We start from the raw sequence: 57,671 nt of genomic DNA on the forward strand, positions 1-57,671 counted from the left end.
CCTTGGCGGGCCAACTCGACCGCGCGGCGCCGGAACTCGGGCGGATGTGGTGAGGGCATGGCGAACATCCTTCCTGATCATCGCCGGTGACCTCAGGCTGAGCGTCCGGAGAACGGGGGGAAGCTCAGAGGGCAAGTCAGCAAGGTCAGTGAACTTGAGGGTTTCCACGGATGCCTCCTGGGTTGTCAGTTACGGCGAGCAACTGGGCGGGTGAAGCCAATGAGGGTGGGACGGTCGTAGGGCTGGATGGCGATGCCGGGGCGGCAGGCGGTGCAGCGGGCGTTGATCATGCGGCCGCCGCCGATGACGATGCCGACGTGGCCTGGGCGGTCGGTGGCGGTGCCGGGGCCGGAGTTGAAGAAGACGAGGTCGCCGGGTTGTTCGTGGCCTTTGGGGATGCGGACGCCGTAGGGCCATTGGGCGAAGGTTGTGCGGGGAATTGTGATGCCGGCGGCGCGGTAGGCCATCATCGCCAGTCCGGAGCAGTCGTAGGCGTGGGGACCGGTGGCTCCCCACCCATAGGGCTTGCCGAGTTGGGCGCGCGCGTAGGCGATGACCTTGGCCGCGACACCGCCGACTACGGCGACTGGCGAAGCGGCGTATCTGGCGGCCCAGCGCAGGACGAGGTCGACGTACCAGTGAGCGTGGTTATAGGTGAAGAGCGCCTTGCGCAGACCTGAGCGGTCACCGCCTCGGGCGCCGGTGGCGCACAGGTAAGCGGCGGCGCCATGGATGGCGTCTGCAGGGTCGTAACGGTCCTTGTGCCCGTCGCCGTTGGCGTCAGCGCCGTAGGCGGCCCATGTGGGGGCAAGGAACTGCATCGGGCCGCCGGCTCCTGCGTGGTTGTGTCCGGAGCGGATGCCAGATAGCCGGGAGCGGCCATGGTCGGATTCGACTTTCCCGATACCGGCCAAGGCGCTCCAGTGCAGGCCTGGGCAGGTGCGGGCGGCATCCATGTACCAACGCAGGTATTCGGGTGGAATGTCCTGGCGGGCAAATGAGGAGGGCGCCCCGTCGGGCTGCCCGCTGGCCGTGCTCGGTGCGGGGCGCACGGTCAGGACGAGTGCGATGAGCAGAAGTGGAACAGCTAGCAGGGTGGCGCAAGTGAAGACGGTGGCCCTCACCATGCGGGCCGTCCGGTGTCTGGCGCGGTGGGCGCTGGATGAGGGTCAGTCCGCTTGGTCGGCGCCTGCCTGGGCTCGGCGGCGGGCGCGGAAGCCAGCGCCTGTGGCGGTTGGGTCATCGGTGGGCACCCCCGGTTCTCGGTGGGGCTGCCGCAGCACTTCGCGGACCGCTTGCCAGGAGTAGCGGAAGTCCTTGCCGGTCTTGAGCGCGGGGATCTGCCCGGCGTTGGCCATCCGGCGGACCGTCTGCGGGGACAGGCCGAGTTTGGCGGCCAGTTCGGCGGTGGTCAGCACGTCGGGGTCGCGGCCGGGTCGGTCGGTCATCGCGTCGGCTCCTGGGGTGTGGGTCATGGCGCCTTCCTAGTGTCACAGGTGGGTGCTGCGGAAGCACGTTGTGCGGTTGCCTGACGTTAAGAAAAGTTCTTTGACACTGCTTGCGCTCTGAAACTATGCCACGTAACGTGACCGTCACGCAACGCACAGACATGATCGGAGGTGAGGCCCATGCACCAGCCGCACACGCGGGCCGCCGCGGCACCCGCCGTCGACACGACCGAGCTGGTGATGGTCGGGGCGCACGGCGGAGCCGGGACGTCCACCCTGTCGGCCCTGCTGTACGGGTGGGATCTGGGCTCGATCGGCAACTCCATCGAACCCGGACGACCACCGGTGCGCGCCCACGGGCGCCCGCTGGTGGTGGTGTGCCGCAATACCGTCCCGGCCGCCCGGTACGCCACCGCCGCCGTCACCGCGCTGGAGACGTGGGACGAGCGCATCGCGGTCCTGGCCATCGTCAGCGACGGCCAGCCCGAACCCAAGGACGCCGTCGCCCGCTTCGCCCTGCTGGCCGGCCGGGTCGGTCACCTCAGCCGGGTGCCCTACGTGCGGGCGCTGCGCCTGGTCGACAGCCCCCTGGACGTCAAGCTGCCGGCCAGGGCCTGGGGCGCGCTGATGCACCTGCGCGCTCTGGCCGAGGCCGGCCCCACCGCCCCGGGGAGGCCCGCATGATCGCGGTGAACGTCCAGCTGCTCCGGGTGCTGGAGGCGGTGATGGTGCCTCGGCCGGCACCGGTTCCCGACCCGGCACCGCAGGCCCCGCCGGGGCTGGCCGAGAAGATGGAGGTGCTGCTGGCCTGGGGCAAGTGGGGCGTGCTGGTCTGCGGTGTCGCCGGGCTGTTCATCTGCGCCGGGCAGATGGCGATCGGCCGCAAGAACCGCTCGGCGTTCGCCGCCGACGGCGCCACCGGCATTCCCTGGGTGCTGGGCGGCCTCAGCCTCGCCGCGACCGCCGCCCCGATCGTGGGGGTGTTCTTCAAATGAGCACGCGGAAGACACTGAGGAAGCGGCGGGCTCCCTACCTCCTCGCCGTAGCCCTTCTCGCCGCCAGCGCCCTGCTGTACGCCGCGACCCGCTTCAACGGCCCCGACCCGGCCGAGCACCGGCCTCTGCCCCAGGTCCCGCCGACCTCGCAGTTACAGGCCGCACCCCAGGTCGAACTCACCGACTTGACCTGGAGCGATTACCACGGCGTCCGCCTTCCCTCCTCGGTCGCCGACGGCCCCTTCCGCACCGTCGATGGGACGGCCTCAGGGTTCTCGCGCACTCCGCGCGGGGCGCTGCTGGCGGCTATCCACATCGTGGTGCGCGCGGACGCCCGCTGGGGGCCGGGCGTCTTCGAGCCGACGATCACTCACCAGGTGACCGGTCCGGATCAGGGCGTGCTGATGGAGGCGGTCCGCGGCTTCCATGCCGTTCTCGCGCCCGAGTCCCGGAAGGCCTACGCGGTGATCGAGGGCTTCCGCTGGCAGGGCTACACCCCGGACGCCGCCAGCGTGGAGATCGTGTCGGCCGGGCCGGGCGATGGCTCGGTGACCGTCCGGGCCGCCACCCGGCTGCAGGTGCAGTGGCAGGCCGGTGATTGGCGGCTGGTCGCCCCGCCCGGCGGCGAGTGGGGCAATTCCGCCGCTGCGATCCACTCGACCGATGGCTACACCCTGTTCCCGGCGGGGCGGTGACCATGCTGTTCACAACTCCGCCACCGAGCCCACCGCCGACCCCGGGCCCGTGCATGACCGCACTCGACCCCGGCTGCGTCCAGCCCCGGGAGGCGGGCCGCCCGTTCGGCCCTCCGCTGCCGGACCTGGTCGGTGAGCTCGGCGGGGACGCCCTGGAGGGAGTGGCCCGGGCGATGCAGTCGGCGGTCAGCTGGTTCGTGTCCAACACCGCCTCCTGGTGGGTCAAGACACCGTCGCCGGACCTGGAGGCCGAACCGGCGGTCGGATTCCTCCAGCACCTGACGCAGCCGCTGACCATCGCGGTGGCGATGACCGCCATGCTGGTCGTCGCCGCGAAACTGGCCCTCACCCGCCGCGCCAACCCGCTCATCGACACCGGCAGCGGCCTGGCGATCCTGGCGGCCACCACCGCCATCGGGGTCGTGGTCCCCAACCTGCTGCTGCAGTGGGGCGACGCGTGGTGCACCTGGGTGCTGAACGCCTCCGCCCAGGGCGACTTCGCCCGCCGGATGACCCAGGTCGTCACCTTCCCCACCGGGGCGCCGGCCGGCGTGGTGCTGCTGCTGGGGATCGTGGCGTTCCTCATCGGCATCGTCCAGGCCGTGCTGCTGCTGTTCCGCCAGGGCGCGCTGATCATCCTGGCCGGGCTGCTGCCGCTGGCCGCCGCCGGGACACTCACCGCCGCGACCCGGCCGTGGTTCAAGAAGGTGGCGGGCTGGATGCTCGCCCTGGTCTTCTACAAGCCCGCCGCCGCGGCCGTGTACGCCACCGCGTTCACGCTGATCGGCACCGGCAAGGACATCCGCGCCGTGCTAATGGGCATCGCGATGATGCTCATCAGCCTGATCGCCTTCCCCGTCCTGCTGAAGTTCTTCACCTGGACCACCGGCCACGCCGACACCGGCAGCGGGGGCAGCCTGCTGACCGCCGTCATGGGCGGGGCCACCGCGCTGGGCGCGCTGCGCTCCTTCGGCCCCGCACCCGGCTCGGGCGACTCGGCCGGAACCCATGCGGGCTTCCTCAACCAGCAGCTCGGCCCGCAAGGCCAGGACTCCGGTGATCAGCGGCCGGATGGTGCGGCGCCTCAGCCGGGAACGCACGCCCCGACCAGTCCACCGTCCCCCTCAAAGAACTCCGGCACAAGCGCCCCGGAGCCCGGAGAGCAAAGCGCCCCCCACTCGAACACTCCGTCGGGCAGAGGCAGCCCGGATGGCCACGGGCCGTTCGGTGGGACGCCCGGCGCTTCCCCGTCCGGTGCGCCTCCGTCCGGTGCGCCTCCTGGCGAGGGCGGCGAGCCCGTGGGGCCGACCACCGTGCACGCCGCCGACCACGAGCGTGACCGAGGCCCGAACATGATCCGGTGGATGGGGAACCCCACCGGCTCCCACGACGAGGGTGGCCCGACCGGCGCCACCGATGCAGGAGGTGACGGCGGTGGGACATGAACTCCGCATCCGCACCGATCAGCCGTTCCGTCCCGGCACGACGGCGTCCGCCAACGGAAATGGAGGTGATGGTCATGAAGCATGAGCCGCGCACCTACGGCGGCTGGCGCCAGCGGCGCGGCGTCGGGCTGCTCGGACTCGACACGACCGCGACGTTCACGGCGCTGGGCGCGGCGATGGGCGTGGTCCTCATCGCGGCCGTCGTCCCTGGGCTGCTGCCCTACCTGCTGCCGCCGGTCGCGCTCGGCGCGGCGCTGGGGCTGGTGCGGGTCGGCGGTGAGCCGCCGGCCCGACTCGCCTGGGCCCGGTGGCGGTGGTGGTGGGGTTCCCGGCGCGGCCACACCCGGTACCGGGCCGGTGTGGTGGTGGATCACCCCAGGGCGTTCCAGTTGCCCGGGGTGCTGGCGCCGCTCACCCTGCTCAGCGCCGAGGACGGGTACGGGGGCCGGTACGGGGTCGTGTGGGACCGGCGGCAGGGGCTGCTCACCGCCACGTTGCGGGTGGTACCCGCCTCGACCTGGCTGGCCGACCGAAACGACGCCGATGGGTGGGTGGCGTCCTGGGGCGGGTGGCTGGCCGGCCTCGGTCACCTGCCCGCGGTGCGGTGGGTGAGCGTCACCGTCGACACCGCTCCCGAGCCCGGCTCCACGCTGGCGGAGTCGGTCGGCCGTGCCCTCGACCCGTCGGCCCCGGAGCGGGCCCGGCAGATCATGGGCGAGCTGGTCGCCACCGCCCCGGCCGCGGCGGCCGACGTGGACACCCGGGTGTCGATCACCTTCGACCCCAAGGTCTCCCCCACCGGCTCCACGGAACTGACCGGAGCGGTCGCCGAACTCGGGCGGGTCCTGGACGGGTTGGCGTCCGCGCTGGGCGGGTGCGGGGTGGCGGTGCTGGGAAGGGCCACCGCCGCCGAGATCGCCGGGATCGTGCGCACCGCCTTCGACCCGCACGCCCGCGGCGAGGTCAACCGCCTCCTGGCAGGCGCTGACGCCGACGACGCGCTGACCTGGTGCGACGCCGGGCCCATCGGCGCGGTCGAGTACACCGGCCACTACGAGCACGACGGCGGTACCAGCGTCTCGTGGGCCTGGCACGAGCCGCCCCGCCAGAACGTGCACTCCAACGTCCTGGCCCGCCTGGTCGCCCCCGGTCCGTATCCCAAGCGGGTCACCCTGCAGTACCGGCCGCTGCCCGCCGCAGCGGCGAGCCGGGTGTTGCAGCAGGAGGTCAACGCCGCCGCGTTCCGCGCCCAGTTCCGGCGCCGCACCGGGCGCGACGAGACCGCCCGCGACAGCTGGGACGCCGCCCGCGCCCGGCAGGCCGCCGCCGAGGAAGCCGCCGGCGCCGGGGTCTGTCTGGTCTCCCTGTACACCACCGTCACCGTCACCGACCCGGCCGAACTCCCCCGGGCCACCGCCCAGGTCGAGGCCGCCGCCGACAACGCCAAGATCCGGCTACGCCGCCTGTGGGGCAGCCAAGCCGCCGGCTTCGCCACCACCCTGCCCTGCGGCATCTACCCGGCCGAACTGTCCAGACGCCTCGTCCACTGAACCGTCCCTGCCCGCCGATAGCCGCGGGCCGGAGTCCTCAAGCCCCCGTACGAGATCACCGAAACGATCCTTCGACTTCCCGACGAGAGGTCCATCGAGCATGCCGTTCTTCCGTGAGTCCATCTGCTGGACGTCTACGCCCAACGACCTCAACCGCTCGCCACGCTCAAGCCCCGGCACCGTCGCCAGGGGATCAGGAGCGCGACATCAGGCGGCCGGGCAAACCGACCCGGGCACCCGGCAGGAGGTTCATCGCTGATGCCGTCCTCCTACGAACTGCGTAGGACCGCCGCTTCTGGCCCATCCACCGGGTCCTCGCGATCAGGGCCTGAGCCGAGCGTCGAAGCGCAGGCCATGGCCGAACCGCTGGCACCCGCCTGGGGGTGGCGCCTGCCCTACGGGGGCCGGGCGGGGCACGTGGCGGCGGCGCCCGAGTTCCAGGCGACGACGATGCAGGTGTGCGGGCTGTACCCATTCACCGCCGGGTCCGGCACCCCCACAGCCGGGACCCCGGTCGGCCGCCACCAGCTGTGGGGCGAGGTCGTCTGCCTGGACCCGCTGGCCTGGCTACGGGCCGGGCTGATCACCAACCCCGGCATGTTCGTGCTGGGTCAGCCGGGGACCGGCAAGTCGACCCTGGTCAGGCGGCTGGTCACCGGGGCCGTGGCGACCGGGACGACGCCGATCGTGCTGGGCGACACCAAACCGGACTACACGATGCTGACCGAGTACCTCGGCGGGCAGGTCATCCGCGTCGGGCGCGGCCTGGATCGGATCAACCCCCTGGATTCCGGTCCGCTCGGCACTGTGCTGCGGCGGCTGTCCGGCGCGCAGGCCGAGACCCTGCGGTGGGAGGTCCGAGGTCGGCGGCTGTCGCTGCTGATGGCCCTGGCCACCCTGGTCCGCGAAGCCCGCATCACCAACGCCGAAGAGGTCGTGCTGGGGAGGGCCATCGACCTGCTCGATGACCGCCACGCCCAGGCCCCGACGGTCGTGGACGTGCTGAAAGTCCTGGAGGAGGGGCCGGCGGAACTGCGGTCCGCCGCCCGCACCGACTCCACGGGCGCTTACCAGGAGCGGACCCGCGACCTGGTGTTCACCCTCGACCTGCTGGTGTCCGGATCGCTGGCCGGGGTGTTCGACGCCCCCACCACCCACCCACTGGACTTGAACGCCCCCGCCGTCAGCGTCGACATCTCTCGCGTCGGTGCCGCCGGGGACAAGCTGCTGACCGCCGCGATGCTGTGCACCTGGAGCTACGGCTTCGGCATGGTCGACGCCGCGGCGGCCCTCGCCGAGCTGGATGCCGGGCCCCGCCGCTCCTACCTGGGGGTGATGGACGAGCTGTGGCGGGCGCTGCGCGGCGCCCCTGGCCTGGTCGAGCACGCCGACGCGCTGACCCGGCTGAACCGGGCCAAGGGCATGGCCTCCATCATGATCACTCACTCCCTGGCCGACCTCGACGCCCTGCCCACCGAGGAGGACCGCGCCAAGGCCAAGGGGTTCGCCGACCGCTCCGCCATCACCGTCCTGGCCGGGCTCCCACCCCGCGAACTCGCCCGGGTGCACGAGATCACCCCGCTCACCGGGCCGGAACAGCACCTGGTCACCTCCTGGTCGGCGCCGGACTCCTGGCAGCCCGACGCCCGCCACCCCGGTCGCGGCAAGTACCTGATCAAGACCGGCGGACGCCTCGGCATCCCCGTCGAACTGTCCCTCGTCGGGCCCGAGAAGGAGCTCTACGACACCGACCAGGCCATCCGCACGGCACGGCCGGCCGCCGGCGGCCGGCCGTCAACCGCCGGGAGCCAGCCGTGAGCCGGGCGCTGGGGCCACGGCCGTCGCTCTGGCACACCGGGGCGATGGGCGGATGGCTGGTGCTGGCCGCCTGCTGGGCACCGGCCGGCGGGCTGTGGGTCGTGTGGGTGGCGGCCAAGATCGCCGCAATGCTGGCCGGTGGGACGGTGCTGCCGTTCGGGGCCGGTTTCGCCCTGGCTCTCGGCCGGGGTGCCTGGCCGGGGACGCCCACCTTCCTGGTCCTGGTGGTGCTCGCGGTGCTGGTCGCCGGGCTCGGGGCGCTGGTTTGGACGGTGTGGCGGTATGTCGCCGAGCGGTTGCCCCGGCCCGATGATCCGATCGCCGCGCTGGCCCACAACCCCGGCATCGAGGTCTTGAAGCATGCGCAGGCCGCGGGCAAGGCCGTCGAGCTGCGGCGTTCCCTCAAGGGCACCGACCCGTTACGGCTGGGGCCGGGCGAGGTCGGGTTGCTGCTCGGCGAACTCCAGCGGCCTGGGCGGCCCGGCAAGGGCACGGCGCTGTACGCGTCGTGGGAGGACACACTGGTCGCGTTCATGGCGCCGCGGTCCGGTAAGACCACCGCGCTGTCGATTCCGTACGTGCTGTCGGCGCCCGGTGCGGTGATCGCCACCTCCAACAAGGCCGACCTGTGGGCGGCGACCGCCCGGCTGCGCCAGGAGGCCGGGGGGCGGGTGTGGCTGTTCGACCCCCAGCACATCACCTACCAGCCGCAGGGCTGGTGGTGGAACCCGCTGTCCGGGCTGGCCACGGTGGAGGACGCGCACCGGCTTGCCGGCCACTTCGTGCTGACCGTCGACGACCCGCAGAAGAAGGACCTGTGGGGCCCGGCCGCCCAGGACCTGCTGTGCGCCCTGTTCCTGGCCGCCGCGACCTCCGGCCGCTCCCTGCGCCACGTGGCCGCCTGGCTGGACGAACCCGCCGTCCCCACCCCGATCGAACTGCTGCACCACGCCGGATTCACCCTGATGGCCTCGTCGCTGAAAGGCACCCAGAACGGGGCTGTGGAGACCCGCGACGGGATCTACCAGACCGCCCGCACCGCCGCCAAATGCCTGCGCGACCAGGACATCCTGTCCTGGGTCACCCCAGGCGACGCCCTGCCCGCCTTCAGCCCGGCCGAGTTCACCGCCGGCACGCGGCCCGGGACGCTGTACCTGCTGAGCAAGTCCCGCTCGGCCGCCGCCCCGCTGATCGCCGCCCTCACCGACACCGTGATGCGCGCCGCCGAGCACCACGCCGAACGCTCCGGCGGCAGGCTGGACCCGCCCCTGGTCGTGTGCCTGGACGAGGCCGCCAACATCTGCCGGATCGCCGACCTGCCCGAGCTGTACTCCCACCTCGGTTCCCGCGGCATCGTGCCGGTCACCATCCTGCAGTCCTACGAGCAGGGCGTCACCGTCTGGGGCGAACCCGGCATGGCCGCCCTGTGGGGAGCCGCCACCCGCAAGCTCATCGGCGCCGGCACGGACTCCCCCCGCCTGGCCCGTGACCTGGCCACCCTCATCGGCCAGCACGACGTCCCCACCCGCTCCCTCACCCACGCCGACGGCCGCACCAGCGAGCAGATCTCCCTGCGCCGCCAGGACATCCTCGAACCCGCCGCCATCCGTGCCCTCCCACCCGGGACCGCTCTGCTGCTGGCCACCGGCGGACGGCCGGCGCTGCTCGGGCTCTGCCCCTGGTACGCCGGGCCGCGGGCCGGGCGGATCGCCGAGTCCATCACCCTGGCCGAGGCCGCCATCACCGAAGGGGCCCGGAGGGCCGACGCGACCTGGCCGGAGGTGGCGGAGTGAGCTCCAACGTGGTGGGTCATGGGGAAAGACGTCGAAGCCGCCCGGGAGGTGTCCCCCTGGAGGGGAATGCGGCCGGGCGGACCCGACTTGCTCCCGTCCCGCCACAGCCGGCCCCCGCGGCTGCCCTCAGGCGCGTCCGCGCTGAGACCACCCGGCCCCACGGCCGAGCCGACGCCGCCACAGCATCCGCCGCCGAAGGGGAAACGCGGCCGGGCGGATCCGACTTGCTCCCGTCCCGCCACAGTCGGCCCCTGCGGCTGCTCTCGGGCGCATCTGCGCTGAGACCGCCTGGCCTCGCCGCCGAACCGTCCCCGTCCCAGCGCCGCAGCACGGCCCATCTGATCAGCCGTACCGAAGACCCGAACCGTCCGTAGAACGCGGGGCCCTGGCCTCGCCGAGCGAAAGGAGCACCGCCCATGAACGCTTTGATTTCGGAGGCAATGTGTCCACGTCTGAGCAGGCACCGGCGCGGCCGGTGTACCGCACCCTGTCCCAGTGGGTGAACAACCACTTCATCCCGATCTACCGGCGCACCCTCGGCGGCGAGTACCGGTGGTGCTCACAATGGTGGAAGCACGCCGAGGCCATCTCCCGCTTCTCCAGCCTGTGGTACGCGTGGGAATCAATGCGGATCAACGGGTCCACCGGGATGGGCCTGTGGTACCGCGACCACCTCGACCACCAACTGCCCGTCCTGCTCGGCCCGCGCGGGCCGTTCTACCAGTGCACCGAGACCGAACACCTCGAACCGCACCAGGCCGCCATCGCCCTGCCCCCACCCGGCTGGTGGACCTCCTCCCTGGCCACCACCGGAGGCCGGGCATGAGCGACCCCACCTCCGCAGAGAACGCCGCCATCGCCCTGGACGCCTACGAACAGCACATCCTCGGCGACACCCAGACCACCCACCGCCGCAACCCCGTCGTCGCCGACGCCCTGGTCCGCGGCCTGATCAACGACCTGGCCGACTACGCCGACCAGCGGCGCATCGACCTCACCGCCGTCCTCACCGGCGCACTGGAAGCGCGGGCCGACGACCTCACCGAGCGGCAGGACTCCGAGCTCGTCCGGCAGGTCGGCGCGCAGGTGCAGATCCGCCCAGACGCAGCCGGGGAACCGCTGCCGGTGCGGCGCGGAATCATCACCGGGGTCGAGGAGTACGGCAACGGCAACGCGGTCTGCGCCGTGCGGTTCCCCGGAATGGACGGGGATCTGCAGCTGGCGGTCTCCGACCTGCAGCCCGCCGAACCGTTCCCGCACACCACCACCCGGCTCGGACCCGTCACCACCGCCACCGACGCCGAAAAGACCCTCATCACCGTCGCCGCCCGCATCCAGTGCTGCGCCCGGTCGGGCGTCCGGCCCGACCACGACGACCTGCTGGACCGCAACAGCCTGGCCGGCAACCTCGGCCGGTGGGCCGGAACCACCGACGAACGCGTCCTGACCACGCTCACCCAGCAGATCAACCAGGCTGCCGCCCGGATGAGCACGCCCGGCCTGCAACCGGGGACCGATCCGGTGCGGCTGGCCACCACCGGCTTCCCGCACGACCTGAACGACGGCGTGCCCGCACCCTCCGGGCAGGACCCGGCAGCCGGTCAGGCGCCTTCGCCGGAGCACCGGCCGGGGCGGGCCTTGTGAGCAGCAGGCCCTGGCCGCACCGCGAACAGAACGGCGGTCTGGCCTGCGGACAGGACGGCGGTCCAACCCACGGGCGGGACGGCGGTCCGACCCGCGGACAGGACGGCGGTCCGACCCGCGAGCAGAACGGCGATCCAACCCGCAGGCTGCTGGGCTCCCGAGCCCGTCCGATCGCCTGCCGCCGGCTTCCCGCTCGACGCGCGGCTCGCACCTGAGGCGGTTCCGCCCGAACCAACCCCGGCTCGCGGCAGACCCGGCCTCGGACCGCCGCGAGCCCGGATACCCGCAACCGTGACCACTCATCGCCGTGCGGGCGTGTACCGCCTGCCGCTTCCCTCTGGAGACCTTCATGCCCGACGACACCAATGCCCAGAGTGCCGAGTTCGCGGCCAAAGCGCTGGACGCCTTCCAGGAACACGCCCAGCCCGGTCCGGCACCCGACCACCGCAAGGACGCCGAGCACGCCGCCGGGCTCGTCGGCGACCTGCTGATCGACCTGATGCACTACGCCGATCGGCGCGGGCTCGACTTCGACGAGACCCTGCTGGCCGCGCGCCTCTTCTACGCCGACGAGACCGCCACGGCCCAGGACACCGCGGTCCAGCACGCCCGCGCCCTGGCCGGGGCCGTGCAGCGGCTGAACGAGGCCACCGCCCCGTGGGAGTCCTGGCCGGGCCTGTCCGATCCGCAGTCCGTGCACGCGGTGCTCGACGAGCTGACCGCCGCGATCGGCGGCCTCGGTCCGGTGCTCTCCCAGCTCAGCGACTACCTCCGGAACAAAGCCGGCGAAGACCGGCAGCCCGGCGAGCGGGCCGAAGCCGCCTACGCCACCGCCTTCCATCTCCAGGCCGCCCGCGGCTCGGTGGCCGACCTGGCCGAGGTGCTCGACAGCGCCCGGTGCCTGGCCGACGGCCTCACCACCGCGAAGCCCGGACCCGACCCCCCGCACCCGGGGCCGGTCGGACTCGCCGCCCGCGATTTCCCCGCCGGCCTCGACGAACTCCTCGGGCGCGCCGACCCCGACCCGCCGCCGGCACCCGGCAGCCCTCAAGGCCCGCATCGCGGACCGCGCCCGTAGCCGCACCGCCGAGACGATGCCGCCCGCCGGCCACCCGCCGGTGGGCGGCACCCGCCCCTTCACCGTCCTCACCGGAGGTAGACCGTGAGCCTTCCCCTCATCCGCGACACCACCGCACGGCTGTCGGTCCCGCAGCTGTTGCCCGGCCGGCTCGCCGCCGCCTACCGCGCCCTGGAGATCGCCGAATACGCCACCCGGGAGCTGATCTTCCTGCAACCGCCGGACCTGCCTCCGGGATGGGCCGCCGCCCAGCAGCACGCCGCCCGAGCCCGCGGAGCACTGTCGCGGGCGCCGTCGTTCGAGTGGCCGCTCACCTTCCCGCCGCCCGTGCTCGCGCTCGCCGAGGCCGACCTCCGCACCGTGGTCAGGGCGCTCGCCGGACTCGCCGACACACTGGTCATGGCACTGGTCGAGGCCGCGGACCAGGCCGAGCACGCGGACGATGAGGCCTGCTGCGTGCAGGCCGCACTGCATGGCAACGACCTGCACACGGTTTTCCACATAAGCGCCCGCACCTTGTCCGCCCCCGAGCCTGCCTGACGTAACCGTGGCTCAACCCGCTCTCACTGCGGGCCCGCACGTTCAGGTCCCACCACCGGACGGAGGCTCCATCCGCATGAACGCCCACATCGCCCACGTGACCAAGCAGATCCAGGCTGCCGGCGAGTTCCGGGGCTGGTGGCCTCCGCCCTCATCGGGCCGGAACCCGTCGAGCGGGCGACCGCCGAACTCATCCGCGGAACCCCGGACGAGACGTACCCGGCCTGCGCGACCGTGCTGGCCGGAGCCGTGGAAGCCCGCGCTGGGCCCTGGCAGAGGCACCGTCGCCGGCCTTGCCGTCCGAAACCACCTTGGCTTCGGGGCGCACCGAACTCGCCCAGGCGATCACCGAACTGATCGTGACCGCCACGCGGGCCGGGCTCACCGCCACGTCCAAGAGCACCGGTCCGGCCGACCGGACCGCCGCCCTCCCAGCCGCACGGCACGCGGGGTGCGTCCACGCAGCTCCGACATGGCTCGTCCCGGTCGTCCCGGAGGTGTAGAGGACGGTCAGCGGGTGCGTCCACGCGGCTCTGGCATGACTCGTCCCTTGAAGGCGGTTCTCGCGCTCGCGCGATACCCGTCCACAGAAATAGAGCGGTTCCGCGCCCGCGGCCACCGCGCCGCACGCTCGCCTGACCCGCCCGTCCGAGGCGGTCAGCAAGCCGCCACAGCACCTACGAGCACCTACGGAGGACACAGCACCATGACCGACGACCGGCAAGCAGAACTCTCCCGGCTGCTGGAGACCGCGAACGCCGAGCTGGCCCGTGCCGAGCACGCCATCAGGGCGTTCGCCGAGGAGGGCCCGGACGGGTTCATCCGCTGGGGCTTCGCCCAGTGCGAGGTGATCGAGGCCCGGCTCGCCCTGCTGGGCGCCCCGTCCATGCCGCCCCAGCCCGACCGCCCGCCCGTACCCGGCGAGGAGTCCGTGGACTCCCTGTTCGACCTGGCCCGGCACGTCGCCCGGACCCTGGTCCTCGCCGCGGAGCAGGCCGACGATCCGGCCGACAAGTTCGCCTGCCTGGACGCCGCCCGCTACGCCGGGCGCCTGCGCGAGGCCCTGCGATGAGCTTCACGGTCACCTTCGGGGACATGCTCGCCCTCGCCGACGGGCACCTCGCCCAGGTCGCCGGAGCGTTAGCCCGCCCCGACGCCGGCGAGCAGGCCCGCCGTCCCGCCACGGTCGCCGAACTGTCCCGCCTCGTCGGCGTCCTCGCCCGCTACAGCGGCCGGATCGCCACCGGCTTCGATCTGCTGCCCGCCGCCGGTACCGGCGTGCAGCAGGCCGCCCGCCAAGCCGTACCGCTGCTCACCAGGGCGCAGGACGTCCTCGGCACACCCGCGGGCTCCGAGCCGCCCGGCCCCGAGCTGGCCTGGGATCTGCATGCCACCGCCACCGCCCTGGGCTGCGGCCTCGACCTGCTCGCCACCCACCTGTCCCCGCCGCCGGAACCCGATGTTCCCCTGGCCGGCAACGCGGCCGTCATCGTCGACGCCGATACCGCCCGGCTGCTCCTGCGCACGGTCGGCGAATACGCCGCGGTCGCCGGCCGGGCCGCCTTCCATTCCGGACCGGCCGGGCGGCAGGCAGGCGAGCTACTCCTCAGGGCCGCGTTCATCGGGCAGGCCTTCGTCCACGACGAGATCACACCCGTGACGGCGATCCCGCTCAACCAGGTGCCCGACCGCATCCCGCCCGGCCCGGGAGAGAGCAGGGAGCAGAAGCTCGCCGGGATCGACATCAGCGTCCGGCGCCTGAACCCGGCCGAGGTCAGGAACTCCCTGCCCGCCTGGCGTTACCTGACCTCGGCCGCGGCGGTCAGCTGCGACATCGGCCAGCACCTCATCCAGCAGCTCGCCCGGCGCGCCGCCGAACTCGGGCTCGCCGACGCCGCCGGCGCGCTGGACGGTCTTACTCCCACCGTCCGGCAACTCGGCCGTCGCTGGAAGCGCATCGCCACCCGCTGGCACGGACTCACCCGCGAGCACACCGATCCGGTCGTCGGCACCGCGCTGGACGCCAGCGACCTGGTCCTGCGGCTCGGCCGCCTCCTCTACGCCGATCCCGGCTGGGCCCCAGGTCCTCGCGCCAGCCTCAGGGTCACCCCGCTCGAGCACCTGGCCGCCACCCCGGCCGACCTCGCGCAGGTGGGTACCGCCGTCTTCAAGGCTTTCGAGGGCTGCGACATCGTCGCCCGCCACCACCGCGCCGCCCTCAACGACCTGTTCACCCGCGACGTTCTGCGCGCCCCGCCCCGTGCCAGTGGACGCTACAAGCCCAACCACGACATGCGGGTCTTCCTGCGCCGGTACGAAAATCTTCACGCCGACAGCCGCGAGATGATCGCCCGGTTCGCCCGAGCGCTTCAATCGATACCGGACCAGCCCTCCGGTGCCATCGCCGAAACGACCCTCGTCGCCCGCCGCACCGCCGTCCCCGACACCTCGTCACCCGTAGCCTTGGCCGCCACCGGCTTCCCCGTCCCCATCACCGAAGCCGTCCAGGGCGCCACGGCTGCAGGTCCTTCCTTACCGCCAACCGCTCTGGCTAAGGGGAGATCGGCTGGTAACAGTCCGTAGCCGGCGGGATGCCCGGACCGGGTGCCTCGGATGGATCGCCCCGAGGCACCCGGGGCCAGCCGGTCAACGTCATGGAGTGCAGCCCGTTCTCACCGACTCCTCCTGAGGATCAAGCGCCGGATCAGTGCAGTAGCAGAGCTCCAGTGGGCGCCCGGGCCGAACCGGATCCGGAGTACGGCCGGGGTCGGGCGGGCGGCCTTGCGGGTGCGCAGCCATCACCTGCGGCTCCTGGCCGACGTTCCGGTCGGCGGCCGGTCCGTGGTGGTCGAGCTGCAGTTCGGCGGCCGGTCTGCTTTGTGCCAGAGCCATTGACTGGGCAGAACCGTCATGCCCCGCGCCCGCTGGCCGCGGTGATGATCATGTCGTCGATGAGCCAGCGGATGTCGGCGGGGATGTCGATGAGGGCGCGCAGGACGTCGGGGCGGAGCGTGCTGGCGTCCAGGGCGTGGCGGAGGGCCTGGAGGGTGAGGTCGTCGTCGAGGGCGGCGGTTTCGGCTTCGGTGCCGAAGTAGCCGAGGGGGACGGCGAAGAAGGCGGCCAGGGCGGTGAGGGTGCGCAGCTGGGGGTTGTCCTGGCGGCCGGTGCGCAGTTTCCAGATGGTGGTGGAGGAGATGTCCTCGCCGGTGGCGGCGGTGATGGCGGCGGCGACCTCGACGTTGTTCTTCGGCGGCGGGGCGGTGGGCGGCCACAGGTTCTGGATGAGCCATTCGATCTTGTCCGCGAGCGTCGCGGACGGCGGGACCGCCGGGGCGGCCTGCCGGGGTGTGGGAGCCACTGCCTCTCCTTGTTGATCGAAGTCCACCAACACACGTTGCAACCGATCGTAGTTGACAAGCTTCGCTGCGTGATGCATCTTCTCCTCAACGACTTTAGTTGATGGCTCTTCGACCTCATCAACTTCTGCACTGTGGGAGGGGACAGATGCACCAGCTGGTCACGCCTGCGCAGGTGGAACTGGACGAGCGGCAGCGGCGGCTGCTGCGGTTGCGGCACGAGCTGGCGCGGATCGGAGTGCGCACCCGGATCCGCAGGCCGCGCAACGGCCGGTGGAAGATCACCCTGCGTTCGGCGCGGTGGTCGGAGACCGTGCTGTGCGCCGGCGCCGAGGGCGCTTACGCCTACGTGACCGTTCACGGGCGGCTGTTAGGGCCCGCCGATGACGTTCGGCACGTCGCGCAGGTGCTGGTCTGGATGGTCGACAGGAAGCACCGGTGAACGCCCGGCCTGGCGCCCACCGATTCCCGGCCGGCGGATGGGCGATTCCCGAGCCGCTCGGATCGACGTCCGGCACTGGCTCTCGACCCGCGCCCGGTACGGCGGTGAAGGCGGTCTCGGCGATCCTGGCTCCGCTGATCGTGGCGCTGGCGGTGCTGGGCGGGGTGGGGTCGTTCGCCACGGTGCGGGAGATGGCGCGGCCGTGGTTCGGGGAGTCGGCGTGGATCGTGCCGGTCGGCATGGACGTCGGCATCGTGATCCTGCTGGCGTGGGATCTGCTGATGGAGTACCTGCGCCTGCCGTGGCCGGTGCTGCGCTGGGTCGCGTGGGCCTACATCGCCGCCACGGTGGCGGTGAACGTCCTGGCCGCCGGCGGGAACCTGGCGGGGAGCGTGATCCACGCGGCGATGCCGGTGCTGCTGGTCACCGTGGTCGAAGGCGTCCGGCAGCTGATCCGCCGGTGGGCGGGGCTGGCGGCCGGAACGAGGCGGGAGAGGATCCCCGCCGTCCGGTGGGTGCTGGCCCCGGTCTCGACCGTCCTGCTGTGGCGGCGGATGGTGCTGTGGCAGGTCACCGCCTACCGGCACGGCCTGGACCTGGAGTACCGGCACCTGCTGGCCGTCGCCCGCCTCCAGGAACGGCACGGGCGGTGGGCGTGGCGGTGGCGGGCCTCGCTGGCCGAACGGACGGCGCTGCGGCGGCTGCCCGCCGAAGCCACCGGGCACGGCGGCGCACTGGCGGATCCGGGTCCGCCTGGTCCAACACCTCCTCCGCTCTCCGCCGAACTCGGGTCAGCCAGTACGGCGGACGCACCCGTGCCGTCCGGCTTCGCCACGGTCGGCGGCGGGACACCGGGCGTCGATGCCGGCCCGCCTCTCCGTCCGGCCGAGGCCTTCGCCGCGGATGAGGTGCCGGCGGCCGTGGCCGGGTGGGCGAGCGCGGAACTGGTCACGGCGGCACGGCAGGTGGTGGCCGAGGCCGAGCGGCGAGGGGCGCGGTTGAGCAAGGCGGCGTTCGGGCGGCGGTTGCGGCAGCAGGGGTTCACCATCGCCAACCAGCGTCTGGCCGAGCTGCGCGCCGTCTGCGATGAGCCCCGGGCCAAGGGGGTATGAGTACATGGCGAGTCCCGGCCCCGGCTTCCCCACCCGACCGTCCGGACGTGTGGAGGCTGTTCCCGTGCCCTTCCCCGACGACCGGCGACAGCGGCTGCGGGACTTCCTGCACCAGGTCGCCGAGCAGGACACCGCCCGCCTGCGCACCGGCCGGCTGCCGTGGGTGTGGTGGCTGGAGCACGCGGCCCGGCACGGCCGCCACGGGTTCGTCAACACCTTGCTGATCGCCGCCCAGTCCCCCGCCGCCGTCGAGGTGCGCTCCTACGAGGACTGGCAGGCGCGCGGGCGGCAGGTCCGCAGGGGCGAGGGCGGGATCCGCATCCTGTCGCGCAAGGACCGGCCCCGCCCGGTGTTCGACCTCTCCCAGACCGATGGCGGCCCGCTCGACGAACTCGTCCCGGTCACCGCTGCCGAGGCGTACGAGCGGCTGCGCGCCCTGGCCGCCGATCTCGGGTTGTACGTCCAGCGCGGCCAGCGCTGGACCTACGCCGGACGGGCCGACCGGCTGATCCGCGTCGACCCCGCCCTCGGCGACTTCGGGGCCACCACCGAACTGGCCCACCAGCTCGCCCACGTACTGCGTCGCGGCGACCACCCCGACCCGCACGCCGACACCTGCCACGGCGCCCGCCGCGTCCACGCCGACTCCGTCGCCTACCTGGCCCTGGCCCGCCTGGGGCTGGAGACCTCCCATCTGGTCTTCCCGCCGGCCGCCGCCTGGGCGGGCACCGACCCCCGCGCCCGGCCTTCCGAGGCCGTCCGACAGCTCGGCGACCAGATCCTGCGCACCACCGCCCACCTGCACCGGCGGCTCCCCCGGCCCGGGGAGAGCTCCCCGGGCGCCGGCGTCGGCCCACTCGGGCATGAGCGCCTTGGCGGCGGCGTTCCCCGCCCGGTCCGGCGTTCGGGCAAGCGCAGCGGGCGACCTACGGAAAACCGACCCGACACGACCGTTCAGCTCGCCGAGACGCCGGTCGGCGGCGAGAACTCGGCCAGGCCCAGACCGGACGGGCAGGGCAGGCCCGCCAAGCGGCGTCCCAGCGGCGGGCAGTCCTTCTCCCCGGCCAGGGGAACCGCCCATGCTCAGGCCCTCTTGGCCGTTCACCGCGCCGCGCACCGCTTCTTCCAGTCGAACCTGGCCGGCAGCTGGGTGCCCGGATACCTGTCCGACCGCGGGTTCAGCGCGGACGTCCCGCAGCGTTGGGAGCTGGGGTACGCGCCGAAAGCCGGGCGGACGCTGACCGACCACCTGCGCCGGATCGGCCATTCGGACCAGGTGATCCTGGCGTCTGGGCTGGCCCGCCGCACCAGGACCGGCGCGCTGTTCGACGCCTTCCGCGACCGGCTCGTGTTCCCGCTGCGCACAGGTGAGGGCGCCGTCGTCGCCTTCATCGGCCGGCGGCCCGACGGCGCGCCGGGCCCCAAGTACCTCAACAGCCCGGAGACCGCGCTGTTCCGCAAGGGCGAGGTGCTGTTCGGGCTGCACGAGACCCGGGACCGGCTGGCGGCCGGGGCCCGGCTGGTCATCGTCGAAGGCCCGCTCGACGCCATCGCCGTCAACACCACCGACGGGTACGCCGCTGTCGGCCCCTGCGGCACCGCGCTGACCGCCGCCCAGCTCGCCGCCCTCGGCCGGCACGCCGACCTGGATACCGCCGGAGTCCTGCTCGCCCTGGACGGCGACCCGGCCGGGCAGGCGAGCACCATCCGGGCCTGGCTGACGCTGTCCCACCTCACCGGCCCGCTCGACGCGCTCGTCCTCCCGGACGAGCGCGACCCGGCCGACGTCCTGCGCGCTGGAGGGCCGCCCGCTGTCCGTACCATGCTGCGGTTCCCGGTCCCGCTCGCCGACCTGGTCGTCGACGCGTGCATCGACCGGTACGGCGGGACGCTGGAGTTCGCCGAGCAGAAGCTCACCGCCGTCCGCGCCGCGACCGCGCTCATCGCCCGCATGCCCGCCGTCCAGGTCCCCCGCCAGGTCGCCCGCCTCCATGCTCGCACCGGCGTCGAGGTCGCCATCGTTACCGACGCCCTCACCGAGGCCGTCGGCGGCGAGCCCGCGGGCGCCCCTGCCCTGGCGGCCAGGAGCTTCCCGGTGCCGCCCGGCCCCAACTCACCCGAAGAGCAGGCGGCCACCGGCCCCGTGCTCACGGACCCGTCCACCTCGCCGAGGAGAAGGTGTTGAACGAGACCTACCCCGACCCCGTCACCGAGGGACTCACCCACAGCGGCCAGCGCCTGGTCCAGATCATCGCGCTGGCAACCGCCGGCTACCGCAGCCATGCTCTGCGCAAAGCCCGCTCAGCGGCCGACGCCGCGCGAGCCGACTCGGCGACGCGCAGCCAGGCCGACGCCGAGGCCAAGGCCGCCCACGCCCAGGCCCGCGCCCGCTGGGCCCCCGCCCACGACCGGCAGTGGCTCGACCAAGCCGGCCTGCTCGACGTCGCCGCGGCCTGGGGTGCCGCCGTCCCCCACGCCGCCGACCACGCATCGGCGGCCTCGGCCGTACGCAAGTGCGAGCAGCGCCTGCGCAACCTGCACCCGCACGCGATGGACCACTACGACCGTCACCGCGCCGCCGGCCACGACCTGCTGGAGGCCATGCGCCACGCGGCCCCGTTCTTCACCCGCGACCCCAATGTCCGCACCGGCCACCCCGCCACCCGCCGCGACGCGCTAGCCGAAGGCACGGAACAGCGGTGGGCCGCATCCGTCCACGGCCCCGACCGCCACGAATGGGACGCCCACCGCCAGGAACTACGAGCCCAACAGATCATCGCCGACCTGCAACGGCAGGCCCACGCCGAAGGACGCCCCCATCTCCTCCCCGCAGAGCTGCACAGCGTTCTCGGCTCCACCACCAACCTGCCCGACGACATCATCGCCAAGGCCGTCCGCACGGCGCTCGCCTCTGGACCTGTCAGGGAACGCACCCCGGTGGAACTAGCGGCCGAGGACTTCCCGTACAGCATCGAGGAAGCCATGCGAATGACCGTGCAACGGCCGCTCGACGACACGCACCGCAGGCCGCCCGCCCAGTCACCGGACCAGAACCGGCGCCGCAACCGCTGACGCCCGGGCTATCAGGACCAGCGTGTCACCGCTCCCCGTGCACGCAGGGATGGTCCAAGGTGGCAGCCTTGCCGGGCTGCCATCAAAGCTGGAAGCGGTCGCGTAGTCGATGAAGTGACCCATATCCCATCTGCTCGCTATTGGTCTGGATGTGCTTGGCCGTGTGAGGTGCCCTGCTCGGATGATGTCACCCACGTTGCTGTCGTCGGCCGCTGCATCGATGCGGCGTAGCATGATCGAGGCTTTGCCTCGCATGCGCCCGGCATGGTGCTCGTCTGCGAACTCCTCGATGATCCGTTCAACACACTGGTCTCGCTGGCTGTCGAATTCTCGCTCGCGCCTGCTGGAGGGTCTCGTTGATCCGCTTGATCAAGGAGGCGAAGTTCGCATCAAGGACTGCGACACCATCGAAAGGTGTCTCGTCCTTCTTGTGTTCCTGCAGATAGGCAAGGAACTCCTTGGCGAAACCAGCCTTACCGATCCTGGTCCCGAATGTCGCCTCACAGGTGACCGTAACAACGTCCCACATCGACGTGTTGTAGGCGTTGATGCTGACCTCGATGGCCTTGTCGGTAAGCTCGGCCGCTTCTGCTTCGCTCAGTCCCAGAAGATTGGAGATATACGGCGAGCGGCGATGCCAGCGAGCACCAGGGACTAGATCCTCAGGTTCTTCGATCGTGACACCGGGCTCGGCCTATGCGCCCACTTATGCCGCCCACTCGCCGACCATGACAATATTGTCAGATTTATCGCTAGCCCTCTTGAGGTCTCTCAAGATTTGACGCAGACCGCTTGGGTGTAGCGTCGATGTGACGTAGACGTAGATTTTTTCGAGTGCGCATAGCAGTGCAGGCCACTATTTCGGGAAGTTCTTCCAAACGCTTAAGAGCGGCTTTGTTGCTCCTATATTGAACTGACACAAACCACCCATGCACACATTCGTCACTCTTAAGATAGGACGGGAGTTGCGCTTCGATTCCATTCCAAAATCTCCCATTGTGGAGTTTTTTTATTTCAAGAAGCGCCCTTTGGTTGTAGCCGTTAGAAAATTTAAAATCAACTGGCCCTCGACCTAGCTCAACCTCCCTGTCTACTACGATGTTGTTTGCGCGGCAGTAACTACGGGCGATGCCCAAAAAGACGAGCTGCACAGCCTCCTCCGGCTTGTCTTTTTTATGCCCATCATTCCAAAGCAGCGACCACCCTCGCTGCTCCTCTATGTAATTTTTGAACTCACGGATCACTAGTTCAATGATCGAGAAAAATTCCCCCTCACTCTGAGGAGGTTGAATAATCAAGGGATGGCGCTCTACATAACTCCTCGTTGCTTCATCCCACTGATAAATACCTCTGGGGTCGCGCCGAAGGTCATAGGGAGCAGCTGGTTGACCTTCTCTGTCCTGTGCCCACTCTCTGACAAGCTCGGGATTACGCCGAGCGACCCACACAATACTCTTCTTGTCCACCCGACCCATAACTTCATAGTTAAGATCGTTGCGGAGTTGCTCTGCCTCGTAATATTCCCACCAGTCATCAGCATTGAGAACTGGAAGGTCTCGCAAAAAGTGCTCAGGAGTAAGAAGAATAGGCTTCCCGTTGATCGGATTGCGAGGAAGCTCATGCCATTCGGTTTGCCAGTTGATACGGACAGTATCGAAAGAGGCACCTGGGATCTTCATTCGTTCTGTCGGGATATCATACCGACAGGCGACTCTCTTTGTATAATCGATGAAGTGCCTCCTCAGGATATTACAAGTTACATCCGAGATGCGATCTGGACCGATGCCTTCATTGAGGATCCCGAGCTCTTCGAAGTGGCGAAGATCAGTAAGTCCACGGCCGATAGCGGCTTCCATAGCCTCGGCTATTAATCTTGCATAGCCCCTTCCACCACCCGCACCTTCAGTACCTGACTCAGTATAACCAAGGCAGAATTCGCGCGGCTCAGGAAAAGTAAGCAGCGCAAGCGCCTTCTTGTAAGGCACACTTCGGGGATTGCAATTCCCTTCAGCAATGAGGTGGAAGCACTTATCGAAGTGACCGATCAGCTCATCATGTGCACCACGCCAACGATCACCCTCTTCCTTAAATATAAGAAATGGGTCCACAAAGAGTGGTGTATCATTGTCGAGAATGGGATCAAACCAGTCATCATTGACCGTCTTGATTATATTGAATTTCTCACTGAACAACATATTATACCTAGTTTATTTTCCACTACAACTATTGGCAATAGAGTGCAGCGAGATCAACGTCCGAATCGGGCCTGCAACCCCACCAAGACCCACAGGGCCTTGTGCCCTTATCGTCCACATTTTGGCAGATTTGGGTTGCTTCGGGGCATAGTGTCCTTGTTGCAGATCCCGTCGCCTTGCCATGGATGACGGCCTCGCTACCCCAACGATCCTTCGCGCCCGATTGATCATGTCGGCCTAAGCACTGTGGTGGGAGCTGACGCGTGATGTACCAGACTTTTCGACGTTCCGGCCACTACCTGATTAGGCATCACACGTCGCTCGTTACCCTTGGCCATAGTGGCCTCCTTGCGCATTGCGCTCGAACCTATGTTCGAGTTGGAGCAACGTTAGCAGTACGGTACGACCATCGAGATGCGACACGCCGAGGATTGCTAGTCTCATCCATAGCATCCATATATATATATGGTAGCCGAGAGTGCCGCTCGCGGGCGGTTCATCAAGACACTGAGGTAATTACTCGTCATCTCCTAGCATCTAGCACGATCCTGTGATGGGTCTCGTGCGCCATCTTTGCATCCTGATCTCGCGCAGCACCTCTCGATAGGGTCGGCCAACCCGGTCCCAGATGATGCCCCATGCCTGAGAAGCACCATCGTCGTAGCCGTAGGCCTGCACGGTCACTACTACCGTCTCGCGCTTTAGACTGCGAGCCGCACCCGGTACATCGGGGTGTCAGAGGTGCCATTGTCACGAGCGATGGCGATGAAGCGCAGTGCCTGGTCCTGCTCGTCGGCTCCTCTGTGGGCCAGCGCCAGTTTCTGCTGGGCGGTCGCCCAGTCCTCGGCCTCCCCCAGGTCCTCGAACTCTCGGACGGCTTCGGCCATAACGCAGACGGCGTACCGGTGCTCCCCGGCCTTGCTGAGTGCCGTGCCGATCCACAGCCGGGCGCGGGCCCGGTCCTGTCCGCCGAGGCGCTCGTCTCCGGCCAGCTCCTGGTAACGGTGAGCGGCCTCGTGCAGGGCTCCGGACATCTCGGTGACCACCGCCAGCGATAACTGGACCTGCGCGGCGCGGAGTCTCCAACCGGGCAAAGGAGGCAAGGGCCTGCCGGTAGGAGTGCTGCGCGGACAGTGGCCCGCCCAGGATGCCCTGGTCTCGCCGGGCATCGGCAAGCAGTCTCAAGGATCGGGCGTGCAGGTACAGGCCAGTGGAGCCGAGCCAGCCCTTCCGGTGTTCTCAATCTGCGGGACCTCAAGCCGAGCGCCCAGTAGGACCGCGACTGTCGGTCTGCGGGCCGACGGACGGTGAGTGTAGGTGTTTCCATCCTGAAAGCCTCGATCCCTACCCGGCGATCACCGCGCACCCCGACTACACCCTCAACTACGAAAAGCCTGATTCGACGTTCAGAAGTGCACGGAGGCGTTGTTCGCCGCATCTCGCTGCGGTCATCAGGTGCCCGTGGAGTGGTTCGAGTATCACGCCCGCGTCCAGCCCACAGATGCGAACGAGTTTGACCAGCACCTGGCATTGTTCGTAGGTCAGGTACGGGCGGGCTAGGAGGTCTCGGGCCGCGTACCCGTCGTGGCCTGCCGCCTCGATCAATGTGCGGGTGAGTTCCTCGCGTTCCGGGCTGTAGTGGGTGCGGGTGAGGTCGAGCACGGTGATGGCGGCCCGACTCCGGAAGACCGTCGTGCCGGGGTCTGTCTGCTTCAGCAGCGCAAGAGTGCTGGCGATCATGGCGGGGAGGTGGCGTTGGACGTCGGTACCCGCCGATTTCTGGCAGTGGGCGCGCAGGAGATGCTGAACCGCGTGTTCCCATGGTTCGTGGACGCTGCTGTGGTCGATGAGTTCGGCGGCTTGCTCATGTCGGCCGGTGTGGGCGGCGGCGAGGATGGTGACTTGGCGGCCGTCAAGGAGCCGTGTGCCGATGCCGCGATGGGCGGCGATGCGTTCGGCCGCATCGGTCCAGCGGCCGACCTGGACGAGGGCGCGTGTGCCGTCGGCAAGCAACGCGGCCCACACCCGGGCGGTCAGGGCCTTGTGTCCTTCGACGCTGCGGGCGAGATCCCGGAGCCGGACTTTCCGTCCCGCGACGACGGTGCCGCTTTGGGTACGGGCGGCGCGGTGGAGGGCTTCGAGCGTGGCGTAGGCGCCGCTGCCGTCACCGTCGCGGATCATCTGGCGGGGGATGTTGAGCAGTGGCTGGAGTGCGAGCGGCACGACATCGTCCGGCAGCGGCCGGGCCTGCTCGAACACGTCGTACTGCCGCCGGCAGAGGTCTCGGGCCAGGGTGTTCAGGCCGCAGTCCGAGGCGATGAGCGCTGCCAGGTTGCACACCTCGGCTGCCCGGATGAGCTGCTGGTGAAGGTCTCCGGTGCCGGGTTCGGCGGCGAGGGCGCGGAGCCTGTCGATCCTGGTGGTGAGCGGAACGCAGGAGGGCCGGGGTCGCGGGACGAGCGGGAAGTAGCTCGCAGGCGTGATGGTCGGGTGGCGGCCGGTCATGGTGTGGCGCCTTCCGTGGTGGGGTTGGGGCCGAAGACGACCTGTGCGGCGGTGTGGGCCAGGGCGGTCTGGGCGGGGTAGGGCAGGCCGTGCCGGTTCCAGGTGAAGATGACGTGGTGGGCCAGGACGGCGCGCAGGCCGCGGTGCAGCCGCCCGGTGCCGGCGAGAGCGGCGAGTTTCTCGCCGGCTCCGGTGAATGCGGCTGGCCATTCAGCGGTGTGAGCCAGGGGGCCGCCGTCGGCCGTCAGGGGTGCGGTGTCGACCTGGAGGAGACGTCGTAGGGCGGGTTCGAGGGTGCGGCGGCGTTCGGCGGTGAGGGGCTGGTCGGGTGGCCGGTGGTCGGCGACGCGGGACCACACGTCGCCCTGCTCGTACCAGTCGAGTCCGGCTCCGCGTAGCAGGGCGCAGCACAGCAGCACCGCCAGCTCGCGCCGGTGCCCGTTTCGATCGTGGGCGAGGTGGGTGAGCAGGTGGCGGCTGTCATCGTGGAAGAGGTGGTGGGCCGTGGCCAGGCCGGCGGGACCGCCGAACGCGTGGAGTTCCGGTTCGTAGACGACGTGCCGGAAAGCGGTGATCCGCCGGGTGGTGGCCAGCCTGGTGAGGCGCCCGTGCAGGAGGTCGTCGGCCTGGGCGGGGTCGGTGCGGGGGCGGTAGCGGAGGCGCCAGCAGGGGGCTTTGCGGACGAAGAACCAGCCGGTGAGCAAGGCGTCGTCCTGAGCCTGCCGGAGGAGCGGGGCGAGGTCGGTGACCGCGACTCCTTCGGCGGACGCCCAGTCGGCGAAGTGGATGTTGATCTGCTGCCAGCCTTCGGTGCCGTCCATGGAGTCCTCTCGTCAGGCCAGGAGGAGGAACCGGTCCCAGGCCGGGGTCGGGCAGGTGCCGGTGCCGACGGTGTGGAGGGCGAGGGCTGCTCCGGCCGCGCCGTCGAGCAGTTCGGGGTCGGTGATCGGCCCGTCCAGCCGGTCCAGTAGCCGGGCGGTCAAGCGGGGCAGTTCGCTGGTCAGACCAGGGGCGTCGGCGGCCATGCGCCAGGTGGCCTGGAGCAGCCCGGCGGTGCCGTGGCACAGGCCGATCTCCGGTCCGAGCAAGTTGAGGTGGGCCGGGGCGCCGAGGGCGGTGAGGATGGCGGTTTCGGCGAGGCGTTGTCGGGTCGTGTCTCCGAGTGCCATGCCCGCCAGTTGCTGGGCGCGGGCGGTGCCGGCGATGCCGTAGCACCAGGAGGGCCGGGGTCGGGCGCTCTGGTCGGGGGTGACGAAACCGGGCCACCAGGGTCCATCGGTGTCGTTGCGCCACTGGTCGGTCCAGCCGCAGATTCGCTCGATGGCCTCGGGCATGCCGGGGACCGGGATGTCCTGGAGGACGGCCAGGGACAGCAGCGCCAGGACGGCGCCGATGCCGTGGGCGACGCCGATGTTGGCGTGGCCGTGCGGGAAGTCGGGATGCGGCTCGCCGGTAGGGGCCAGGTCGGTCCACCAGGGGGCGAGGGCGGGGTCGGTGGGGAGCGGTTCGGTGAGCCGGAGCAGGTAGGCGAGGACGTCGCGGGTGATCGGGTGGTCGGGGTGGCGTTCCAGGTGGTAGGCGCCCAGCCCGGCCAGGCCGCGGATCAGGTCGAACTCCTTCGGCTCGGGTCGTTCGCCGCGGTCGATGCGGGCGTGCGCGGCGGTGAGGCGCCTGCGGGTGATCGCGATGGTGGCGTCCGCCAGGCGGGCCGGTGTCCGGGCGTGGCGGCCGGGGGTCGCGGCGGTGTGCGTGACGAAGGCCAGCGCGGGGACGCCCACGTAGAGGCCGGCGTTGGCGGCGGCGGTCAGCGCGTCGCGGGCGGCGGCCGACAGCCAGGTGCGGGCGGTGCGCCAGTCGCCGTGCCCGGTCCGGGCTCGGGTGATGTGCAGGAGCGCGATGCCGGCGGCACCGCCGGCCAGCGACTGCGGCCATGCCCGGCCTCCGCCGGCCGGGATGGTCGCCCAGGCGGTGGCCGGGTCGGACAGGGCTGTGGCGAGGGTGGTGGCGGCTGCCAGTGCGTTCGGGTCGGGCGGGGTCATCGTGGGCCCTTCGCGCGTGCGGCCCGGCTCAGGGCCGCGGCACGGGCCAGGTGCAGGCAGCGGCGTTCGCCCGGCAGGTCGAGTCCGGCCATGCGGGTGTGGTGGAGGTGCAGCAGGTCGGGCAGCAGTTCCCGGGCCGATCGGGCATCGGTAAGGGCCCGGTAGGCGCGCAGCTTCTGGCGGCGGCGAGCCCAGCAGGCCAGCAGATGGTCGCCGCCTGGCAGGGCGGACACCTGGTGCTGATCAGGGTCGGCCAGGGTGACGGCCTGCCGGTACAGCGGGCGGGCCGGAGCGGGCGTCGTGGTGCAGGCGTGGTCGATGAGCCACCGCGTCGCCGCGGCGGGGCTGCCGAGGAGGCCGGCGGTGATGTCGAGGATGCTCGCGGCGGTGAGGGCTTGGGGGTCGGTGTCGCCGCGGTCGGCGATGGCCAGCTGGGCGAGCGCGGCTGTGGAGTCGGCCGCGAAGTAGGCCTCGGCCACGGCCATCGTCGCCCCTGCTCCGAACCGGCCCTCCTCCGGGAAGTAGGTGTCCCACTGGACGCGGCCGACCAGCCCGGCCTGACGCAGCCGGTCGCTCCAGTCGGCCAGCCGGGCGGTGACGGCGGCTGAGCGAGCGGCGGGGACGGTCAGGCGGAGCCGCAGATGATCGTGCGGGTCGCGGTAGCGCAGGAACCACCAGGTCGCCTGACCGTCCAGGGCGTCCACCAGGTGGGGCAGGTGCCGCAGCAGGATGGCGTTCTGGCCGCCGGGGTGGCTGTAGAGCTTGAGGTAGAACCGTCCGGGGCTGCCGGGGAGGTGGCCGTGGTCACGGCCGGGTACCCGCGGGTGGCGCGGTAGCCGGGGTGGAGGGGCGGGCTCGCGGGTGGACGCCAGCGGGATGACGATCTCGTGGGCGCGGCCGTCGATCCATCCCGACGCGTCGGGGGCGGGTGCGGCGCGCAAAGTGAGGGTGGCGTCGGGTCTGAGCAGGGAGCGGAGCACCGCCCGATGTGCGGGCTCGGCCAGGTCCAGGCCGAGCCGCCGATCGCCGTCCCCGGCGTAGACGCGAAGGGGCAGCCCGGTCTGTTCCCGCCAGGCGGTCAGGCCGTGGTCCCAGCCGTTCCCATCCGCCTCGGGTCCTGGCAGGGCGGCGGCGGGAAGTAGCCAGCGCGCCGGGGACAGCAGCGTCCGCCCGTACCGGAGGGCGGGCAGGAACGGCAGGCGGGACGCCGCCCCCCAGTCGAAGGCCGTGCACGGTACGGCCAGCGCGGTGGGCGCTTCCAGGAGGAAGCGCGCGAGCGGGTGGGTCTGGCGGACCGGCTCCACCGCGGTCAGCGCCACCGGCTCCACCGGGCGGCGCAGCGACCGCGAGATCAGCAGGATCCGGTCGATGTCCGCGGTGATGGCGAGGTCGTCGAGCGCGATCACGTCCGCACCGGCGGGGTGGTGTTCGCCCAGCGCAAGCAGGTGGGGCAGCGCCCGGAGGGATCTGGCGACGTTCTCGGTGGCCGCGTACAGCGGTGGCGCGGACAGTTGCGCGAGGATCGCCCCGCGCGTCACGGTCGGCAGATCCGCGTACGCCAGGCGCATCCGGTCGCGGTCCGGCTCGGCGAGCAGATGGAGGAACCGTCCGGTGGTGGTGCCGGCGTTGCGCGACACACCGGTGATCGACAGGGCGAAGTCTCCGTCGTCCAGGGCGCGCACGGAGGCGGCGTGGACGCGGACGGTCAGTTCGGTGCTCGGCTGGACGGCCGCCCGCGGGCCGGTGTCGGCCAGTTCGGCGATCGCCGCGTCGTCCAGGGTCACCTCGTGGTCACCGCGCAGCGCGGCGTTCTGGGCGAGGGCCAGGAGCTTGTGGTCCCGGCCGGTCATCGCGGGGGCGGGGGCGGCCGGTGCGCTGAGGTATCCGGCCGGGAATCCGAGTCCGATATCGGGGTCGACCGCGTCGCGGACGGGGACCAGGGCGTGCGGCCCGTACCGTTCGAGGAACTCGCGGTGCCAGGCCGCCCATCCACGGCCGAGATCTCCCCGGGGCGCCAGCCGGACGAGCGCGGACGCGGCCCTCGCGGCCTCGTCCGCCACCGCGGACGGCACCGTGACCTCCACATCCATCCGCAGGTCCGTTCTCACGGCACGGTCCGCTGGGACGGATGCCTTCGCCGTCCCCACGGCGAGTTCGGCACGCTGCGAGCGGGTCATTTCCGGGATGGTTCGGCGGGCGAGTGCGTCGCCGGCCTCGCGAAGAGCGGTGACGGTCCCGGCCAGTTGCGGGATGTCCGACGCGGACACCGCGTCGAGTTCGGCGAGCAGGTGGGGCAGCGGGTCGGTCACGGTCATCGGCGACCGCAGGGAAGTGATCAGCAGGCGTTGGTCCACCAGTTCCGCCAGGAGCCGGGTGATGACGTCGCCGGGGACTCCCGGGAAGGCGGCGGCGAGATGGGCGGCCAGGTCGGCCGACCGGATCGGTGCGGACGCGGCCCGCAGTGCCGCCCGGACGGCGGGAGTGGCCCGCACCCGCACCTGGACGGGTGCGCCCCCCGCACCGCCGGCGGGACGGTGGGTCAGCAGCACCTCGCCGTCCCGCTCGACGATGAGGTCGTGCCGCACCACCGGCAGCCGCCGCAGGAGCGCCGGGTCGGCCTCCAGCCGCTCGATGACCGCCCCCAGCCAGGCGGAGTCGACGTTGCTGACGGGCCGGTGCCCGGTGCCGATCCCGAGCGCGGCCCGATCGGAGATCCGGGCCGGGGCGACGCCGGCGAACAGGCCGAACGGCGTCGCCCGTCCCAGGGCGCGCAGCAGGTACCGCGCGGTGGCCAGGGTCGCGCGACGCGCGTCGGGCTCGGCGACCCGCTTCCCCGCGAGGATCTCGTGGACGCGGCGAGCCAGGGCCGGGCTGGCCTGCTCCACCGCGGCGGCGAAGGCCGGCAGCCGCATGACCGTCTCCAGCCACGGCTGCCAGGAGTGCTGCCCGGCCGGGCCGGTCAGGTCAGGCCATGCGGGGATCCCGGTGTGCGGCGGCCAGGCCGTCATGCGGATCACCGCGGCGTCGAGGGGCTGGTACACCGAACGCTCCGGAGAGTGCGGAACGGCCGGGCCGTCTGGGACGGCCCGGCCGTCGACGAAGAATTCAGCCGCTACGGGCAGGTGGGCGAGCAGGCGGACTGGCACGTCGTGCCGCAGCCGTCGTCGGTCATCCTGATGAGCTTGTCCGCCTCGGGACCGGACTCGACGATCGAGACGTCCAGTTCCCAGTCCTCGAATCCCGCCGCCTGTTCCGTGACCGGCGGGAGCGCCGCCGGGGCCGTGCCGAACTGGATGGACATGGAGACCTCCTGGTCAGAGTTGTGGGATCACCCGGTGCTCCGCGGCGGTGGGACCCGCCCCGGAGTTCGTTCGCTGTCAGGCCCAGGACACCGTGACGGTCCCGTGCGGCTTGACCGAAGCCAGGTCCTGGGCTCCTCCGGCCGCGGCGAGGGCCGCGGGGATGTAGCGGATGCGCGCCGCGCCGCGCCGCCGGAAGCCGGTCGCCCACCGGCGCAGCAGGTCGCAGTACTCCTCCGCGATCGTCTCGGCCTGCGGACCGTGCGCGAGGACGCCGCTCTCGAAGCCGCCGGTGGCTTCGTTCACCCTCCTGATCCGGTAGGCGAAACCGCCGTCGCGGACCAGGGCGGGCACGCCCCTGCCCGCCGAGGCGTCGAACCGGCCCTGGTCGATCAGCTCCCGGCCGGCGTGCAGCATCGCGGCTCGCGGCGTGCTGGTGAGCAGGAACAGTTCCAGCTCATCGGGCAGGTCGTACGCCGCCCCCGACCAGGCTTCCAGCGGCCGGGTGCGCGCGGCGGCAGCCAGCGCGCCGGTGTCGAAGTGGCGGGAACGGTCGTCGACCCGCAGGAACAGGCCGTCCTCGATCGGGACGACCAGCTCGCGGTGCGCGCCGATCCCCTGCATCGGGACGAACCCGCACAACCGGTAGCTGCTGCTCGCCAGGGCCCCGCCGTCGCCGTCCCGGTCGAACGCGATCGACCGGGTCACTCCCCGCCACCGCAGCGGGACGACGATCCGTCCCCGCCCGGCCAGCTGGTCCAGCCAGGCCGGCGGGATGTCGAAGGCCCCGGCCGTGACGATGATGCGGTCGTAGGGAGCGCCGTCGGGGACACCGTGCTCGGCGTCGGCCCGCACCACCCGCACCCGCTCGTACCCGGCCTCGTCCAGGCAGGTACGCGCCCTGGCGACGATGTCCGGGTCGATGTCGACGGTGGTCACCTCTCCGGACGCACCGGCCAGCTCGGCGAGCAGTGCGGCGTTGTACCCGCCCGACCCCACCTCCAGCACCCGCATTCCGGGTTCGACCCCGGCCTGCTCCAGCATCACCGCCTGGATGTGGGCGGCCGACAGCGAGCTCAGCGCCAGACCGTCGTCGTTCCGCTTGATCACCAGCGGCGTGTCCGGCGCGTACACCTTCTCCAGCGGTTCGCCGATCGCGAACAGGTGCCGCGGCACCGTGCCGACGGCCGCGGCCACCGGCTCGGACGTGATGCCGTCCAGGTCGCGGAGCTCCCGCACCATCGCGGCCCGCAGCGGCGCTGCCGCATCGTCCACACTGCGATCTCGGATCGTGGTCATTCGGTCACCCAATCATCGGAGTCGGTCCGCGGCGGTCGGGATCGCGGCGGAGCGTCTCGTCCATCCGGTCGCTCTCACGAGGTCCGGCCGGCCGGCCCGGTACGGCTCCACGGTGTCACCGGGCCCGGGCGCGGACCACGCGTTGCCGTCCTAGTTCTGCCCTAGTTCCGGATGCGGGTTGGTTACCGTGTGCCTGGCGGCACGGGCGGCGAGGGGGCGGGGGCGGAGTCATGGGTTCGGTGGTGGCCCGGTGGACCGGCCGGGAGGCGCGGGCGCTCCGTGAGGCCAAGCGCATGAGCGTCCGCGAGTTCGCCGCGCACCTCGGGGTCAACGACGCCGCGGTGTCGAACTGGGAGCGGCGCGGCACGGACGCGAGGCTGCGCTATGACACGCAGCAGCTTCTCGACACCGACCTCACCAGATCCGAGCCGGCCGTTGCCGAGCGGTTCGTCCTCATCCTTCGCTCGGACGGCGGCGATGAGCCGGCCGATCCTCCGGCGGAGCGCACGCCGTCCACAGGCACCGACCGGTTCGGTGCCCGGTCCGGGCAGCGCACCGCCGTTCTGCTGGAGACGGCCCGGACCGGCACCGCCGAGCCGGGGTACCGGCCCGACGGGGCGGCCGTCGAGGCCTTCCGGCAGTTCCTCGATTCGCCCTCGCGGGCCTTCGCCCTCGCAGGCCGCTCGGGCAGCGGTAAGACCCTGCTCACCCGGCACCTGGCGGACGTGCTGTCCGGGCAGGCCGACTTCCAGTTCCATTCCTGCTCGACCTGGGCTGTGCCCGATGCCGGGCTGGCCACCGAGATCCTGCGCTACGCCTCGGTTCCCGGCGGGGAGGACCCGCTGCTGAGCCTGGAAGAGGCTTCGGCCGGGCTGCGGCGTTCCTGCGTGGTGATCATCGACGGCATCGACACCGAGGAGCAGCTCACGGGCGTCGGCCGGCAGGTCGACGGGGTTTTACGGCAGGCGGCCTCCGACCGGCTGCGGTTCGTCGTCGTGGTCCGGACGCCACCCGCGGTGGACGTGTCGGCCTTTCCCGTGCTGGCCGCGTCGACGTTCGGCCCCGCGGCGCGCCCGTCCGTGCCCTCCTACGTGATGCGGCGGTGGACGCCGGCCGAAGCGCGCGAGCAGTGGGAGCGAAACCAGAGTCCGGAGCAGCCCGCCTTCACCGAACTGCCGCATGCGCTGCAGGCCCTGGTGCGGACACCGCTGTACCTGCGGATGCTGCACGGTTCCGAAGGCGCCCGGCAGGTGGGCGGCGAGCCGGGGGCGAGCAATGCGTTCCGCCTGGTCGACCACTGCGTTCGGATGGTCCTTACCCGGGCCCGCCAGGACGTCGAGCCGACCATGGACCGGCTGGCGGAACTGGCCTGCGATGAGGCTCCCGAGATCATGCCCCGCGCGCTGGCCGAGTCCCCGCCGCGCCCGAACCGCGCCGCGGCCGTCTCGCCGGCCGGCGCTCCGGTGCCCGCGCTCGTCGAACGCGAGACTGGCGGACGAGAGCGGTTCGCCCACGGGGTGTTCCGCGACTACTTCCTCGCCGTCCGCATAGCCGACCGGATGATCGCCCGAGGCCGCTCAGCCGCGACGATCGCCGCGTTCAACGAACTCGCCGACCGGGCCGGCCGGTCGGCGGCGGCACGCGGCGTGTTCGACTTCGTCGTGTGCGCGCTCGACCGTCACGCACCGGACTTCATCGAGCTCCTCGCCCTGGCCCCGTCCATCGGGCTGGAGACGGCACTGCCAATGCTGCTCGAAACGGCGGCGTCGAACGGGAACCTCGCCTCTCCGCACGTCCTCCGTACCTGCGCCGACCGCTGCTCCCAGGCGCCGACGAGCCGGCTCGCCAGGGCGTTGCTGGCCGCACCGCCCCTCACCGAAGCGCTCGCCGACCGGCACGCGCCCTGGGTCGTCCAGCAGTTGCGCACCCACGGGTTCGGCATATGGGACGACGTGGCCCGCCACCTCGAACACGCCCTCGACGTCCGGGTGAGCGCCCGGGTCCTCGACTGCGTGGACTTCGACAACGCCGAGGAGGCGGCGTTCCTGGCCCGACACTTCGACCTGTTCGCCGGTGCCCATCGCGACGACGTCAAGGTGCTCCCCCGGCTGCTGCGGCACCTGGACTGGCGGGTGCGGGCCGCCCTCGCCGAAGCCCTCGGCGGCCCCCGCGTGCTCGGTGACGGGCATGTGCGCCTGATCGTGGAGCGGCTGGCCCGGGACGACGACTACAAGGTCCGTGCCGCCGTGGGGCGGGCGATCGGTGCCGCCGGGCCCGCGGTGGATCTCGCCCACGTGCGCGCGCTGCTCGCCGACGGCAACTGGCATGTCCGCGAGCGGACTCTGCGGGGAGTCCTGTCAGGTCCTCGCGAGCCCCTGCCGGACCGCGAGCTGGCCGACACCGTGGTCGCGTCGATCGCGGGCGACGGCAGCTGGCGGTCGGCCCCGGCTCCGGTGGCGAAGCTCCTCACGCGGCTCCGGCTGCTCCACGGTGACCATGCCGGGGAGCGCTCCGCACTCGACGGCACCGCGCTGTTCGAGCTGCTCCGGGAGACGCGCACCGGCTGGATCGAGCTGCCGGGAGAGCTCGAACGCGCGCTGATCGCCCGGGGGCACGACTCCGCCCGCTGGCTGACCGTTCGCGAGGCCCATGCCGCGCGGCGGCGGGAAAGCGCGGCGAGCGCCCGCGAGGCGTACCGGAAGCGGCGGGGCCGGCGATCGGTCCAGGTCGCCCTCGACGTCCACGACCTGGACCGCGCGATCGAGATCGCCACGGCCGCGGCAGAGGCCGGAGTCGACTTCATCGAGGTGGGCGATCCGCTGATCAAACGCGTGGGGGTCGAGGCCGTCGACGCGGTCAAACGGCATGCTCCCGAGGTCGCCGTGGTCGCGGAGATGATGTCCGCCGACTGGGGACGTGATCAGGTGGAGCTGGCCGCCGAAGCGGGGGCCGACGTCGTGCTGCTCATCGGGCCGGCGTCCATCGCCAGCGTGTCCGCCGCCGTGGGCGCGGCGCGGCGCCTCGGGGTCGTCCTCACCCTCGACGCGCCGTCCCGGCACGTCGACCCGTCGTGGCTGCGCGACATGGAGCGGGCAGGGATCGACGGGTTCGTCGTCACCACCAACATCGACCTCGGGGTCGGGGGCACCCGGCCCCTGGCGGCCGCCCGGACCATCCGGGCGTGCAGCGAGCTGCCCGTGGCCGTGTCAGGCGGATTCGGCATCGCCGATGACGCGCTCACCGGCAGCGCCGACTGGGACATCGCGATCGTCGGCCGCGGTGTCGCCGAGGCGGTCACGCCCGCCGACATGCTCCACCGGCTCACCGCCCTCATCCACACCACTCACCACGGGACTCGCTCATGATCATCACACCGCTTTCGGTGGATCGGATCCAGGACGTCCACAAGCTCATGGAACTGGGTGAGCCCTACATCCGTGCTCGCACGCCCTCGGACTACTGGCTCTACGCGCACCTGTTCTCCTCCACCTGCCCGCTGGCGGTGGTCGACGACGTTCTCGCCGGTGCGGTCATCGCCTTCCGCAGCCAGGACGACCCCGCCGACGTCTACGTCCAGGACGTGATGACGCACCCCGATCACCGGCGCCGCGGAATCACCCAGGCGCTGATCAGCCGTGTTCGCTCCCAAGCGCAAGCCTGGGACTGCCGACGGATCTACCTCACCTCCGAACCCGACAACACCGCGGCGCACCGCACTTGGACCGCCCTGGGATTCCACAACGTCACCGGCGACCACGAGATCAACGGCATCTCGATGACCAGCAACTTCAAAGGGCCGGGCCGCGACCGGGCCATCTACCAACTCGACCTCTGACGGGACCACAACTTCAGCGGCCGAAATGCGGTGGTTTCTCCGTAGCGGCCGGCCAGTCGCCTGCGCCAGGCATCTGGGACGCAGGGGCCTTCGCCTTCGCCGTCTCTTCAGGGCGTAGGGGGCCGTGGTCACTTGCGTCTGAACAACTCGGGGGGAGGTTCTGCGGGTCTCGTTGCGTCCGAACGATCCGGTGTCGGTGAACTCTCCGTCGGCGCCCAGATGAGGCCCGTACACGGCGGTGAAGGGACTCGCGCGGACCCGCCGGGTGAAGCCGGCCCGATGTCGGTACGGAGTCACCGGAAGTCCCGAGCATCGCGTCGCGGGCGTTCCGATGTCCTGCCGGCACGGGCGCTCTCGAGCGCAGGGCCCCGCAGGGTCCGTTCTCACGAATGCAGCGAAGAAAGAGGAGTCGATGACCGCAAAGGTCACCAAGGACAAAGTGCTGTGCTACATCGTCCGGGACGGCCGGTTGCTGGTGTTCCGGCACACCGACTACAGCTACGAGCAGGTCGGGATCCAGGTCCCGGCCGGCAGCGTCCGCCCAGGAGAGGCGTCCGAGGACGCGGCGCTGCGCGAGGCCCGCGAGGAGACCGGCCTCGACTACTTCAAGATCGTTCGGAAGCTGGGCGAGACCGAGTACGACATCACCCCCTACCGGTACGAGATCCAGCGACGGCACGTGTTCCACCTGGAACCCACCGAACCGACCCCGGAACGGTGGGCGAGCCAGGAACTGCACGACGGCGAGCAGGAACCCACCAACTTCGAATGCTTCTGGGTTCCGCTGGAGGCCGCCCACATCCTCCAGTCCGGCCAGGGCGCCCTGCTGGGCCGCCTCTATGACTGATCACCGGAGACGGCCGATGAGCACCGGCATCGAGAACATCTACGCCCATCTCACCGGCAGCAGGCCGGATACCGCGGTGTCGGTGATCCGCAAGATTCGCGGGAAGATCTGCGACATCAGCTGCCCCTACTGCTACGAGCAGCGCAAGGAGGCCCCCGGCGGGACGCGCGTCGAGGCCGCGGACCTTGACCGCCTGACCTCGACCGCCTGACCTCGATGTTCAGGAACCGCTCGGTCATGGCGGAGTTGCACGGCGGGGAGCCACTGACCGCCGGAAAACCTCACCTGGGAGCCCTGCTGGGGCGGCGGGCCGGACAGCCGCCGTGACCGGGATCCGGCTGCAGACCAACGGGGGCATGCTCGACGACGAATGGTTCGACGTCGTCCTTGAGTTCTTGCGGGATCTGCTCCGGCCGTTCGCCGAGTGCTGGTAGCGGGTGGGGCCCCTGGCGTGGTGGATGGTGATGTGGTGCCGGGCGCGCCCGGCGCTTCCACCGTGACAGGCGTGACAGGGCGGTGCCCGTCGCATCTACAGGTCGTATGTCCCCTGCTTGATCTCCGCCAGGAGCGCGCCCCATGCCTGTGGTTGCACGGTCAGAACGCCACCACCGGGGTTCTTGGAGTCGCGGACCGCGTTCACCTCGCCCAGGCATGCGACTTCGACGCATTCTGACTGTGTGGGTTGGCTGTGGGAGCTCTTACGCCACTTGACGCCGTTCAGATCCGAGGTCTGCATTCAGGCCTTCCTCGCCGGTCACGTCCGTGCGGCAATCTCCTCGATCACGGGGACCACGTCCTCGGGGTCGCTCGCCTTGGCGCGGAGATAGTCGAAGACCAGGGTATAGCGGGACAGATCGGACTCACCCTCCAGGAACAGCTCACCGGTCAGGTGCTCCAGGTAGACGGCGCTGATGGGGGCAGGGCCGTCGAAGTCCATGATGACGAACGGCACTCCCATCGCCGCGTGGGATCCGGCGCTGAACGGCAGGATCTGGAGCGTCACGTTGGGGAGCCGCGCGGCCTCTTTCAGCCGTTCGAGTTGTTCCAGCATGACGTCCCTCCCTCCGACCGGTCTGCGGAGGACCGTCTCGTCGAGGATCGCCCACAGGTGCGGGGACTCGCTCTCCAGGAAGTGTTGCTGCCTGGCCGTCCTGGCCTCGACTCGCCGATCGATCTCGTTCGGTGGCAGAGCCGGCCGCACCGAGGTGAGCAGAGCCCGCAGGTAACCGCCGGTCTGCAGCAGGCCGGTCACCAGTTGCGTCTGATACATCCGCAGCCCGGACGCTTCGGCCTCGAAGCTGACATAGGGGCTTGCGACGACGTCGGGGTAGTTGTGCCACCAGCCTGGCTTGCGGGCGGCTCTGGCCAGGTCGATCAGCACTTGGCGTTCATGTTCACCGGCCACGCCGTACTCGTCGAGCAGGAGCCGGACGTCGCTGGGAGTGACGCGGGTCCGGCCGGTCTCGATGCGGGAGACCTTGGCCTTGGACCAGTCGAGCCGCTTTGCGATCTCCTCCATCGAGATGCCGGTTCCTTCCCGCAGGCGCAGCAGCTCTCTGCGGAGCTGCCACCCACGGAACGTCTCGATCCTGGCTGCCATGGCTGAAGTCTCCCGCAGCTACCGCCCCAACGCCCCAGATTCTCGAAACAAATTGAAGTGAAACATTGCACATCGTTGAGTTGCAGACGACACTATCGGTGTGCGCTTCACCGCACTTCGTGACTGAGGAGCGTTGTCCGAGGTGATGAGCCGCCAGGGCCAGCGCAGCCCCACTGCCGGAGGTGACCCCCCGATGATGAAAGACCAACCCCCGACCTGGCCGTAGGTGGTGCACGCGCCTGGCGGTTGCCGCCGGATGAGCGGGGACCCTCGATGGCCCGCTCGCTGCTGGGGCGGACCATGGCCGGGCTCGGCCTGGACCGCGAGGTGATCGAGGACGGCAGACTCGCGGTGTCGGAGACCGCCACCAACGCGCTACGGCACGCCCGACCCGCACCGGGCGCCGCCCCGCCCGAACTGTGGATCTGGGCGCGGACCGTGCCCGCACCGCAGCTCGTCGTCTCGGTCTTCGACGGCGCCCGCACCGCACTCCCCCGCCCCGGGAAGGCCGACCTGCTGGAGGAGTCCGGCAAGGGCCTGGCGCTGCTCGGCGAGCTCACCGCCGGGTGGGGGCACGCTCCGTCCCGTTCCTTGCTGGCCGAACGCCCCACCGCCGGCAAGACCGTCTGGTTCACACTGCCACTACCACCCACCTGGCCAAGCCAGGCCATCACCGTCCGGCCGGACACCGCCGCGCGATGCTTACTACGGGTCCTGGCCCGCCGCGGCCTGCCAGGCAGGCACACCAGCCACACCAGCGGCCTGTCACTGCTGGAACTGCCCGCCCTCAACGTCTGGATCTGCCCCGGCCACTTCTCCTGGCAACCCCGCCCCGGCCTCCTGGTCCGCCACCCCCTCATCGACCTCCAGGAAACCGCCGAACACCTCATCCGCCACCTGGACGGCCCTCCCGGACCGGCATCTACTCCATGAAGGAGTCCTCACGCCGTGCGATCGCCAGGCTCAGCAGACCCTCCGCGATCGGGCGGGGGCGCACGTCCCACGCCCAGCAGCCCGGCGTGAGGTCCTCCGGATTTTCCAGGCAGCCGCGTTCCTGGGCTGTTCATTCTCTGCGCGGATCGTCTAGCAGTATCGGGAGCAGTGCCTCTTCATGACGGCATGCGCGGTGGCCGCCGCCTCCAGGTCCGCAGTGGCCGTGATGCCATCGGCGGCGCGGTAGGAGGTGAGGTCGAAGCGCCACGGGCGTAGGCCGGGACGACGGCGCGAAGCCGGTCCACTATGCCGAGGCCGACCCGGTCGAAGTCGGCACGGGCGTGAACAGTGCGGCCGGCCTCCGCGAGGGTGCCGATCAGCCCCAGTGCCGCCCCGGCGGCGACACCGGCCACGCGCCAGGCAGCTCGACAGGCCGGGCCGGTGCGCTGGGGGCGTTCACAGTCCAGGGCGGCGAGGCTCTGGAGGCTTTGTCCTGCCCGATCGGTCCGGTGCCGGTGGGCTTTCCGCCGGTGCCCAGGGCACAGGGAAGGCGGTCATCGCCAGGTCCACCGGTGTTGGGGCATGAGCGGGCTGAGTGAGCCAGGGAACCTGACGGTTCTGTGCCGATCCGGCCTGGTGGAGATGCCGGCCGGCGGCCTGGGCCGCCGCCGCTTGGGCGTGCCGGTGCTCGGCTTGGTGGAGTTGGGCGATGGTGTCGATGAGGGTGATGAGGTTGGCGGTCAGGAGCATGACCGCCTGAGTGCCCTGGTCGCCGAAGACGCCGGTCATGGCCAGCAGTCGGGCGGCGGTGCGCAGGCCGGTACCGGCCGGGGTGGGTGCGGGGATGCGACCGTAGGGGGCACGAGCGGCCCGGTCGTAGGCGTCGGCCGCGGCGCGCAGATGGCGGTTGCCGGTGGCGTGGGCGGCCACATGCAGGGTGTCGGAGGCGGCCCAGATCGCATCCCGGGCGGTGTGCGGGTCGACCGCCATGCAGCGGCGAACCTGGGCGGTGGCGTAGTCGGCCGCGCGTGCGGCGTCCTCGTAGAACGCCCGGCGCTCCTCCACCGTGAGGTCCATCGCCGGCTCGGGGTCCAGGTGACGGGTGGATCTCGGCCCCCAGCGATGTTCCAGGCGCTGCCAGGACAGGTCGTCGGACAGCCGACCGCCGCCGTACCACCGGGGTTGCCCGTCGGGGTCGGTGTGGTCGGGCAGGGTGACGGAGTAGCCAGTGATCTGGCCGGGGTGGAACTCGCTGAACCGCTGCTTGGCCAGCACGCCGTTGCGGGCCAGGTGCTCGAAGAACTCCTCGGGCGTCCGCGTCTGGTCGGCGGCCTGGCGGACGATCGTCCGCAGCACGGCCCGGGCGGACCGGACGGACAGGTGGCGGCCCGATACCGGCTGGTAGTCCCCGGGTCGCGGCTGACCGAGCGATCGGTCAGCCGGATCGAGCGGAGAGCGCGGCCGGGGCACGGCCGGGACGGTCCAGCGGTGGCGGAGCTTGGGCAGGGTCAGGTCGGCGGCGAGCTTGCCGCCGCCGTACCAGACCGGCTGACCGTCCGCGGCCAGGTCGCCGGGGAGAGCGACGGCGTACCCGGTCACCTCGCCCGGATCCCGGCGGCTGAACCGCATTCGGACCAGGGCACCCTGCTCGCGCAGGCGGGCGAAGAACTCGGCCTCGTCCCGAGCTCCGGCCGCGGCGGTGGCCGCGTGGCGGCGCAGCGCGGTCCGCGGCGGCTCGGCCCAGCCGCGGCGGCGGGCCTTCTCGGTCTCTCCGCGTTTGGGCCGCTTGGCCGCGGTCCGGTCGGCCGGGGCCGTCCGCCGTAACCCGAACCGCTCCTCGATCGCCCGGCAGGCGTCGCGCACCCGGTAGCCGTCGTTCCACACGTCCGGACGCTCGCCGTCCTGGCGGGCCAGGGTCGCGATGATGTGGATGTGGTCGTCGGCATGGCGGACCGCAACCCACCGGACCGCTTCCTCGTCCTCGGGCCGGGCCAGCCCGGTCCGGGCCATCACCTCCCGTGCGGCTTGAGCCCACTGCTCGTCGGTCAGCACCGGGTCCTCCGGAGCCGCCCGCAACGACAGGTGCCAGACCGGCTTGCGATAGTTGCGATCACCGAGCATCGCCAGCGGCTGGGCCAGCAACCCGTCCAACCGCCGGAAATCCCGCCCGCCGTCCGGTAACAGCGCCGGCTCCAATTCCGCCGGGCTGCGGAAGCCAGCTACGATATGCGGATCGCGGTGTTCACCGTGCTCGCCCGGGCCGTACACATATCGGATCAGACCCTGCACCCGCGCCCCACGCAATACTTTTCCGATCACAGCACCCCACGCCGCTGGTCGCGCGAAAGAAAACGGAATTACGCCATCTACAAGACGCAATGCCGGAATTCTCAAGGACGGCTCTCACCAAACGAGAAACCGTGATGAGCGGTTAAGGCAAGATGTAGTGCGAGGGGCTCGGTTTCATCGAACAGGGCCACCCAAGTGACACTAATATCCCAGCGCTCAGGGCAGGCGCAGCCGGACCTCATCGGCGACCTCGTCTAGTTTCTGCACACTTCGGTACGCCGCATCGGCGTACCAGCGCAACGCTGACGACAACTCCCCGGAGTTCAACGCCGCAACCGCCTGATTGAGATTCACCCCGATGCGTCTGACCTGGCCGGACGCCCGTACCACCGCACCCAGGAGATCCCGTAACACCGCGTGCTCCGACCTCTCCTCTCCTCGCGCGGCGGCCAGCACGACCTGTGCCGCGTACGCTCCGTTGGCCAGCCCCTCCCGCTCAGCCGCCGCGGTCACCACCTCGTACTCCTGCACCGACAGCACGAACCGCACCGCCCGCCTGCGCGGCGGATCCTGATGCGCACGCCGGCCCCGCCGCCTCCTCGCCGCCGACTTCGCCCCACCCTCATCGACACCCATGCCCAGCCCCTTTCCTAGGGGACCGCGCCCGGTCCCGCTGTTCATCACCGCCACTTCGAAGTGGCGGTGATGAACAGTGTGCAAGGCTGGACCGCGCCCGGTCCAGCCTTTAATGGCACGTTTTACATTTCTTGCCCGGCGCCAGCCGAGGCCCCGTTCAGCGCCACGATGACAGAGCAATACTCCGCGTTCTCAACTGTCCCAATTAATGCCTTGAGGTGATTCTCAATCACGTACCGTCCAGCTCGATCCAGCAGCGGATATGACCGCAGGCGAGAGGCTTTGCAGCATCTGAATTCTCGTTGATGAGTGACATGTCGCAGGTGGCCTCTCCCCCGCAGCCAGGTGAAGGGAGCTGCTCTGCACGAGGTGCTCTTCCTCCGATCAGGCCGGTCGAGGTGCCCTACCGCGAGGAACGGTGGCGACCTAATCGACGAGACCGCGTCGGACGGCTGCGACTCCTATGGCGAAGCGGTTGTGGACGCCCAGGGCATCGCGGATGGCGTTGAGCTGGCGGCCGACCGTGGCGAGGCTCACTCCCAGCTGATCCGCGATGGCCTTGTCCGGCAGGTCCTGTACGAGCAGGCGCAGGATCTTCATCTGGATCGGCGGGAGAGGCTCGTTCTGCCCGTCGGGTGCGCCGTACGGCGTCGCGCGCTCCCACAGGAGTTCGAAGTACTCCCTCAGCGCTCCCACGATCACCGAGGACTGGAGGAGCAACGCGCCTGCCGAACTCTTCTCGGCCAGTGGCATCAACGCGATCGCCTCGTCGGCGATTCGCATGCTCATGCCGATCTGCGGGAGAAGCCGGACAGTGGCACCGACCCGGACGTCGGCATCGACGCTCTCGCGTCCGGCGGGTGATTCGACTCGGCTGCTCTCGTAGATCGCCCTGCATCTTGTACGGCTGTAGGAGGGGGGTCGCGCGTCATCGGGTCGGTCGCCTGCGATGTGGTCGCCGAGGATCAGCCACTCGCGCTGTGCCGAGCCGACCAGTGTCGACGTCAGCTCGGCGAGCCTGTCCTGGTCGGTAAGGAACTGGACCAGCTGGTTCATGGAGCCGTCCACCGCCGAGCCGGTTCCCCTTTGGGCGGTGCGGAGGCGTTCCTGTCCCTCGAGCAACATCTGGTGCTCGGCCGCGAGGTCGCCGGCGAGGCGCGCCAGGGCTCGCTGCAGCGCCAGATCCGGCGAAGCCGGTACGAGGGCCGGGTGGCCGTCCGCGTCCTCCTGGAGGTAGGCCATCCCCTGACGGGTGAGGAGTTCGACGTGCTCGCCGTCGCCGAGCAGGCTCGTTGCCTCCTCGACCGGGCAGCCGCCCTGCACGAGCATCGGGATATAGAGAGCCAGCAGCTCGTTCTGGATCACGCCTTCCAGGAGCTGCCGCGCTCTGAATGCGAGCGAGCCACGGTGCAAGTCACTCACGGCCAGGACTTTCTGGGTGCGGGTAGGAGCGGTCAGGGGAGGTGGTGCGAGCTCGGGCGGGGTCACCGCGGGGGACAGGGTCTCCCTCGGTAGAAGCGGTCAGGGGAAAGGTGGTGCGGGCCTTGGCCGGCATCGATCTTCGCTTTGGTCAGCCGGCGATGGCCTCCGATTCGCGCATCGGCGAGGCGGCCGGGGCATCCCTTGCCCTGCCGGGTGAGCGAACGGCCGGATGCAGCCACAGGACGAGCAGCGTCAACGCCGTCGCGCCGATGGCTCCCGCCGCCGCGGCGAGGACGATCGGTTGCGGGCCGAAGGCGGCGACCAGCGGGCCGGCGAGCAGGACGGTCACCGGCATCAGGACGTAGCCGGTGACCATGTTCCAGCTGTTGACACGGACCAGCACCGCAGGCGGGATCTCGTCCTGCAGGGCAGTCGTCCAGAGGACGTAGTGGACGGCCTGCGCCGTGCCCGGGACGAGTGCGGCGACAGCGATGGTCTGCCACGGTGCCTCGCCACCCATCAGCAGCATGGGGAGCGACACGGTCATGGGCAGGAGCGCCGTGACGGAAATGAGGTGAGCCGGCCGCCAGCGGGCGCCGATCAGGGCTCCGGCCAGTGCTCCGAGGGGTGGGGCCGCGCTGATGACTCCCCAGGCCCATGCGCCACCGTGCCCGTTCTCGGCGTGGAGCGGGCCGGCGATCTTCATGTAGCAGACCAGGGCCGTGGTGATCGCCGTGTACTGCAACGTCATGATCCAGACCCACGGACGGCCTGCGAACTCCCGCCAGCCTTCCCGGAGGTCGTGGACGGGGCCGGCGGCGGAACGATCCGGGCGGCGAGTCACGAGTCGCCCGAGCAGCACGGCGCTGATGCCGCACAACGTCCCTCTCGCCCCGGCCGCCCCCGCGGGGCCGACGAAGGTGACGACCGCGCCCGCGGACACGAACCCGAGGAGGTGGCCGGCCGCCTCGGTCTGGCTGACCATGGCGTTCCCCGCGGGGCGCCTGCCACCTGCGAGGAGATCGGCGATGACTCCGCGGACCGTCGGGAGGAAGATGGCCGTCGCGATTCCACCCAGGCCGGCAAGCGAGCACAGCAGCGGGAGCGGGGCCCGTTCCATGGAGAAGGACGCTCCCAGTGCCAGCCAGGCAAGGCACGCGAGGATCTCCGCGCCCATGAGCACGTGGTGGCGCCGGAAGCGGTCGCCGGCGATGCCGCCGCAGAGGATGAGCAGGGCGGGGAACGCGTTGCATGCGAGAACGAGCGATAGTTCTCCAGCTCCGTATCCCATGCCCATGACGCCCCAGGCGAGAGCGATATGGCCCATCCCCACGCTCATGCTCGAGATGACCCGGGAGACGAGCAGCGGAGCGACCGATGCTTCCCTGAAGAGGGAGAGCGGAGTCAGGATCCTGGACACTGGTGGGCGCCTTACTCGCCGAGCAGGTGAGAGGTGATGAACCGCGCGATGTCCCCATACGCCTTGATCTCGTTGTCGCGGTTCGTGAACCCGTGCCCCTCGTCGAGATAGACGTCGTACCGGACGTCGACGTCTCGGCCGCGAAGCCGGGCGACGATCTGGTCGGACTCGTCCTGCGGAACGCGCGGGTCGCGGGCGCCCTGGAGGACGAACACCGGCGCGTCGATCGCGTCGGCGTAGGTGATGGGTGAGCGCCGCAGAAGGTGTTCGGCGTCGGTGTCGGGGTCGCCGAGCACGCTGGCGACTGTGGTCTTCCAGGTCGGCGGGCACGCCCGCGCGAGGGTGAGCAGGTTCGTGGGTCCGCAGAGCGACACCCCGGCGGCCCAGGGGTGGCGGAGCCGTGCGAGGCAGGACAGTGCGGCGAAGCCCCCGTACGAGGCGCCCATCACGGCGAGGCGGCCGGCGTCGAGGCCGGGAAGGGTCCGCAGGTACCGGGCCGCGTGATCCAGGTCGTTCAGATCGACGCCGCCCCAGTCCCGGTAGATCAGTAGCCGGTGGGCGCGGCCGTACCCGGTCGACCCGGCGATGTTCGGCGCGAAGACCGCGATGCCCTGGGCCAGAAGGTGCTGGTACAGACCCGAGTACACGTACTGGGGGCGCTCCTGGGCTTCGGGGCCGCCATGGATCGACAGCAGCACGGGATGCGGTCCGGGTGCGTGCGGCCGGTACAGCAGTGCGTGCACGTGGCGTCCGTCGCCCGCGGGATAGCTGACCAGGTCCGGCTCGACCGGAGTGACGGCCTGGATCGCCGGCGGGCGGGTGTCGGTGAGGTACCTGAAGCCAGTCGACAGGTCGAGCACTCCGATCTCCCTGGGCCGGGCAGCCGAGTCGATCTCCAGGACGACCTGCTCGGCGTCGGGCGTGAGCGCCAAGGCGTCGACGACTCCTTGAGGGATCTGCGGAAGTCGTAGAACGGCGTCGTTCCTGCGGGCGTGGAGGGTCGAGCACCCGTTCTCGTTCACCGTCCAGAACAGCGTGTCGCCGGCTGATCCGATCAGTTCGACATCCCACTCGTCGGCGACGACCTGGGTCAGGGATGCGTCTGGGAGCAAGTACAGGCCGACCGTGGTGAACTCGCCCCAGAGGTCGGTGCACAGGTAGAAACCGGACGAGTCAGGTGTCCACGGTCCCGGAGCGAAGAAGCGCTGCCCGTATCCGGCGGTGAGGCACCGGGGAACCGAGCCGGCGTCGGCCAGGTCGATCAGGTATGCCGCGACATCGGAGTTGGAGCGGCTCCCGCGGGCCGACAGCCAGCGGCCGTCGGGAGAGACGCGCACGGGGGTGAACTGCACGCCAGGGGGTGGGAGGATCCGGCGTTCGGTGCCATCGGGCAGATCCCGGACGAGGATGTCCTGCACGGTCGCGTCACGGTCGTTCGCGGCGTAGACCAGGTGGCGCCCTTCGGTGTCGAACGGCTCGTCGGCCAGGACGCGCTGGCAGTCAGGTCCATGACCGACCTCGGTGACGTCTCCGCCGTCCACTCCGACCATGTAGAGGCGGTACTGCTCGTCGCCTTCCCGGTCGGCGGTGAACACCAGGCTCTTGCCGTCCGGTGTCCAGGCGATCTGCGCCACCGCCTGGTCGCTCAGGTGCGTGAGCCGGCGCGGCCGCCCTCCGGACGCGGGGATCGTCCAAAGGTCGAAAACACCGCCGGCGTTGCTGGAGTAGGCCACCGCCGCCCCGTCCGGGGAGACGGCCAGGGCGCGGCGGAAACGTTCCCTGGGCACGAAATCGAGGTACTCGAACACGGGCTCTCCGCTCTCATGTGACCCAGCCACGGCGGGCGGCCGCGGCTCCCGCCGCGAAGCGGTTGGCGGCTCCCAACTCCTTGCGGATGTCGCTGACGTGCCGCCGCACGCTGGCGACGTTCATGCCGAGCCGGCGCGCGACGCGCTCGTCCGTCATGTCCTGGGCGAGCAGTTGGAGGATCGTTCGCTGGACGTCGCTCAGTGGCGGCTCGGCCTCGGCTGCCCCGACCGGGACCGCCCGTTCCCACAGCAGCTCGAAGTACTGCCGCAGAGCGCGCACGATGAGAGGAGACCGGACCAGCAGCGCCCCGGACACTCCGGTCGGCATCAGCGGAAGCAGCGCCACCGCCTCGTCGGCGAGCTTCATCTTCATGCCGATCCTCGGAACCGTCCGGGCCTCTTCGCCCGCCTCCGCGTGGATCTTCATGATCTGGGCGCCGATCGGGGTATCGGCGCAGGACTCCTGGTAGATGCACCGGCATCCGACCTCGCCCTCGAACACCGGCAGCGGCGGCATCGCGACCAGCTCCTCCAGCGGCCGTTCCATGACGAAGTTCTCCAGAGTGAGCCAGTGCCGCCGCGCCGTGCTGAGCAGCGCGCGGGACACGTCGCTGATCTCCGCCCGGTTGGTGAGGACGGTGACCAGCCGGTCCCGGCCGGCTTCCAGCACACCCGGGAACGGATGCGCCTCGGCCATCCGGCGGTAACCGTCCACCAGCCGTTGCTGGCGCGCCACGAGCCTGCGGGAAAGCGCGGCAAGGCTGCTCTGCAGAGCCAGCTCGGGTTGGATCGCGACGAAGCGCGGCTCCCCCGCCAGACCGGCCGGCTCGACGTACGCCATCCCCGCCTCGGTGAGCGTCGCCACCATCTGCGGGCCTCCGAGCAGGTCGGCCGCCTCGCCGTTCGGGCACCCGCCGCGCACCAGCAGCTCCTTGTACGAGGTGAGCACACCGTCGTCGACGATGCCCTGCAGAAGCCTCGTCGCCGTCTCTCCAGCCTCGAACCCCACCCGCCACCTCCGAGCACAGAGAGTAACGAGCATGGCTACTTGCGTCACTTGTTGTCGGTGACTGTTTCGCTTCAGTGCGCAGAACTCGTCATCACCTGCCGGAAGGCCGACTCAGCCGCGAAAGGCACGGCTCCGCAGCGATTTCGGCAAAAGCGGACGGCTGATCTGGGCCGTTGCCTCGTGACCAGTTGTCAGCATGGCGTGTTTCGGTCGCCAGCACTCCCTACCGACACCGGTTTGATCGTGGCTCCGTTCACCCGACGATCTTGGAGCGACCATGAGGCACATCACCGCGCTGATCGGCCGTCAGATCCTCGACACGGCCACCGTCCATCTCGCCGCGATCCTGCCTGGCCATACGCGTCGGAGCACGCACCGACTGGCGGACGACTACGGCCATCCGCACGGCGCCGGCGCGATCGGCCCAGGTGCGGACGGCCTGCTCCGGGCGGTACTCGTCGAAGCGTTGACCACCGCGCCCGGTCCGGTCGAGGTCCTCATCACCCACCACGACCTGGAGCACCTGTTCGGCGAGATGACCGACCGGGTGCCGCTCGAACGGTTCCACAACAGCCTCCGAGTGACCGACACCCTTGAAAACGCCGTCGAACATGTGGAGGAAAGAGCGAACGGGACCGAGCGTCAGAAGACGCCGATTCTATGGATGGCGACACCAGGAGCCGATGCCGATGTCGTCCACCAAACGCTGGAAAGCTGCCCGGCCGCTCTACTGACCGCGCTGTTCAAGGGACCGTGGCCGTACGGACCCACACATGTGATCGAGGAAAACGGACCGCGGCCCCGCCCCCATCAGCCGGTCTCACTGCTCTCACCTCGACAGGCCGTCGCCAGGCTGCACGCCACGATTCCCGGGGCATAGCGCTCGCCACCGCCCAGTTCATGGTGATCATGGACACCTCGATCATCGAGGTGGTCCCCCTGATACGTATCGATCGACCTACTCGCCCTCGCCCTCGTTCCCACTCCCGTACCGCCACAGCCCACAGTCAGTGATCGGCTTATCACCACTACGAGCTCGATGGCTCGGCGCCGAAACTCCGGCGGATGAGGTGACAGTACGTAATCTTCCTTCCCCTATCCCAATGACCTGTCCGATGCCCGCTGGCAACTGATCAAGCCTGTCCTGGCCACCTGGCGCGCCCGCCATCAAGCCGCAGCCCCCGGCTTTGGGCGACGGCCCGAGCACGACCTACGCGCCGTCATGAACGCGATCGTGTACGTCGACCGCACCGGCATCGCCTGGCGGTACCTGCCGCACGACTACCCGCCCTGGCAAACGGTGTACTGGCACTTCGTCCGCTGGGAGGAACAAGGCGTGACTCGGCGGATGCTGGAGGTCTTGCGGCGCCGTCTATACCAGGAGTTGCACCGCGAGCACGACCCGTCAGCGGCGGTGATGGGCTCCCAAAGCGTCAAGGGCGCCAACGCCGTCGGCTCGGCCACCCGCAGCTATGACAACGACAAGAAGATCAACGGGCGTAAGCGGTTCGTGCTCACCGACACCCTGGCCCCGCTGCTGGCGGTGATGGTCCGCCCCGCCGGCGTGCAGGACCGTGACGGGGCCACCGCGATGCTGCTGGGGTTGCATCCGATGCGGCGGTGCCGGATGGTGTTCGTCGGCACCGGCTTCACCGGACGGCTGGTGACCTGGGCGAGCAAGGTACTAGGCATCGTGGTGCACATCGTTGGCAAACCCCCTGGCCAGCGCGGGTTCCAGGTCCACCCCCGCCAGTGGGTGGTCGAACATACCCTGGCCTGGCTGCTCATTCGCCGGCGCCTGGCCCGTGACCACGAACGCCACCCCGAAACCACCGAAGCCCTGATCCGCTGAGTCGCCATCCACCAGATGGCCCGCCGCATCACCCGCGGCCACCCCGCCCACCGGACAGCACCCGATAGACCCAACGATCACAGCTCAAACACGCTGTCAGTGGCTCCCACTACGATGGGACCCGCTTACCCCAGTAGTGCTCGAGTGGGGAGCATGGTTTCTTACGTGCTGGCTGGTGGGGGCGAATAAGGTCGGGCCATGAGTGTGTTCGATGTGGAAAGCGCGCCAGTCGGCAGCCATCAGGAGCCGATTCCGATGTCGGACATCGACATGGCTCTCACCTCACAGCTCGTGGTGGCGTGGGCGGGCGAGACGGGAGAAGAGCACAGGCTGGGCTGGTGGCGCTGCGACCTCGCATCCGAGTACGGCGGCGAGGACCTGTTCCGTCGGCTGCTGCCGTCCACCTGGCGCTGGGCCGCGCTCCAGGGCGCGCGCGAAGCCGCCCGGCGGGTCGATGCGGAGCTCCGGCGCCGTGACCATGAGCCCGACCGGATCATTTCGCTCTTCAGCCTGGGCTTCGAGCTGGACGAGCGGATCGAGGAGCGCCTCGCGGACCTGAAGCGCTCGGGCCATACGCCGGACGAGGCACTGCCGGGCCTCGCAATCACCCATGACGGCTGGCGCCCAGATATCTTCTGGGACTGGGTCGCCGACCATGGCAAGGCAGGCGGAACCACCTCCCCGGCCGGGCGACGGCTCAGCGGGAGCCTCCCGGCTACCGTGGGGCAGCAGGCACGCAGGCTTGTCGCGGGGCTGGCCCCGGCAGCCGAACACTATCCGCTTCCCCACTTCAGGAGGGCGCTGTGACGGCCCCACACGAGACGACCCTCGTGCACACACGGCTGTCACGGTGCGCCCTCGAGGTGGAGGACTCACGCGCCTTCTGGGCCCGCACCGACGGAGCTACGAGCGTGAGCGCCCAGCAGGCATTCGACGAGTACTGGTTCGGCGCCCGGAGCCTGGCGCGCGTCGAGGTTCTTCTCGCCAACATGCGGGCTCGCTTCAGCGCCTTCCCTGCGGCACTCGCCGTCCTTCACCGCTGGCAGCACATGTTGCCCGAGACGCGCCGGGTTATCTGCCACTGGCACCTGCAGCTCAGCGACCCGCTCTACCGGCGCTTCACGGGCATCTACCTGGCGGAGCGCCGTGCGGGAGCCCGGCCCGAGGTGACTCGGGACCTTGTGGCCACCTGGGTCGGGCTGCACGGCCCTAGCCATTGGACGATGACGATGCGTATCCAGTTCGCCAGTAAGCTCCTGTCCGCGGCGTACTCGGCCACCGTGGTGACGTCCAACCGGGATCCGCGCCCCATTGGGACGCCGCGCGTGCCGGACGAGGCTCTTGAGTATCTCCTGTACCTGCTGCGCGAAACGGAGTTCGAGGGAAGCCTTCTCGACAACCCATACCTGAGATCAGTCGGCCTTGACGGCACTCTCCTCGAAGAGCGCCTGCGTGGACTCCCCGGCCTCGCGTTCCGGCGGCAGGGCGACCTCACCGACTTTGGCTGGCGCCACCAGGACCTGCTCGCCTGGGCAGCGGCCACCCTCCGTGATGGCACCTCGCGCCTGGCTGGGGCCGCTCTGTGACCTTGCCCCTGTTCCAGCAGAGCCCGCTGTTCCAACATGGTCCCCTGCACGAGGCGTTCACCGCACTGCGCCGCGATCTCATCCACGAGAACGGCCCACACATCAGTACGATGCGCAACTACCGTTTCGCCATCGTGCAGTACAAGCCGGCCGAGGAGTTCAGGCTCCGCAGCGAGGTACAGCACCTAACCACCGACCTGGCCGCGAACGGCTGGATGGTCATCTCGATCAGCCTGCAGAAGCTGTTCATCGACAGGGTAAGGGCGCAAGGTCAAGACTGGGTTGACCGAGTCTTGGCCATGGAGGAGCGTCTGGCCAGCACCGACCCGGAGCGCGGGCTGAACTACCTGAAGTCGAAGGTCTCGCCCCTCATCGAGGGGCCGGACGGCATCGCGGCTGACTGCTCCCGCATCGTCTGCGAGTATGCGGACCGGCACCCCGACAGCATCGATCGGACGGTCGCCCTCATCGGGCGCGCGGGAGCGCTCTACCCCTTCATCCAGTCATCAGCCCTGCTGCGCCACCTCGATGGCAGAACGCGCAACGTTCCGGTGGTCCTGCTCTATCCGGGTGAGCGGCGCGGCCCGACCGGGCTCTCGTTCATGGGCGTTCTCAGTCCGGACAACGACTACCGGCCACGGATCTACCCCTGAAGGGCACCATGCTGATTCGCGACCTCTTCGCCTCCGACGTCACACGGGACATCCCGCCCGTCGTGTACTTCCACGAGCAGGCTCCGGACAAGCTCGCCGCCGAGGTATCAGAGTACATCGTCACCGGCGGCTGGCCCGAGGACCACCCGAACCACCGCCGCGTGCCGCAGGGCATCCACGAGCAATACGTCAGGCTGCTAACGGGCATCGCCACAGAGCTTGGCAAGCCCGGTGGCCCCGAACTACCCAACGTCTGGATCTCTGGCTTCTACGGCTCTGGCAAGTCGAGCTTCGCCAAGCTGCTCGGCCTCTCCCTCGACGGCGTCGCGCTGCCGGACGGTGGCTCGCTCGCGGAGGCATGGCTGCAGCGGGACACCTCACCGAACTCCACCGAGCTCCGTGCGGCGTGGAACGGAGTGCGCCAACATATTGATCCGCTGGCGGTCGTCTTCGACATTGGCTCCATCGCGCGTGACGGCGAGCACCTCCACGCTGCAGCGGTGCGGCAGGTCCAGCGACGGCTTGGCTACTGCACCGAGCCCCTCGTTGCGGACTTCGAGCTGCGTCTAGAGCGCGACGGGGAGTGGTCTCGTTTCGAGGAGAAGGCCCAGAAAGTACTCGGTAAGCCGTGGGCGAGTGTGAAGGAGAACTCGCTGGCCGAGGAGGATTTCTCGCTCGTTATGAGCGAGCTTTATCCCGACCGGTACACCGACCCCATGGCCTGGTTTACCAGTCGTGGCGGCACTCACACCCGCTCCGAGTCGCCCGAGGAGGCCGTGGCAGCCATCCGCGACATGCTGAAGTTCCGCCGCCCGGGTGCCACTCTCTTCCTCGTCATCGACGAGGTCTCCCAGTACGTTCTGTCTTACCGGGATCGTGTGGACCGGCTGCGCGCCTTCGCAACGGCCATCGGCGCCACGCTCCGCGGACAAGCCTGGCTGGTGGCGCTCGGACAGCAGAAACTCGACGACGAGGCGGACGACTCCTTCCTCGTCTGGGCGAAGGACCGCTTTCCCCCGAGCCTCCGTGTCCACCTCGCGCCGACCAACATCAGGGACGTCGTCCACAAACGGCTCCTACATAAACGGACCGACGCCGAGGAGTCACTTCGCGCCCTCTTCGAGAGCAACCGGCCCGACCTCAAGCTGTACGCCTACGGCTGTGAGTCAGTGACTCCGGAGGAGTTCATCGAGGTCTACCCGATGCTCCCCGGGCAGATCGACCTTGTCCTGCAGATCACCACCGCCCTGCGGACCCGCTCGGCCCGGGCCCAGGGCGACGACCAGGCGATCCGCGGCCTGCTCCAGCTCCTCGGTGAGCTCTTCCGCGGCCAGCGGCTCGCCGACCAGCAGGTCGGCGGGCTGGTGACCCTAGACCAGATCTACGAGGTTCAGCACACTGCGCTCGACGCCGACGTGCAGGCCTCGATGGCTCGCGTGCTGAGCCAGTGCACGGCTGACACGGACCGGCTCCTGGTACGGGTGGCCAAGGCAGTGGCGCTGCTCGAACTCATCCAGGAAACCCAGGCCACCGATGCGAAGCTCGTGGCGCAGTGCCTCTACGACCGGGTCGATCGCGGCAACCAGGTGGCCGCCGTTACCGAGGCGCTGGAGGAGCTGCGCCGCCGCAATCTTCTGGGCTACTCGGAGAAGCACGGCTACAAGCTCCAGTCCTCTGCGGGCGAGGAGTGGGAGCGCGAGCGCCGCGACATCCCCGCCCCGCGCGAGGCCCTCAGCGAGATCGTCCAGGCCGGGCTCAATTACCTGCTCGCCACTCCCGATCGCCCGCAGCTCCAGGGTCGGTCGTTCCCCTGGGCAGGACGGTTCTCCGATGGCCGTCGCGCCGACGACGTGAGCCTCCTCGATCCGCGCGACGACGCCGCCGTCCGCGTCGATTTCCGCTACCTGGCCATCGAGGAGCGCGCCGAGAGCACGTGGGTAACGAGGAGCGGCGAGGCCGCACTTCACGACCGCCTTGTCTGGCTGTCCGGCGACAGCGAGGCCGTAGGCGAGTGTGCGCGCGAGCTGCACCGCTCGCGCGCCATGGTCAAGAAGTACAAGTCGCGCCGCGACTCGCTGAATCCCGCCCGCAGGCTGCTGCTCCAGCAGGAGGAGAACCGCGCCGAGGATCTCGACAAGCGCGCGAAGGCCACCATCGCAGCGGCATGGATGGCCGGACGGATGTACTTCCGGGGACGCGGCATCTCGCCATCGGACCATGGCGCTACGTTCGCCGTCGCACTCCATCAGGCGGCTACCCGGGTGCTGCCTGACCTTTTCCCACACTTCATTCCTACACAAGTCCAGCCATCCGAGCTGCTCCAGCTCGTCGAGGCCGAGCTCTCCGGCCCGTCGCCCAAATTCCTCACAGGCGACCTTGGCATCCTCGAGCTCGACGCCGGACGGTACGTCCCCTCGTGCGGCGGCGTCGTGGTACGCCGCATCCAGGAGTACATCGAGGCGGAGGGCGGTAGCAGCGGGACAGCTCTCCTCGCCCGGTTCGGCGGCCCGCCCTACGGCTACACGGCGAACGTCGTGAAAGCCTGCGTCGCGGGCCTGCTGCGCGCCACCAAGATACGCCTCCAGCCCGAGGGTAGGGACGAGATCACCGCCATCCGCGACGCTGGAGTGCGCGACCTCTTCGAGCGGGATCGCGACTTCCGGCGCGCCACCATCTTCCCGGCCGGCCAAGACGATATCGGCTTCCAGTCACGAGCGCGCATCTGCAGGTTTTTCGAGGATCGCCTCGAATCCCGCATCGATCGCGAGGATGATCAGATCGCCAACGCGGTCGTGCAGCACTTTCCGGTACTCGCACAGCAACTCCGGGATGTCCAGGGCCGACTCAGCCAGCTTCCCGGCCCCCCCGCGGAACCAGCGGCGCTCGGCAGGCTCGGCGACGCCTTGGAGAAGTGCCTCAGGAATTGCCGGCAGACCAGGCCGACTGTGCAGGCGGTCAAAAATCACCTCGACGCGCTGCAGGACGGCGTGTTCATCCTGCATCTCTACCGCTCGGAGCTGACGGCCGATGCCATCCGGGCCGTCAAGGACGCTCACCAAGTACTCACGCACCAGGCGGATCAGTTGACGGAGGCCGGCATCAAGCCCACGAATGTCGTGGTAGCCGCGACCCGTGTATCCACCCAGCTCGCGGCGGAGCGGCCCTGGTTCAACATCGGCGCGCTCGACGAGGATCTCGCCGGGATCCTCGCCTGCTATCGCGCGGAGCGGCAGCGGCTGCTTCAGTGGCAGGAGCGGCAGGCGGAGGCGGCCCGTGGCCGTGTTCGGGCACGCAACGGCTTCAGCACCCTCACGGCCGATCAGGCGCACAGCGTGCTGCGGCCCTTCACGGGGGCGGTCACCGACACCACCGTCGAGGCGGTCGCGCCACCGCTGACTGCGCTGGCGGACCTTTTCACGGTCGCGCTACAGCGCGCCGAGAACCAGGCTAACGACCTCCTCGACGAGATACTGAGCACGGGCAACAGGCCACTCATCGCCCGCGTCGACCTGCAGTTGCGCAATCGTGAGGTCGCGACGGAGGCCGACGTGCAGGCGCTGGTCGAGGAGATCAAGGGACGCCTGCTCGAGCAGGTCCGGGCCGGCGCCCGAGTGCGGCTACTGTGACCAAGGTGGCGACGACCATGTCCATGACTTCCAATGCGAAGCACGCGCTCGCGACGACGATCCGGTCGCTCCGCGCCCGGCTGATCGAGGACCTCCATGCCGCCACAGAGACGGCCTACCGGCTCTCCGTGCACAGCCGCGAGGCGGGACTGGACGAGGCTGCCCGCGCCAGGCGCGGGCGGCTGGAGGCGTGGGTGGCCGAGCAGGTACGAGCACAGGGCACTACCGGGGCCAAGAGGGATCGGTCCGCGCAGGACTTCCGCCGTGAAGCCGAGAAGCAGGCGGCCTATACCTTGCTGAATCGGCTGGTCCTGCTCCGGCTCATGGAGGCACCGCGGCCATCAGGCCAGCCGCTCCGGGCACCCGCCGTGGTGACCGGCGGCTGGGAGAGCCGCGCGTACCTGGACTTCCGGCAGCTCGCGCCGGGAATCGTGCGCGACGACGAGACTGAAGGCTACGCGTTCCTCCTGCGCCTCGTCTTCGAGGACCTCGCCACCGAACTACCTGGCCTCTACGGCCCAGCAGGCGTGGCCGACCTCGTCCCTATTCCAGCAGCGACGCTCCGGCACGTCATCGATGCCCTCAATTCCGAGGCGCTGGAGAGCTGCTGGGTCGACGACATGACCCTCGGCTGGGTCTACCAGTATTGGAACGACCCCGAGCGCGAGGCGCTCGACGACAAGCTTCACAGCGGCGGCAAGGTCGAGCCGCACGAAATTGCCAGCAAAACACAGATGTTCACCGAGCGCTACATGGTGGACTGGCTACTTCAGAACAGCCTGGGGCCGATATGGCTGGCCATCTGCCAGCGGCACGGGTGGACGCCCGAGGCGGCGACCGACGGCACGCTCGACCGATTGGAGGAGCGGCGTGCCGAGTGGCGGGCAAAACGCGCAGCGGGCGAGGTCACGCTCACCGACCTGATGCCGCTGAACACCGACGCGGAACGCCGTTGGGCCTACTACGTGCCGCAGTCCGTCCCCGAGAGCGCCGTAGCACAGGCACCCGAGACCATCCGCGACCTGAAGCTGCTCGACCCAGCCGTCGGCTCGGGACACTTCCTGGTCGTGGCGCTGGACCTCCTGGTGGCACTTTACCGAGAGGAGGCCCACCACCGGGGCGAGGCCGACGAGGAGCGCTGGTCCAACCGGGCCATCGTCGAGCGCATCCTCTCGCACAACCTGCATGGCATCGATCTAGACCCGAGGGCGGTCCAGATCGCCGCAGCGGCCCTCTGGCTCAAAGCCCAGCAGATGGCCCCGGGTGCCCAGCCTGAGCAGCTGAACCTCGTAGCGTCACGCCTGCGCCTCGCGAGCCTGGCCGACGACGACCCGGCGCTCGTTGAGCTCCGCCGCGAGGTAGAGCTCGAGACCGGCATTCCGGCCGTGCTGACTGACACGCTGATCCACGCGCTGCGCGGTGCCGACCACCTGGGCTCCCTGCTTAAGGTCGGAACGGTGGTCGACGAGGCCCTGGAAAGGCACGAGGCCGCGCTCGACCGGGCGGTGGACGAGCAGGGCGACCTGTTCACCGGCTTCAGCCCGAAGCCCGAGCGGATCAGTATCGGCCACGCCGAGGCCAGGGCCACCCTTCTCGACCGGCTAGAGGGCTTCCTTGCCCGCCACACCAGCGGCGACGACCTTGGCCTCCGCCTGCGCGGCGAGCAGCTCGCGGCAGGCGTCCGCTTCGTGCGCCTAGTCCGTGAGGGAACGTACGACCTGGTAGTTGCGAACCCGCCGTACCAGGGCACCAGCAAGATGGCCGAGACAACGTACGTCTCTCGGACGTACCCGCTCGGTAAGAGGGACCTCTACGCGGCGTTTCTGCTGC

50 protein-coding genes (1 of these 50 running past the window's edge) are annotated in these 57,671 nt (G+C 70.2%); 30 read left to right on the forward strand and 20 right to left on the reverse strand.

Annotation, left to right across the window (positions count from 1 at the left end; genetic code table 11):
* Positions 1 to 185 precede the first annotated feature (185 nt).
* Complete coding sequence (locus DPM19_RS36930) at positions 186 to 1,127, reverse strand: C40 family peptidase (RefSeq protein WP_111865110.1); 942 nt, start codon at positions 1,125 to 1,127, stop codon at positions 186 to 188.
* A gap of 42 nt (positions 1,128 to 1,169) precedes the next feature.
* A complete protein-coding gene (locus tag DPM19_RS09510; RefSeq protein ID WP_158566742.1) occupies positions 1,170 to 1,448 on the reverse strand; it encodes a helix-turn-helix domain-containing protein in 279 nt (92 codons plus the stop codon).
* Between the two features lie 180 nt (positions 1,449 to 1,628).
* On the opposite strand from DPM19_RS09510, the gene DPM19_RS09515 reads away from it, so the two are divergent.
* The 14 genes from DPM19_RS09515 to DPM19_RS09580 all read left to right on the forward strand — a co-directional run bounded on the left by DPM19_RS09515 (position 1,629) and on the right by DPM19_RS09580 (position 15,589).
* On the forward strand, positions 1,629 to 2,132 hold the full coding sequence (locus DPM19_RS09515) for a hypothetical protein (protein WP_111865116.1): 504 nt from the start codon (positions 1,629 to 1,631) through the stop codon (positions 2,130 to 2,132).
* Positions 2,129 to 2,443, forward strand: coding sequence for a hypothetical protein (locus DPM19_RS09520; protein WP_199484964.1), 315 nt, complete (start codon positions 2,129 to 2,131; stop codon positions 2,441 to 2,443). Before DPM19_RS09515 ends, DPM19_RS09520 begins: the two co-directional genes overlap by 4 nt.
* Positions 2,440 to 3,138, forward strand: coding sequence for a hypothetical protein (locus tag DPM19_RS09525; RefSeq protein ID WP_111865118.1), 699 nt, complete (start codon positions 2,440 to 2,442; stop codon positions 3,136 to 3,138). Before DPM19_RS09520 ends, DPM19_RS09525 begins: the two co-directional genes overlap by 4 nt.
* A 53-nt stretch (positions 3,139 to 3,191) precedes the next feature.
* Positions 3,192 to 4,583 carry a hypothetical protein gene (locus DPM19_RS09530; protein ID WP_111865121.1) on the forward strand — a complete coding sequence of 464 codons (1,392 nt, stop codon included), beginning with the start codon at positions 3,192 to 3,194 and terminating at the stop codon, positions 4,581 to 4,583.
* A 74-nt stretch (positions 4,584 to 4,657) separates the two neighbouring features.
* Positions 4,658 to 6,133 (forward strand): SCO6880 family protein, encoded by a 1,476-nt coding sequence (locus tag DPM19_RS09535; RefSeq protein ID WP_111866292.1) that lies wholly within the window; start codon positions 4,658 to 4,660, stop codon positions 6,131 to 6,133.
* 354 nt (positions 6,134 to 6,487) lie between these two features.
* Positions 6,488 to 7,951 (forward strand): hypothetical protein, encoded by a 1,464-nt coding sequence (locus tag DPM19_RS09540; RefSeq protein ID WP_111865123.1) that lies wholly within the window; start codon positions 6,488 to 6,490, stop codon positions 7,949 to 7,951.
* Positions 7,948 to 9,744 carry a type IV secretory system conjugative DNA transfer family protein gene (locus DPM19_RS09545; protein WP_111865125.1) on the forward strand — a complete coding sequence of 599 codons (1,797 nt, stop codon included), beginning with the start codon at positions 7,948 to 7,950 and terminating at the stop codon, positions 9,742 to 9,744. Before DPM19_RS09540 ends, DPM19_RS09545 begins: the two co-directional genes overlap by 4 nt.
* A gap of 442 nt (positions 9,745 to 10,186) precedes the next feature.
* The gene (locus tag DPM19_RS35185; RefSeq protein ID WP_158566743.1) at positions 10,187 to 10,570 is read left to right on the forward strand and encodes a DUF4913 domain-containing protein; all 384 of its coding nucleotides are present in this window, start codon (positions 10,187 to 10,189) and stop codon (positions 10,568 to 10,570) included.
* Complete coding sequence (locus DPM19_RS09555) at positions 10,567 to 11,388, forward strand: hypothetical protein (RefSeq protein WP_111865130.1); 822 nt, start codon at positions 10,567 to 10,569, stop codon at positions 11,386 to 11,388. The genes DPM19_RS35185 and DPM19_RS09555 overlap by 4 nt, the downstream gene beginning before the upstream one ends.
* 349 nt (positions 11,389 to 11,737) lie before the next feature.
* Positions 11,738 to 12,466, forward strand: coding sequence for a hypothetical protein (locus DPM19_RS09560; RefSeq protein ID WP_111865133.1), 729 nt, complete (start codon positions 11,738 to 11,740; stop codon positions 12,464 to 12,466).
* An 84-nt stretch (positions 12,467 to 12,550) separates the two neighbouring features.
* Positions 12,551 to 13,006: a hypothetical protein gene (locus DPM19_RS09565; RefSeq protein ID WP_111865135.1), complete on the forward strand. Its 456-nt coding sequence runs from the start codon at positions 12,551 to 12,553 to the stop codon at positions 13,004 to 13,006.
* A gap of 293 nt (positions 13,007 to 13,299) precedes the next feature.
* Positions 13,300 to 13,509: a hypothetical protein gene (locus DPM19_RS09570; protein WP_146778792.1), complete on the forward strand. Its 210-nt coding sequence runs from the start codon at positions 13,300 to 13,302 to the stop codon at positions 13,507 to 13,509.
* 203 nt (positions 13,510 to 13,712) lie between these two features.
* Positions 13,713 to 14,078 (forward strand): hypothetical protein, encoded by a 366-nt coding sequence (locus tag DPM19_RS09575; RefSeq protein ID WP_111865141.1) that lies wholly within the window; start codon positions 13,713 to 13,715, stop codon positions 14,076 to 14,078.
* Positions 14,075 to 15,589 carry a hypothetical protein gene (locus DPM19_RS09580; protein ID WP_111865143.1) on the forward strand — a complete coding sequence of 505 codons (1,515 nt, stop codon included), beginning with the start codon at positions 14,075 to 14,077 and terminating at the stop codon, positions 15,587 to 15,589. The genes DPM19_RS09575 and DPM19_RS09580 overlap by 4 nt, the downstream gene beginning before the upstream one ends.
* Before the next feature lie 325 nt (positions 15,590 to 15,914).
* On the opposite strand, the gene DPM19_RS09585 is transcribed toward DPM19_RS09580, so the two are convergent.
* Positions 15,915 to 16,364, reverse strand: a complete 450-nt coding sequence (locus tag DPM19_RS09585) for an XRE family transcriptional regulator (protein ID WP_111865146.1) — start codon at positions 16,362 to 16,364, stop codon at positions 15,915 to 15,917.
* 146 nt (positions 16,365 to 16,510) lie between these two features.
* Here DPM19_RS09585 and DPM19_RS09590 point away from each other — a divergent pair, with 146 nt between their 5' ends.
* From DPM19_RS09590 to DPM19_RS09605, 4 genes are all read left to right on the forward strand, one after another.
* Positions 16,511 to 16,804 (forward strand): hypothetical protein, encoded by a 294-nt coding sequence (locus DPM19_RS09590; RefSeq protein ID WP_111865148.1) that lies wholly within the window; start codon positions 16,511 to 16,513, stop codon positions 16,802 to 16,804.
* A gap of 104 nt (positions 16,805 to 16,908) precedes the next feature.
* Positions 16,909 to 17,916 (forward strand): DUF2637 domain-containing protein, encoded by a 1,008-nt coding sequence (locus tag DPM19_RS09595; protein ID WP_146778793.1) that lies wholly within the window; start codon positions 16,909 to 16,911, stop codon positions 17,914 to 17,916.
* 64 nt (positions 17,917 to 17,980) lie between these two features.
* Positions 17,981 to 20,101 (forward strand): toprim domain-containing protein, encoded by a 2,121-nt coding sequence (locus DPM19_RS09600; RefSeq protein ID WP_111865153.1) that lies wholly within the window; start codon positions 17,981 to 17,983, stop codon positions 20,099 to 20,101.
* Positions 20,098 to 20,988, forward strand: coding sequence for a hypothetical protein (locus DPM19_RS09605; RefSeq protein ID WP_111865156.1), 891 nt, complete (start codon positions 20,098 to 20,100; stop codon positions 20,986 to 20,988). Before DPM19_RS09600 ends, DPM19_RS09605 begins: the two co-directional genes overlap by 4 nt.
* Positions 20,989 to 21,740: 752 nt before the next feature.
* Here the strand turns inward: DPM19_RS09605 and DPM19_RS34790 are convergent.
* From DPM19_RS34790 to fxlM, 8 genes are all read right to left on the reverse strand, one after another.
* Positions 21,741 to 23,183, reverse strand: coding sequence for a hypothetical protein (locus DPM19_RS34790; RefSeq protein ID WP_146778794.1), 1,443 nt, complete (start codon positions 23,181 to 23,183; stop codon positions 21,741 to 21,743).
* A 701-nt stretch (positions 23,184 to 23,884) separates the two neighbouring features.
* Entirely contained in the window at positions 23,885 to 24,217 is a 333-nt protein-coding gene (locus DPM19_RS09610; protein WP_146778795.1) for a hypothetical protein, read from the reverse strand.
* Positions 24,218 to 24,566: 349 nt separating this feature from the next.
* Entirely contained in the window at positions 24,567 to 25,688 is a 1,122-nt protein-coding gene (locus DPM19_RS09615; RefSeq protein ID WP_111865162.1) for a hypothetical protein, read from the reverse strand.
* Positions 25,685 to 26,509 (reverse strand): thiopeptide-type bacteriocin biosynthesis protein, encoded by an 825-nt coding sequence (locus DPM19_RS09620; RefSeq protein WP_111865165.1) that lies wholly within the window; start codon positions 26,507 to 26,509, stop codon positions 25,685 to 25,687. Before DPM19_RS09620 ends, DPM19_RS09615 begins: the two co-directional genes overlap by 4 nt.
* 12 nt (positions 26,510 to 26,521) lie before the next feature.
* Positions 26,522 to 27,727 carry a lanthionine synthetase C family protein gene (locus DPM19_RS09625; RefSeq protein ID WP_111865168.1) on the reverse strand — a complete coding sequence of 402 codons (1,206 nt, stop codon included), beginning with the start codon at positions 27,725 to 27,727 and terminating at the stop codon, positions 26,522 to 26,524.
* Positions 27,724 to 30,768 (reverse strand): lantibiotic dehydratase, encoded by a 3,045-nt coding sequence (locus tag DPM19_RS09630; protein ID WP_111865171.1) that lies wholly within the window; start codon positions 30,766 to 30,768, stop codon positions 27,724 to 27,726. The genes DPM19_RS09625 and DPM19_RS09630 overlap by 4 nt, the downstream gene beginning before the upstream one ends.
* Positions 30,769 to 30,839: 71 nt before the next feature.
* Positions 30,840 to 31,028: an FxLD family lanthipeptide gene (locus tag DPM19_RS09635; protein ID WP_111865174.1), complete on the reverse strand. Its 189-nt coding sequence runs from the start codon at positions 31,026 to 31,028 to the stop codon at positions 30,840 to 30,842.
* A 76-nt stretch (positions 31,029 to 31,104) separates the two neighbouring features.
* Entirely contained in the window at positions 31,105 to 32,301 is a 1,197-nt protein-coding gene (gene fxlM / locus DPM19_RS09640; protein WP_233510015.1) for a methyltransferase, FxLD system, read from the reverse strand.
* Between the two features lie 254 nt (positions 32,302 to 32,555).
* On the opposite strand from fxlM, the gene DPM19_RS09645 reads away from it, so the two are divergent.
* The 4 genes from DPM19_RS09645 (at position 32,556) to DPM19_RS09660 (ending at position 37,218) form a co-directional block, all read left to right on the forward strand.
* A complete protein-coding gene (locus DPM19_RS09645) occupies positions 32,556 to 35,690 on the forward strand; it encodes an orotidine 5'-phosphate decarboxylase / HUMPS family protein (RefSeq protein WP_111865179.1) in 3,135 nt (1,044 codons plus the stop codon).
* Positions 35,687 to 36,160, forward strand: coding sequence for a GNAT family N-acetyltransferase (locus DPM19_RS09650; protein ID WP_111865181.1), 474 nt, complete (start codon positions 35,687 to 35,689; stop codon positions 36,158 to 36,160). The genes DPM19_RS09645 and DPM19_RS09650 overlap by 4 nt, the downstream gene beginning before the upstream one ends.
* Positions 36,161 to 36,572: 412 nt before the next feature.
* The gene (locus tag DPM19_RS09655) at positions 36,573 to 37,007 is read left to right on the forward strand and encodes an NUDIX hydrolase (protein ID WP_111865184.1); all 435 of its coding nucleotides are present in this window, start codon (positions 36,573 to 36,575) and stop codon (positions 37,005 to 37,007) included.
* Between the two features lie 16 nt (positions 37,008 to 37,023).
* Positions 37,024 to 37,218 carry a hypothetical protein gene (locus DPM19_RS09660; protein WP_111865187.1) on the forward strand — a complete coding sequence of 65 codons (195 nt, stop codon included), beginning with the start codon at positions 37,024 to 37,026 and terminating at the stop codon, positions 37,216 to 37,218.
* A 318-nt stretch (positions 37,219 to 37,536) separates the two neighbouring features.
* On the opposite strand, the gene DPM19_RS09665 is transcribed toward DPM19_RS09660, so the two are convergent.
* Together DPM19_RS09665 and DPM19_RS09670 are read right to left on the reverse strand one after the other, a co-directional pair.
* Positions 37,537 to 37,743: a DUF397 domain-containing protein gene (locus DPM19_RS09665; RefSeq protein WP_111865189.1), complete on the reverse strand. Its 207-nt coding sequence runs from the start codon at positions 37,741 to 37,743 to the stop codon at positions 37,537 to 37,539.
* Positions 37,744 to 37,761: 18 nt separating this feature from the next.
* On the reverse strand, positions 37,762 to 38,607 hold the full coding sequence (locus DPM19_RS09670; protein WP_111865192.1) for a helix-turn-helix domain-containing protein: 846 nt from the start codon (positions 38,605 to 38,607) through the stop codon (positions 37,762 to 37,764).
* Between the two features lie 273 nt (positions 38,608 to 38,880).
* On the opposite strand from DPM19_RS09670, the gene DPM19_RS09675 reads away from it, so the two are divergent.
* A complete protein-coding gene (locus DPM19_RS09675) occupies positions 38,881 to 39,540 on the forward strand; it encodes an ATP-binding protein (RefSeq protein WP_111865195.1) in 660 nt (219 codons plus the stop codon).
* A 176-nt stretch (positions 39,541 to 39,716) separates the two neighbouring features.
* Here the strand turns inward: DPM19_RS09675 and DPM19_RS37050 are convergent, their stop codons facing one another.
* The 7 genes from DPM19_RS37050 to DPM19_RS09710 form a co-directional block, all read right to left on the reverse strand.
* Complete coding sequence (locus DPM19_RS37050; RefSeq protein WP_111865198.1) at positions 39,717 to 40,085, reverse strand: DUF2399 domain-containing protein; 369 nt, start codon at positions 40,083 to 40,085, stop codon at positions 39,717 to 39,719.
* Positions 39,997 to 41,691 (reverse strand): relaxase/mobilization nuclease domain-containing protein, encoded by a 1,695-nt coding sequence (locus tag DPM19_RS09685; protein ID WP_111865201.1) that lies wholly within the window; start codon positions 41,689 to 41,691, stop codon positions 39,997 to 39,999. Before DPM19_RS09685 ends, DPM19_RS37050 begins: the two co-directional genes overlap by 89 nt.
* Positions 41,692 to 42,045: 354 nt before the next feature.
* The gene (locus DPM19_RS09690; protein ID WP_146778796.1) at positions 42,046 to 42,465 is read right to left on the reverse strand and encodes a hypothetical protein; all 420 of its coding nucleotides are present in this window, start codon (positions 42,463 to 42,465) and stop codon (positions 42,046 to 42,048) included.
* A 426-nt stretch (positions 42,466 to 42,891) separates the two neighbouring features.
* Positions 42,892 to 43,887, reverse strand: a complete 996-nt coding sequence (locus DPM19_RS09695; protein WP_146778797.1) for a helix-turn-helix transcriptional regulator — start codon at positions 43,885 to 43,887, stop codon at positions 42,892 to 42,894.
* Positions 43,888 to 44,035: 148 nt separating this feature from the next.
* Complete coding sequence (locus DPM19_RS09700) at positions 44,036 to 45,307, reverse strand: MFS transporter (RefSeq protein WP_111865209.1); 1,272 nt, start codon at positions 45,305 to 45,307, stop codon at positions 44,036 to 44,038.
* A gap of 11 nt (positions 45,308 to 45,318) precedes the next feature.
* Positions 45,319 to 47,115 carry a S9 family peptidase gene (locus tag DPM19_RS09705; protein ID WP_158566745.1) on the reverse strand — a complete coding sequence of 599 codons (1,797 nt, stop codon included), beginning with the start codon at positions 47,113 to 47,115 and terminating at the stop codon, positions 45,319 to 45,321.
* 13 nt (positions 47,116 to 47,128) lie between these two features.
* Positions 47,129 to 48,124, reverse strand: a complete 996-nt coding sequence (locus DPM19_RS09710; RefSeq protein ID WP_111865214.1) for a LuxR C-terminal-related transcriptional regulator — start codon at positions 48,122 to 48,124, stop codon at positions 47,129 to 47,131.
* Between the two features lie 277 nt (positions 48,125 to 48,401).
* Between DPM19_RS09710 and DPM19_RS34795 the strand changes: the two genes are divergently transcribed.
* The 7 genes from DPM19_RS34795 to pglX all read left to right on the forward strand — a co-directional run.
* Positions 48,402 to 49,004, forward strand: a complete 603-nt coding sequence (locus DPM19_RS34795) for a hypothetical protein (RefSeq protein WP_146778799.1) — start codon at positions 48,402 to 48,404, stop codon at positions 49,002 to 49,004.
* A gap of 228 nt (positions 49,005 to 49,232) precedes the next feature.
* Complete coding sequence (locus DPM19_RS09720; protein WP_111865219.1) at positions 49,233 to 49,976, forward strand: IS5 family transposase; 744 nt, start codon at positions 49,233 to 49,235, stop codon at positions 49,974 to 49,976.
* Between the two features lie 198 nt (positions 49,977 to 50,174).
* A complete protein-coding gene (brxE, locus tag DPM19_RS09725; RefSeq protein ID WP_199484965.1) occupies positions 50,175 to 50,783 on the forward strand; it encodes a BREX-6 system BrxE protein in 609 nt (202 codons plus the stop codon).
* A gap of 104 nt (positions 50,784 to 50,887) precedes the next feature.
* On the forward strand, positions 50,888 to 51,562 hold the full coding sequence (locus DPM19_RS09730; RefSeq protein ID WP_199484966.1) for a hypothetical protein: 675 nt from the start codon (positions 50,888 to 50,890) through the stop codon (positions 51,560 to 51,562).
* Entirely contained in the window at positions 51,559 to 52,215 is a 657-nt protein-coding gene (locus DPM19_RS09735; RefSeq protein WP_199484967.1) for a DUF1788 domain-containing protein, read from the forward strand. The genes DPM19_RS09730 and DPM19_RS09735 overlap by 4 nt, the downstream gene beginning before the upstream one ends.
* A gap of 8 nt (positions 52,216 to 52,223) precedes the next feature.
* Positions 52,224 to 55,841, forward strand: a complete 3,618-nt coding sequence (gene brxC, locus DPM19_RS09740) for a BREX system P-loop protein BrxC (RefSeq protein ID WP_111865227.1) — start codon at positions 52,224 to 52,226, stop codon at positions 55,839 to 55,841.
* Between the two features lie 5 nt (positions 55,842 to 55,846).
* A protein-coding gene (pglX, locus tag DPM19_RS09745; protein WP_199484968.1) for a BREX-6 system adenine-specific DNA-methyltransferase PglX crosses the window boundary here: on the forward strand, positions 55,847 to 57,671 show its beginning. Its footprint extends 2,459 nt past the window's final position; only the first 1,825 of its 4,284 coding nucleotides appear in the window; it begins with the start codon at positions 55,847 to 55,849; the stop codon falls past the right edge of the window.

This window comes from Actinomadura craniellae (assembly GCF_003289645.1).
Lineage (GTDB): Bacteria > Actinomycetota > Actinomycetes > Streptosporangiales > Streptosporangiaceae > Actinomadura_D > Actinomadura_D craniellae.

Excerpts from the sequence above, each read along its gene's own strand:
- DPM19_RS09690 (WP_146778796.1), bottom strand. The coding sequence starts at position 42,465 with ATGGGTGTCGATGAGGGTGGGGCGAAGTCGGCGGCGAGGAGGCGGCGG.
- DPM19_RS09610 (WP_146778795.1), bottom strand. The coding sequence starts at position 24,217 with ATGTCCGGAGCCCTGCACGAGGCCGCTCACCGTTACCAGGAGCTGGCC.
- DPM19_RS09530 (WP_111865121.1), top strand. The coding sequence starts at position 3,192 with ATGACCGCACTCGACCCCGGCTGCGTCCAGCCCCGGGAGGCGGGCCGC.
- DPM19_RS09655 (WP_111865184.1), top strand. The coding sequence starts at position 36,573 with ATGACCGCAAAGGTCACCAAGGACAAAGTGCTGTGCTACATCGTCCGG.
- DPM19_RS09625 (WP_111865168.1), bottom strand. The coding sequence starts at position 27,727 with ATGACCCCGCCCGACCCGAACGCACTGGCAGCCGCCACCACCCTCGCC.
- DPM19_RS09645 (WP_111865179.1), top strand. The coding sequence starts at position 32,556 with ATGGGTTCGGTGGTGGCCCGGTGGACCGGCCGGGAGGCGCGGGCGCTC.
- DPM19_RS09615 (WP_111865162.1), bottom strand. The coding sequence starts at position 25,688 with ATGACCGGCCGCCACCCGACCATCACGCCTGCGAGCTACTTCCCGCTC.
- DPM19_RS09560 (WP_111865133.1), top strand. The coding sequence starts at position 11,738 with ATGCCCGACGACACCAATGCCCAGAGTGCCGAGTTCGCGGCCAAAGCG.
- DPM19_RS34795 (WP_146778799.1), top strand. The coding sequence starts at position 48,402 with ATGAGGCACATCACCGCGCTGATCGGCCGTCAGATCCTCGACACGGCC.
- DPM19_RS09535 (WP_111866292.1), top strand. The coding sequence starts at position 4,658 with ATGAAGCATGAGCCGCGCACCTACGGCGGCTGGCGCCAGCGGCGCGGC.
- DPM19_RS09540 (WP_111865123.1), top strand. The coding sequence starts at position 6,488 with ATGGCCGAACCGCTGGCACCCGCCTGGGGGTGGCGCCTGCCCTACGGG.
- DPM19_RS09510 (WP_158566742.1), bottom strand. The coding sequence starts at position 1,448 with ATGACCGACCGACCCGGCCGCGACCCCGACGTGCTGACCACCGCCGAA.
- DPM19_RS09675 (WP_111865195.1), top strand. The coding sequence starts at position 38,881 with ATGGCCCGCTCGCTGCTGGGGCGGACCATGGCCGGGCTCGGCCTGGAC.
- DPM19_RS09555 (WP_111865130.1), top strand. The coding sequence starts at position 10,567 with ATGAGCGACCCCACCTCCGCAGAGAACGCCGCCATCGCCCTGGACGCC.
- DPM19_RS09665 (WP_111865189.1), bottom strand. The coding sequence starts at position 37,743 with ATGCAGACCTCGGATCTGAACGGCGTCAAGTGGCGTAAGAGCTCCCAC.
- DPM19_RS09670 (WP_111865192.1), bottom strand. The coding sequence starts at position 38,607 with ATGGCAGCCAGGATCGAGACGTTCCGTGGGTGGCAGCTCCGCAGAGAG.
- DPM19_RS09635 (WP_111865174.1), bottom strand. The coding sequence starts at position 31,028 with ATGTCCATCCAGTTCGGCACGGCCCCGGCGGCGCTCCCGCCGGTCACG.
- DPM19_RS09520 (WP_199484964.1), top strand. The coding sequence starts at position 2,129 with ATGATCGCGGTGAACGTCCAGCTGCTCCGGGTGCTGGAGGCGGTGATG.
- brxC (WP_111865227.1), top strand. The coding sequence starts at position 52,224 with ATGCTGATTCGCGACCTCTTCGCCTCCGACGTCACACGGGACATCCCG.
- DPM19_RS36930 (WP_111865110.1), bottom strand. The coding sequence starts at position 1,127 with ATGGTGAGGGCCACCGTCTTCACTTGCGCCACCCTGCTAGCTGTTCCA.
- brxE (WP_199484965.1), top strand. The coding sequence starts at position 50,175 with ATGAGTGTGTTCGATGTGGAAAGCGCGCCAGTCGGCAGCCATCAGGAG.
- DPM19_RS09575 (WP_111865141.1), top strand. The coding sequence starts at position 13,713 with ATGACCGACGACCGGCAAGCAGAACTCTCCCGGCTGCTGGAGACCGCG.
- DPM19_RS09660 (WP_111865187.1), top strand. The coding sequence starts at position 37,024 with ATGAGCACCGGCATCGAGAACATCTACGCCCATCTCACCGGCAGCAGG.
- DPM19_RS34790 (WP_146778794.1), bottom strand. The coding sequence starts at position 23,183 with ATGTTGTTCAGTGAGAAATTCAATATAATCAAGACGGTCAATGATGAC.
- DPM19_RS09620 (WP_111865165.1), bottom strand. The coding sequence starts at position 26,509 with ATGGACGGCACCGAAGGCTGGCAGCAGATCAACATCCACTTCGCCGAC.
- DPM19_RS09580 (WP_111865143.1), top strand. The coding sequence starts at position 14,075 with ATGAGCTTCACGGTCACCTTCGGGGACATGCTCGCCCTCGCCGACGGG.
- DPM19_RS09515 (WP_111865116.1), top strand. The coding sequence starts at position 1,629 with ATGCACCAGCCGCACACGCGGGCCGCCGCGGCACCCGCCGTCGACACG.
- DPM19_RS09650 (WP_111865181.1), top strand. The coding sequence starts at position 35,687 with ATGATCATCACACCGCTTTCGGTGGATCGGATCCAGGACGTCCACAAG.
- DPM19_RS09590 (WP_111865148.1), top strand. The coding sequence starts at position 16,511 with ATGCACCAGCTGGTCACGCCTGCGCAGGTGGAACTGGACGAGCGGCAG.
- DPM19_RS09525 (WP_111865118.1), top strand. The coding sequence starts at position 2,440 with ATGAGCACGCGGAAGACACTGAGGAAGCGGCGGGCTCCCTACCTCCTC.